The 51,597-nt window shown below is 57.9% G+C and carries 46 protein-coding genes (1 of these 46 only partly in view); 28 read left to right on the top strand and 18 right to left on the bottom strand.

The genetic code is table 11. The features are described 5' to 3' along the window. Positions 1 to 401: 401 nt before the first annotated feature. Entirely contained in the window at positions 402 to 2,339 is a 1,938-nt protein-coding gene (locus tag RQI55_RS18230; RefSeq protein ID WP_042616746.1) for a M23 family metallopeptidase, read from the top strand. A gap of 64 nt (positions 2,340 to 2,403) precedes the next feature. Here RQI55_RS18230 and clpB read toward each other — a convergent pair whose 3' ends face one another. The 7 genes from clpB to RQI55_RS18195 all read right to left on the bottom strand — a co-directional run bounded on the left by clpB (position 2,404) and on the right by RQI55_RS18195 (position 13,248). Next, positions 2,404 to 5,022, bottom strand: a complete 2,619-nt coding sequence (gene clpB / locus RQI55_RS18225) for an ATP-dependent chaperone ClpB (protein WP_042616747.1) — start codon at positions 5,020 to 5,022, stop codon at positions 2,404 to 2,406. Between the two features lie 457 nt (positions 5,023 to 5,479). Then, a complete protein-coding gene (locus RQI55_RS18220) occupies positions 5,480 to 5,914 on the bottom strand; it encodes a hypothetical protein (protein ID WP_311273097.1) in 435 nt (144 codons plus the stop codon). Positions 5,915 to 6,294: 380 nt separating this feature from the next. Next, positions 6,295 to 7,182, bottom strand: coding sequence for a DUF4167 domain-containing protein (locus tag RQI55_RS18215; RefSeq protein ID WP_042616749.1), 888 nt, complete (start codon positions 7,180 to 7,182; stop codon positions 6,295 to 6,297). 383 nt (positions 7,183 to 7,565) lie between these two features. Continuing rightward, a complete protein-coding gene (gene prmC / locus RQI55_RS18210) occupies positions 7,566 to 8,429 on the bottom strand; it encodes a peptide chain release factor N(5)-glutamine methyltransferase (RefSeq protein ID WP_042616750.1) in 864 nt (287 codons plus the stop codon). Further along, positions 8,426 to 9,505, bottom strand: coding sequence for a peptide chain release factor 1 (prfA, locus tag RQI55_RS18205; RefSeq protein ID WP_042616751.1), 1,080 nt, complete (start codon positions 9,503 to 9,505; stop codon positions 8,426 to 8,428). Before prfA ends, prmC begins: the two co-directional genes overlap by 4 nt. 29 nt (positions 9,506 to 9,534) lie before the next feature. Beyond that, positions 9,535 to 11,802 (bottom strand): phosphoenolpyruvate--protein phosphotransferase, encoded by a 2,268-nt coding sequence (gene ptsP / locus RQI55_RS18200; protein ID WP_042616752.1) that lies wholly within the window; start codon positions 11,800 to 11,802, stop codon positions 9,535 to 9,537. Between the two features lie 168 nt (positions 11,803 to 11,970). After that, positions 11,971 to 13,248, bottom strand: coding sequence for an aspartate kinase (locus tag RQI55_RS18195; RefSeq protein WP_042616753.1), 1,278 nt, complete (start codon positions 13,246 to 13,248; stop codon positions 11,971 to 11,973). 355 nt (positions 13,249 to 13,603) lie between these two features. Here RQI55_RS18195 and RQI55_RS18190 point away from each other — a divergent pair, with 355 nt between their 5' ends. After that, on the top strand, positions 13,604 to 15,439 hold the full coding sequence (locus RQI55_RS18190; RefSeq protein ID WP_042616754.1) for a DEAD/DEAH box helicase: 1,836 nt from the start codon (positions 13,604 to 13,606) through the stop codon (positions 15,437 to 15,439). A 64-nt stretch (positions 15,440 to 15,503) separates the two neighbouring features. Here RQI55_RS18190 and RQI55_RS18185 read toward each other — a convergent pair whose 3' ends face one another. After that, a complete protein-coding gene (locus RQI55_RS18185; RefSeq protein ID WP_082249837.1) occupies positions 15,504 to 16,367 on the bottom strand; it encodes an SH3 domain-containing protein in 864 nt (287 codons plus the stop codon). Between the two features lie 209 nt (positions 16,368 to 16,576). Between RQI55_RS18185 and ubiG the strand changes: the two genes are divergently transcribed. Next, entirely contained in the window at positions 16,577 to 17,323 is a 747-nt protein-coding gene (gene ubiG / locus RQI55_RS18180) for a bifunctional 2-polyprenyl-6-hydroxyphenol methylase/3-demethylubiquinol 3-O-methyltransferase UbiG (protein WP_311273096.1), read from the top strand. Positions 17,324 to 17,330: 7 nt separating this feature from the next. On the opposite strand, the gene RQI55_RS18175 is transcribed toward ubiG, so the two are convergent. From RQI55_RS18175 to RQI55_RS18160, 4 genes are read right to left on the bottom strand one after another with little or no spacing between them, the layout of a single operon-like run. Next, a complete protein-coding gene (locus tag RQI55_RS18175; protein ID WP_042616756.1) occupies positions 17,331 to 17,759 on the bottom strand; it encodes a DUF1178 family protein in 429 nt (142 codons plus the stop codon). Continuing rightward, positions 17,756 to 18,616 (bottom strand): carbon-nitrogen hydrolase family protein, encoded by an 861-nt coding sequence (locus RQI55_RS18170; RefSeq protein WP_192065962.1) that lies wholly within the window; start codon positions 18,614 to 18,616, stop codon positions 17,756 to 17,758. Before RQI55_RS18170 ends, RQI55_RS18175 begins: the two co-directional genes overlap by 4 nt. 48 nt (positions 18,617 to 18,664) lie before the next feature. Next, positions 18,665 to 18,919 carry a glutaredoxin 3 gene (gene grxC / locus RQI55_RS18165; RefSeq protein WP_042616758.1) on the bottom strand — a complete coding sequence of 85 codons (255 nt, stop codon included), beginning with the start codon at positions 18,917 to 18,919 and terminating at the stop codon, positions 18,665 to 18,667. Positions 18,920 to 18,965: 46 nt separating this feature from the next. After that, positions 18,966 to 19,742 carry a ComF family protein gene (locus RQI55_RS18160; RefSeq protein WP_042616996.1) on the bottom strand — a complete coding sequence of 259 codons (777 nt, stop codon included), beginning with the start codon at positions 19,740 to 19,742 and terminating at the stop codon, positions 18,966 to 18,968. A 61-nt stretch (positions 19,743 to 19,803) separates the two neighbouring features. On the opposite strand from RQI55_RS18160, the gene RQI55_RS18155 reads away from it, so the two are divergent. Beyond that, positions 19,804 to 20,700: a methyltransferase domain-containing protein gene (locus tag RQI55_RS18155; protein ID WP_042616997.1), complete on the top strand. Its 897-nt coding sequence runs from the start codon at positions 19,804 to 19,806 to the stop codon at positions 20,698 to 20,700. Between the two features lie 4 nt (positions 20,701 to 20,704). Here RQI55_RS18155 and RQI55_RS18150 read toward each other — a convergent pair whose 3' ends face one another. Both RQI55_RS18150 and RQI55_RS18145 read right to left on the bottom strand, forming a co-directional pair. Next, positions 20,705 to 20,902: a Flp family type IVb pilin gene (locus tag RQI55_RS18150; protein WP_042616759.1), complete on the bottom strand. Its 198-nt coding sequence runs from the start codon at positions 20,900 to 20,902 to the stop codon at positions 20,705 to 20,707. Between the two features lie 223 nt (positions 20,903 to 21,125). Next, positions 21,126 to 21,347, bottom strand: a complete 222-nt coding sequence (locus RQI55_RS18145; RefSeq protein ID WP_311273105.1) for a hypothetical protein — start codon at positions 21,345 to 21,347, stop codon at positions 21,126 to 21,128. Between RQI55_RS18145 and RQI55_RS18140 the strand changes: the two genes are divergently transcribed. The 5 genes from RQI55_RS18140 (at position 21,240) to RQI55_RS18120 (ending at position 28,219) form a co-directional block, all read left to right on the top strand. Further along, entirely contained in the window at positions 21,240 to 21,692 is a 453-nt protein-coding gene (locus RQI55_RS18140; RefSeq protein WP_311273104.1) for a PAS domain-containing protein, read from the top strand. The two genes, RQI55_RS18145 and RQI55_RS18140, sit on opposite strands and share 108 nt — an antisense overlap. Before the next feature lie 50 nt (positions 21,693 to 21,742). Continuing rightward, complete coding sequence (locus tag RQI55_RS18135) at positions 21,743 to 25,150, top strand: CheR family methyltransferase (protein ID WP_236727906.1); 3,408 nt, start codon at positions 21,743 to 21,745, stop codon at positions 25,148 to 25,150. Next, entirely contained in the window at positions 25,140 to 25,520 is a 381-nt protein-coding gene (locus RQI55_RS18130; RefSeq protein ID WP_042616761.1) for a response regulator, read from the top strand. The genes RQI55_RS18135 and RQI55_RS18130 overlap by 11 nt, the downstream gene beginning before the upstream one ends. Positions 25,521 to 25,616: 96 nt before the next feature. Further along, a complete protein-coding gene (locus RQI55_RS18125; protein WP_042616762.1) occupies positions 25,617 to 27,272 on the top strand; it encodes a DapH/DapD/GlmU-related protein in 1,656 nt (551 codons plus the stop codon). Positions 27,273 to 27,337: 65 nt separating this feature from the next. Next, complete coding sequence (locus RQI55_RS18120) at positions 27,338 to 28,219, top strand: SMP-30/gluconolactonase/LRE family protein (protein ID WP_042616763.1); 882 nt, start codon at positions 27,338 to 27,340, stop codon at positions 28,217 to 28,219. Positions 28,220 to 28,222: 3 nt separating this feature from the next. Here RQI55_RS18120 and RQI55_RS18115 read toward each other — a convergent pair whose 3' ends face one another. The 3 genes from RQI55_RS18115 to RQI55_RS18105 all read right to left on the bottom strand — a co-directional run bounded on the left by RQI55_RS18115 (position 28,223) and on the right by RQI55_RS18105 (position 29,886). After that, positions 28,223 to 28,381, bottom strand: coding sequence for a hypothetical protein (locus RQI55_RS18115; RefSeq protein ID WP_042616764.1), 159 nt, complete (start codon positions 28,379 to 28,381; stop codon positions 28,223 to 28,225). 162 nt (positions 28,382 to 28,543) lie between these two features. Beyond that, positions 28,544 to 28,738 carry a hypothetical protein gene (locus RQI55_RS18110; protein ID WP_042616765.1) on the bottom strand — a complete coding sequence of 65 codons (195 nt, stop codon included), beginning with the start codon at positions 28,736 to 28,738 and terminating at the stop codon, positions 28,544 to 28,546. A 110-nt stretch (positions 28,739 to 28,848) separates the two neighbouring features. After that, positions 28,849 to 29,886: a substrate-binding domain-containing protein gene (locus RQI55_RS18105; protein WP_311273103.1), complete on the bottom strand. Its 1,038-nt coding sequence runs from the start codon at positions 29,884 to 29,886 to the stop codon at positions 28,849 to 28,851. Positions 29,887 to 30,159: 273 nt separating this feature from the next. On the opposite strand from RQI55_RS18105, the gene RQI55_RS18100 reads away from it, so the two are divergent. The 19 genes from RQI55_RS18100 (at position 30,160) to RQI55_RS18010 (ending at position 51,461) form a co-directional block, all read left to right on the top strand. Further along, positions 30,160 to 31,413 carry an ABC transporter substrate-binding protein gene (locus RQI55_RS18100; RefSeq protein WP_409233750.1) on the top strand — a complete coding sequence of 418 codons (1,254 nt, stop codon included), beginning with the start codon at positions 30,160 to 30,162 and terminating at the stop codon, positions 31,411 to 31,413. A gap of 68 nt (positions 31,414 to 31,481) precedes the next feature. Next, positions 31,482 to 32,450, top strand: coding sequence for a sugar ABC transporter permease (locus RQI55_RS18095; RefSeq protein WP_311273094.1), 969 nt, complete (start codon positions 31,482 to 31,484; stop codon positions 32,448 to 32,450). Then, entirely contained in the window at positions 32,447 to 33,280 is an 834-nt protein-coding gene (locus RQI55_RS18090) for a carbohydrate ABC transporter permease (protein ID WP_311273093.1), read from the top strand. Before RQI55_RS18095 ends, RQI55_RS18090 begins: the two co-directional genes overlap by 4 nt. 11 nt (positions 33,281 to 33,291) lie before the next feature. Next, the gene (locus tag RQI55_RS18085) at positions 33,292 to 34,317 is read left to right on the top strand and encodes a sn-glycerol-3-phosphate ABC transporter ATP-binding protein UgpC (protein WP_311273092.1); all 1,026 of its coding nucleotides are present in this window, start codon (positions 33,292 to 33,294) and stop codon (positions 34,315 to 34,317) included. A gap of 61 nt (positions 34,318 to 34,378) precedes the next feature. Then, positions 34,379 to 35,164 (top strand): ThuA domain-containing protein, encoded by a 786-nt coding sequence (locus tag RQI55_RS18080; protein ID WP_311273091.1) that lies wholly within the window; start codon positions 34,379 to 34,381, stop codon positions 35,162 to 35,164. Positions 35,165 to 35,170: 6 nt separating this feature from the next. Beyond that, a complete protein-coding gene (locus RQI55_RS18075) occupies positions 35,171 to 36,220 on the top strand; it encodes a Gfo/Idh/MocA family oxidoreductase (RefSeq protein WP_311273090.1) in 1,050 nt (349 codons plus the stop codon). Between the two features lie 73 nt (positions 36,221 to 36,293). Then, complete coding sequence (locus tag RQI55_RS18070) at positions 36,294 to 38,225, top strand: IucA/IucC family protein (RefSeq protein ID WP_311273089.1); 1,932 nt, start codon at positions 36,294 to 36,296, stop codon at positions 38,223 to 38,225. After that, positions 38,209 to 39,936, top strand: coding sequence for an IucA/IucC family protein (locus RQI55_RS18065; protein WP_311273088.1), 1,728 nt, complete (start codon positions 38,209 to 38,211; stop codon positions 39,934 to 39,936). Before RQI55_RS18070 ends, RQI55_RS18065 begins: the two co-directional genes overlap by 17 nt. After that, positions 39,933 to 41,207, top strand: a complete 1,275-nt coding sequence (locus RQI55_RS18060; RefSeq protein WP_311273087.1) for an AMP-binding protein — start codon at positions 39,933 to 39,935, stop codon at positions 41,205 to 41,207. Before RQI55_RS18065 ends, RQI55_RS18060 begins: the two co-directional genes overlap by 4 nt. Next, entirely contained in the window at positions 41,204 to 42,514 is a 1,311-nt protein-coding gene (locus RQI55_RS18055) for a DUF6005 family protein (protein ID WP_192065988.1), read from the top strand. The genes RQI55_RS18060 and RQI55_RS18055 overlap by 4 nt, the downstream gene beginning before the upstream one ends. Then, entirely contained in the window at positions 42,511 to 43,377 is an 867-nt protein-coding gene (locus RQI55_RS18050) for a sugar phosphate isomerase/epimerase family protein (protein ID WP_311273086.1), read from the top strand. The genes RQI55_RS18055 and RQI55_RS18050 overlap by 4 nt, the downstream gene beginning before the upstream one ends. A 113-nt stretch (positions 43,378 to 43,490) precedes the next feature. After that, positions 43,491 to 44,030, top strand: a complete 540-nt coding sequence (locus tag RQI55_RS18045) for an RNA polymerase sigma factor (protein ID WP_236727908.1) — start codon at positions 43,491 to 43,493, stop codon at positions 44,028 to 44,030. Between the two features lie 98 nt (positions 44,031 to 44,128). Continuing rightward, positions 44,129 to 45,109: a FecR family protein gene (locus RQI55_RS18040; RefSeq protein ID WP_192065992.1), complete on the top strand. Its 981-nt coding sequence runs from the start codon at positions 44,129 to 44,131 to the stop codon at positions 45,107 to 45,109. A 117-nt stretch (positions 45,110 to 45,226) separates the two neighbouring features. Then, a complete protein-coding gene (locus tag RQI55_RS18035) occupies positions 45,227 to 47,506 on the top strand; it encodes a TonB-dependent receptor domain-containing protein (RefSeq protein WP_311273085.1) in 2,280 nt (759 codons plus the stop codon). A gap of 60 nt (positions 47,507 to 47,566) precedes the next feature. Beyond that, a complete protein-coding gene (locus RQI55_RS18030; protein ID WP_052496764.1) occupies positions 47,567 to 47,878 on the top strand; it encodes a DUF2218 domain-containing protein in 312 nt (103 codons plus the stop codon). Then, positions 47,875 to 48,777, top strand: a complete 903-nt coding sequence (locus RQI55_RS18025; RefSeq protein WP_042616777.1) for a siderophore ABC transporter substrate-binding protein — start codon at positions 47,875 to 47,877, stop codon at positions 48,775 to 48,777. Before RQI55_RS18030 ends, RQI55_RS18025 begins: the two co-directional genes overlap by 4 nt. Further along, positions 48,774 to 49,751, top strand: a complete 978-nt coding sequence (locus RQI55_RS18020; RefSeq protein WP_052496765.1) for an ABC transporter permease — start codon at positions 48,774 to 48,776, stop codon at positions 49,749 to 49,751. The genes RQI55_RS18025 and RQI55_RS18020 overlap by 4 nt, the downstream gene beginning before the upstream one ends. Then, a complete protein-coding gene (locus RQI55_RS18015) occupies positions 49,744 to 50,685 on the top strand; it encodes an iron chelate uptake ABC transporter family permease subunit (protein WP_311273084.1) in 942 nt (313 codons plus the stop codon). The genes RQI55_RS18020 and RQI55_RS18015 overlap by 8 nt, the downstream gene beginning before the upstream one ends. Then, entirely contained in the window at positions 50,682 to 51,461 is a 780-nt protein-coding gene (locus RQI55_RS18010; RefSeq protein ID WP_311273083.1) for an ATP-binding cassette domain-containing protein, read from the top strand. The genes RQI55_RS18015 and RQI55_RS18010 overlap by 4 nt, the downstream gene beginning before the upstream one ends. On the opposite strand, the gene RQI55_RS18005 is transcribed toward RQI55_RS18010, so the two are convergent. After that, positions 51,458 to 51,597 carry the 3' portion of a hypothetical protein gene (locus RQI55_RS18005; RefSeq protein ID WP_192066005.1) on the bottom strand. The gene runs 121 nt beyond the window's last position, so only the last 140 of its 261 coding nucleotides appear in the window; its start codon lies off the right edge, out of view; its stop codon occupies positions 51,458 to 51,460. The two genes, RQI55_RS18010 and RQI55_RS18005, sit on opposite strands and share 4 nt — an antisense overlap.

The following is a 51,597-nucleotide window of genomic DNA, read 5'->3' as shown; positions in this document are numbered from 1 at the left end:
GTCGCTAGCAGCGCCGCCGCCCTCGTCAGTGAGCGGACTTATAGAGGACACACCCCAAACAAGTCAACAGCAGGCTTGAGAGAAAATACAGAAAATCAGTAAGTGTCTGGTTCTGCTGGGGTATTTTCGGTTTTTGTATATGTGGACAGTTTGGACACCCAAATTCCCTGCGTTTTGCATCATAAAGATCGTCATAAGGTCCGGCCGACAATCATTCCAATGATGGCCGCCACGTTTTGGACATTAGCGCGGCCTATCCCGAGACAAATCGAAGCTGTCACTATAAAGGCGGGGAACACGGTTCGGGCTACGTCGCTCCCGTTTGACTCCAGTCTTTGAAAGTTGCACATCTTCGACTTGAGCGTTTCTGGAGATCGAATGAACGACTGGTCGCGACAGGCATGATGACGGATCGAGACATGATCCGCTCGCTTGGAACCGAACCGCCTATTCTGGCGGAGGGTCGGCGTGCTCCTGATCGTCGTGAAATCTCCCTGCGCTGGTTGAGCGGCACCTTTCTCACTGGCATCACTTCTTCCATCCTTATGGGCGTTGCCCTGTTTGCAGCGCTCGACGGGCGGCAGCAGCTTGCCATTCCAGCCGAAGCTTTTGCGCGGGCGGATATGGAACAGGATGCATCCGAGACCGTGCGCCGCGGTACGCGTCTTATTGGGCAGAATATAGCGGCGCGCCCTTCGGACCGTTCGGTGATGGAAGTTTCGACCGTCATTCATGATGGAGACAAGGAAGTGGTGCGCAAAGTACCGTTTTCCCATGTGAAGATCGCACTTGCTGCCAATTACAACAATCAGGAGGATTATCCTCCGTTTGATCCGCTGAATATATTCGCGACGAATGAGGATGCGTCTCCTGCCGCAAGCCGGACCGGGACGATCTACGGGTCTGAAGTAGAGTCCGAGGTCAGCCTGAAGACTGTGGCGTTTCCAACCAAGGACAGTCCATTTGCCTTTGCGGGTTCGATGAGCTTCGATGAGGTCGAAGAGGCAGTTCGGTCCAACGGTTCGATGTTGACCGACGGTAATGAGCAGCTTTCCGCACTTTATTACATCGACCCGCGCCGCTTTGAGGCGACAGAGGATGTGGATGTGACTGCCGGGCTTGCCGCACGTGTGGTCGAGCAGAACATGTCTGTCTCCACGCCGCAGGCGGCAACTGTCAAATTTCAGGAATATGCTGATGACGTCATCCCGGTCCGGCAGGCCGAGACGATGGAGGAAGCGCTTTTCGGCGCTGGTTACTCGAAGGAGCAGGCCAAGCAGACAGCTGCGGTGCTGGGTGCTGAGAATGGCGCCTCGAATGTGGAGCCCGGCGACGTGCTTCGGATCGGTATTCTGCAGAGCGAAGAGAAAAGCGACATTGTGAGGGCCACCCTCTATCGCAAGGGTCGGCATATGATGACGGTCGCGACAAATGATAGCCATAAGTTCGTAAGGGCCAGCGAGCCACCGCATCTGGATGCCGTTGCCACCGCATTTGACAGCAGCAATGCACCTTTGACCGCCAACCGCGATTTGCCGAGGGTTTACGACGGTGTTTACCGGGCGGCTCTCACCTATGGCATGAACCAGACGATGGTTGCGCAACTGGTAAAGCTTCTGGCAAGCAGCGTCGATTTCCAGGCGCAGTTGAAGCCAACCGATTCCCTTGAGGCGTTCTTCTCAGTCCAAGGGCCGGATGGAAAAGCGACCGATCAGTCCGAGTTGCTCTACGTCAATGCCAAATTTGGCGACAATGAAACGCGGTTTTACCGCTTCCAGAACTCCGATGATGGCAGCGTCGATTATTTCGACGGGCAAGGCAAAAGCATTCGCCAGTTCCTCATCCGCAATCCGGTTCCGAACGGTCGCATGACATCAGGTTTCGGCATGCGCCGTCACCCTGTCCTACGATTCAGCCGTATGCATACCGGCACAGATTGGGCCGCACCGCGCGGGACACCGATTATTGCGACCGGCAATGGTGTGGTCGAAAAAGCAGGCTGGGCTTCCGGCTATGGAAACCAGACGCTGATCCGCCATGCGAATGGATATGTGTCCTCATATAATCACCAGAATGCCATCGCCAAGGGCGTAACTGAAGGGGCCCGCGTCACGCAGGGCCAGGTGATCGGCTATGTCGGATCGACTGGTCTTTCGACCGGTGCGCATCTGCATTACGAGTTGATCGTCAATGGTACGAAGGTCGATGCGATGAAGGTGCGCCTGCCGGGTGGAAAATCGCTCTCCGGCGAAGCACTAGCTCGTTTTTCTGATGAGCGCCGCCGTATCGATACGCTGCTGAATATCGAGACCAAGCCTGATCAGGTTGCGAGCCGCTAGCACCATTTCCATCTAGATCAGCACACATAAAAAGGGCTCCCTTGCAGGAGCCCTTTTTCTTTCGTCATGCCGCGTCTGCGGTTTCGACATTTGGCAGCAGGGGCTTGATGTTGAACAGCAGCCTGTCTGGGCCGGATGTTACCTTGACGCGGGAGCCATCCGGGATCTCGCCGTTGAGGATGAGCTCGGCCAGGCGATCCTGCACGTTTTTCTGGATGACGCGCTTCAGCGGCCGGGCACCGTAGGCGGGGTCGTAACCCTTGTCGGCCAGCCAGTTGCGGGCGTCTTCATCCAGTTCCAGCACAATCTTGCGGTCGCTGAGCAGCGCCACCAGACGGTGCAGCTGGATTTCGACGATCGCGCCCATTTCATTGCGGTGCAGGCGATGGAACAGGATGATGTCATCGATGCGGTTGAGGAATTCCGGCCGGAAATGCCCGCGGACACGCTCCATGACCAGTTCGCGGACCGAATCCACATCGTCATTATCGCCCATCTGCGTCAGGAACTCCGAACCGAGGTTCGAGGTCATGATGATGATGGTGTTCTTGAAATCGACGGTGCGGCCCTGACCATCGGTCAGACGGCCATCATCCAGCACCTGCAACAGAACGTTGAAGACATCAGGATGCGCCTTTTCAATCTCGTCGAACAGAACGACCTGATAGGGACGCCGACGAATGGCTTCCGTCAACGCGCCGCCTTCCTCATAGCCGACATAGCCGGGAGGTGCGCCGATGAGTCGGGCGACCGAGTGTTTCTCCATATATTCCGACATGTCGAGGCGCACCATGGCCGTCTCGTCATCAAAGAGGAACCGCGCCAAAGCCTTCGTCAGCTCGGTCTTGCCCACACCGGTTGGTCCGAGGAAGATGAACGAGCCGATTGGACGGTTGGGATCCTGCAGACCGGCACGCGAACGGCGCACAGCTCTGGAAACAGCCTGAACCGCCTCACCCTGACCGACCACGGATTTTGCCAGATCATCTTCCATGCGAAGAAGCTTTTCGCGCTGACCTTCCAGCATTCTGTCGACAGGGATGCCGGTCCAGCGTGAGATGACATGGGCGATATTATCAGCCGTCACCACTTCCTGAACCATGGATGCAGCACCGCTGCTATCATGCTGTTCTGCCGTTGCCAGTTGCTTTTCCAGACCCGGAATGATGCCATAGGTCAACTCACCGGCGCGCTGGAACTGTCCATTGCGCTGGGCGGTTGCTAACTCATTGCGTGCTTCATCCAGCTGCTTCTTGAGGTCGGCAGCATGGCCAAGCTTCTGCTTTTCGGCCTGCCAACGGGCCGTCAGCGCATCGGCCTTTTCTTCCGTGTCGGCCAGCTCGTCTTCCAGCCTTTTCAGGCGATCCGCAGATGAGGCATCCGTTTCCTGCTTCAAGGCCTCACGTTCGATCTTCAGCTGAATGATCCGGCGATCCAGTTCGTCCAGCTCCTCGGGCTTTGAATCCACCTGCATGCGAAGACGCGATGCGGCTTCGTCCATGAGATCGATGGCCTTATCTGGCAAGAAGCGGTCGGTGATGTAGCGGTTGGAGAGGGTTGCAGCGGCCACCAGAGCCGAATCGGAGATGCGGACCTTGTGATGTTGCTCGTATTTTTCCTTCAAACCGCGCAGGATCGAAATCGTGTCCTCGACCGTCGGTTCGCTGACGATGACAGGCTGGAAGCGACGGGCCAGAGCCGGGTCTTTTTCAACGTGCTTGCGATACTCATCCAGCGTGGTGGCGCCGACGCAATGAAGCTCGCCGCGCGCAAGTGCCGGCTTGAGCAGGTTGGACGCATCCATGGCGCCATCGGCCTTACCCGCGCCAACCAGCGTGTGCATTTCATCGATGAAGAGAATGATGCCGCCAGCTTCCGCCTGAACTTCGTTCAGAACAGCCTTCAACCGCTCCTCAAACTCACCGCGATATTTCGCACCGGCAATCAAAGCGCCCATATCCAGCGCCATCAACTTCTTGTCTTTCAGGCTTTCAGGAACATCGCCATTGATAATGCGAATGGCCAGACCTTCGGCAATCGCCGTTTTGCCGACGCCGGGCTCACCGATCAGGACCGGGTTGTTCTTGGTGCGGCGCGACAGAACCTGCATGGTGCGACGAATTTCATCATCGCGACCGATTACGGGATCGAGCCGACCGTCCCGCGCTTCGGCGGTCAGATCGCGGGCATATTTCTTCAGCGCATCAAAGCCCTGTTCGGCATTGGCACCATCCGCGGTGCGGCCCTTGCGGATATCATTGATGACCTGGTTAAGCGCCTGCGCTGTCACGCCAGCCTTTTTCAAGGAGGCGGAGGTCGATGCGGAGGTTTCAACGGAAAGAGCCTGCAAAAGACGCTCAACCGTGACGAAACTGTCACCGGCCTTCTTGGCGATGTCTTCTGCAGTGGAAAAGACTTTGGCGAGGGGGCCGGTCAGTGAAAGACCGCCATTGCCGCCGGAAACCTTCGGCAATTTGGCAAGAGCCGCGTCATTGGCGAGACGCGCTTCCTTGGCGTTGCCACCGGCGCGCTCAATCAAGGCTGCTGCCATGCCCTGATCATCATCGAGCAGGACCTTCAGGACGTGCTCGGCTGCAAATTGCTGGTGGTTTTCGTTCAGCGCGTAGGTCTGTGCAGATTGCAGAAAACCGCGAACGCGTTCGGAATATTTTTCGATATTCATCTCATAACTCCTTTTACCGCCCTGCCCGATCTCGGCGCAGTTTGGAATGTTAGGGTTGAGGCTCCCTGAAGCGGCAAGCCCCGCTGCGAAAAAGGCCTTTATATATAGAGGCTTCTATCGCCTTGAACGACATGCCGCCCGATGGTTTGGCACGCTGTTCTGGTAGGCTTGATATGGTACGCGAATTTGCAGGTTTAAAGAGGCTGGATGAAGCCTTGCGTTGATTTTTTAGACGAGAGGGAGTGGCATTTCACGCGATAGCACCAAGTCGATCGAACGCTCTTATAAAGTCCCCGAAATCCCTTTGGCCAAGCTTCGCCGTTCACGCGGCATGTTTTGCCCGTGGCTTGATCTTCTCAATTGTGACCATCGCCATTTGAGGCCATGGGTATGTCGGACGGGGCGCTGGAAGTTGCCTCGTAGGGTAGTTTAGTATTGGCACCTTTCAGCGCCCCGTTCAGCGGTTTGTGTCCGCCCACGATCTCTTGCCATGGCTGGCTGTTCCCGGATGGCGAGGGCGAACCTTGCCCGAAAACCGGTCGGACATGACCAAGGTCCAACCCTTCCCATACCGGGCGGCGGCATCCCTGAAGATACCGCCTGCCAGTTCGGCCACACCTTCCCTCGCCTGAAATCCGCGCCGATTGATCAAGGCGCGGACCCAAGGCGATCCGTTTTCCGCAAGGTGAAACACAGGCTGTTGGCCGATGCTGTCCCTCACGATCCGTCCGCACCATCTCTGGCACAGGGCAGATGCAGCGTGTTCCTGTGTACCGCCTAACTTTCGCCGTTCCGCCATCCGGTCGCGTTCGACCATAGGCGGAGGGCTGTCGGTACGCCCGGTGGCGCACAAACCGGACTGACGCAGACGCTTTACGAACCCGTCAGGCATTCGCAACGCGCAAGCGTCAGGCCGGATCGAACATGGAGTAAATTGCGCCAGCCGGTCCGAAACCGGCGCTATCCCCTCACCCGTTACCACCGGGGAGATCGCTGCCAGACCCCGGCGATGAAAGGTTGCGTAGCCTCAACATCACCAGCGCCGGTTCCGCCTCGCCGCAACGCCTTGCGGTGTATCCGAGGGCGGAACGGGGGCATTGTGCTGCCGATTCGCCCGTCATTGAGAAAGTGCAGATCGATTTTTCGGTGTTTTTGAATAAGTCATTGTTTTGCAACGGGTTTATTTTCAGATGCGCAATCTCACCGCCGAAAACGAAAAAACCCCGGCGAACCGGGGTTTTTCAAACTTATGACTTAGAAGGGTCAGTTGGCTTATTCGCCAGCATTTTCCAGCGTTGGGGCGTCGCCGCCTTCGCCACCTTCAGGCGCCGCTTCACCGTCTTCACCAGCCGTGCGGCGTGGGCGACGGGGGCGAGGCGTGGCGCTGCGAGCACGACGCGGTGCGCGTTCCGTCGCAGTTGCGTTAACCTGCGCTTCCTCTTCGACCGCTACTTCCTTGGGCGTACCCTCGATGACCGGCTGAGGTGCAGAGCTTGCGTCGTAAACGGGTGCGGCAACTGGCGCTGCAGCCACCTCCTCCTGCTCCTCGCGGGGCTGGCGTTCCGGCCGGGCGGGGCGCTCGCGACGATCACGGCGTTCACCGCGGTCCTGACGCTCGGCGCGCTCAGGGCGCTCCTGCCTTTCAGGGCGATCCTGACGCTCTTGCTGGTCGTTACGCTGGGCCTGATCATTGCGCTGTGGCTGATCGTTGCGCTGGGCGCGCTGCTGGTCCTGCTGATCATGCTGGCCGGGCATGGAAACAATGACGTCATCATTGTCATCGCCATCCATATCGTCGCCGTCGCGTTCCTGCTGGAACTCGCCGCGCTCATCGCGCTGGAAGCGTTCCTGCATCTGGGCCTGCGCCGAAGCAATGATACGGTTATAGTGTTCGGCGTGCTGCAAATAGTTTTCAGCCATAACGCGGTCGCCAGAGCTTTGGGCATCACGTGCGAGCGTGGAATATTTCTCGGCTATGTGCTGGGCGGTGCCACGAATCTTAACATCAGGGCCAGAACTGTCATAGCTTCTCGTGAGCGGATTGCCGCCCTTGCGATTGAAGTTATTATTGTTGTTGCTACCGCTGCTGCCACCGCCGCCGCCGCCATTGTTATTGCTACCACGCCCCCGGCCGCGCTTGTTTTGCTGTCCTGGCCTCATCAATTGCTCACCTGAATTCTGTTTTCTGATAATTTCGTTGTTACGATACAATGACGGATGGACGCATATCAAAGTACGGTTTTCCGAAATTGCTCCCATTACGCGACGTGCACCAAAAGGCCAAGACTTCGCGTTTAATGCCCGGATGCGCAAATGCTGCATCGAGCTGCCTGCGAACAAAGTTTCCTGAATCACATGCCGGGAATGCCCAGCCTTCAGGGTTTCCACAAAAACCCGCTTCGGGACTGATCAAAACCCAGCGAATCTAAATTCGCCCTCAGCCACCCAACATGTTGCGGGCAAACTAGCCCGCTTCCTTTCGAAATCCAAGCCTTTTCTTTCGCTGTGCAAAATATCCATGCACATAACCATCATCGTGACAGTCAATCGTGCCTGGAAAAGAGCAAAACGCGGTCGTTGCTGCCGTAATCCTTCACTGCCTCCACACAGGAATATCCGTAGCCTGCAAAAATGGCGATCACATCCACCTTCTGATCATAGCCGATTTCCAGCCCGATCAAACCGCCAACATCAAGATAATCCACCGCTTTTTCAGCGATAACACGGTATGGGAAAAGACCATCCGCCCCACCGTCAAGCGCTGCCATGGGATCGAAATTGCGCACATCGCGATCAAGCGTTTCGATGTCTGCGCTTTTAATATAGGGCGGATTCGACACGATGATGTCAAAGCGCCCGGAAATATTCGCGAACCAATCGCTTTCCACGGTCTTGAAACGCGTGCTCAGGCCATGCCGCACCGCATTCTTTTCTGCCGTTTCAATCGCATCGCGGGAAATATCGCTGCCGACACCCGATGCCTCCGGGCATTCGTGCAGAAGCGCCAGGCAAATGGCACCGGTACCGATTCCCATATCCAGAACCCGCGCCTGCCCTTTTTGCACGGCGATGCGGCGAAGGTGCGGAAGAAGCGCATCGACCAGCACTTCCGTATCCGGCCTTGGCTCCAGCGTGCCAGATGACAGGATGAGGTCCAGACCGTAAAATTCCCGGTGGCCGAGAATGCGGTGGACGGGCTCACCCGTCTCGCGGCGCACAACCATGGTTTCGATCTTTGCTGCCTCGCCATCACTTACGATGCGGGCGCCATTCAGCACGAAATCCGTCAACGAAAAGCCGATGACGCTACCGATCAGCAGCCTCGTATCCGTCACGGGATCGGCAACACCTGCTGTTTCCAGGCGTTTGCGCACCTCTGCAACGAGCGTGCTGACGGGCTTCGTCACTGCTGTTCGCCAAGCTGGGCGAGCTGACCGGCCTGATAATCGGCAATCAGCGCATCGACCATCTCATCGATATCGCCTTCGATCATGCGGTCCAGCTTATAGAGCGTGAGGTTGATGCGGTGATCAGTCACGCGCCCCTGCGGGAAGTTATAGGTGCGAATGCGCTCGGAGCGATCGCCCGAACCCACCTGGCTCTTTCGGTCTGCAGACCGTTCGCTATCGACCTTCTGACGCTCGATATCGTAAAGGCGCGAGCGCAGAACCTGCATGGCCTTGGCGCGGTTCTGGTGCTGCGACTTTTCCGAACTGGTGACGATCAACCCCGTTGGCAGGTGGGTGATGCGAACAGCGGAGTCCGTGGTGTTGACGTGCTGGCCACCGGCGCCGGATGCGCGCATCGTATCGATGCGGATATCGTCGGGGCGGATTTCGATGTCGATCTCTTCGGCTTCCGGCAGAACGGCGACGGTTGCCGCAGAGGTGTGAATGCGCCCGCTGGCCTCGGTATCCGGCACGCGTTGGACGCGGTGAACGCCGGATTCGAATTTCAGCTTGGAAAACACACCGCGCCCGGTAATCGTCGCGATGATTTCCTTGTAGCCGCCTGCTTCGCCTTCGCTGGCAGAGAGAATTTCCACCTTCCAGCCCTTGGTGCTTGAGAAGCGTTCATACATGCGAAACAGATCGCCCGCGAAAAGCGCCGCTTCCGAACCGCCGGTGCCAGCGCGAATTTCAACGATGGCGCTTTTCTCGTCGGCAGCATCCTTGGGCAGAAGAAGGATTTGCATGTCCTTCTCAAGCTGCTCGATCTGGGCTTGCAGCTCGGGAAGCTCGGCTTCGGCGAGATCGCGCATGTCCTTGTCGCTGGATCTATCGGCGGCAATCGCTTCCAGATCAGCTGTTTCGGCAAGCGCCTTTTCGTATTCGCGGATGGTTTTGACGACCGGCTGCAATTCCGAGTATTCCGACGCTAGCTTCACATAGACATCTGCCGCAGGGCCGGATGCCATGCGCGCTTCGATTTCACCGAAACGACGCTCAAGCTCACGCATTTTTTCGACGGGGAGCTTAGCCACCTGTCACGCACTCCAATTTCTGTTGGTTCTCAGATAGGGATAGAATGGGTCGCGGCAAAGCGCAAAAGCAGCTGGCGCGGACTTTCCACTGACTTTTGATCGTCCAGCGCCGCTTCCAGCTCCTCAGACAACAGTCCGACATCCAGCCCCAGCAACATGGCCTTCACCGGGCCGATGGATGTGGGAGACATGGAGATGGAGCGGAAGCCAAGGCCGATCAGTGCCATGGCGGAAAGCGGCTTGCTCGCCATCTCTCCGCACAGCGTGACCTTGGTGTTGTTGCGGTCTCCGGCGCGCACGATATCGCGCAGAATACGCAGGAAGGGTTTGCCGAGATTATCGAAGCGATCCGACACGCGGGCATTGCCGCGATCCACCGCCATGGTGAACTGGAAAAGGTCGTTGGAGCCGACCGAGACGAAATCGACCTCCGACATCAGCTCATCCAGCTGCCACATCAATGAGGGCACTTCGAGCATGGCGCCGAATTGCAGCTTGCGCGGCAGAGAATGGCCGAATTTCGACAGGTGCTGCACTTCCTTCTGGAACAGCTCACGGGCGGCGCGAATTTCGGCCACTTCCGTGATCATGGGCAGCATGATGCGCAATTCAGCACCAGACGCCGCACGCAAAAGAGCGCGCATCTGCGTGCGCATCAGGCCGGGGCGATCCAGCGAAAGACGGATGGCGCGCCAGCCGAGAGCCGGGTTTTCCTCTTCCTGGCCGCGCATATAGGAGACGACCTTATCGCCGCCAATATCCAGCGTGCGGAAGGTGACCGGCTTGCCCTTGGCGTTGCGCAAAACGCTACGATAGAAGGCTTCCTGCTCCTCGCCCTTCGGCATGTTCGATGCGATCATGAACTGCAGCTCGGTGCGGAACAGGCCGATACCGTCAGCACCGGATTCTTCCAGCTGCGGCAGATCGACCAGCAGTCCGGCATTCATCTTCAGATCGACCCGGACACCGTCCTTGGTCACAGGTTCGACATCGCGCAGCGCCCGGAATTGCTCCTGACGCTTGGCTCGCAGACGAACCTTTTCCTCATAGGCACGCTGCAAATCGGCGACGGGGCGAAGATGCACCTGTCCGTCATCACCATCGATGATGATGGGGTCGTTGTTTTCCGCGAGCGCGACGATGCCCGCTGCCTGCCCGATGATGGGGATGCCCATGGCACGCGCCACGATGACGACGTGGCTGGTGACCGCGCCGTCTTCCAGAACGAGACCGCGAAGTTTTTCACGCGGGTAATCCAAAAGTTCCGCCGCACCCATGGCGCGGGCGAGAACGATAGCATCCGCCGGGAAATCCTGTTCCGGACCACGAATGCCAAAGCCCATCAACTGACGCAACAGACGGTTGGCAAGATCGTCGAAATCATGCATCCGCTCGCGCAGATAGGGATCGGTCAGGCGCATCATGCGCGCCTTGGTATCGCTCTGGACCTTCTCCACAGCGGCTTCCGCCGTCAGACCGTTGCGGATGGCCTCTTCCATGCGCCGCACCCAGCCCTGATCATGGGCAAACATGCGGTATGTTTCCAAAACCTCGCGGTGCTCGCCTTCGGTGGCGACATCGCGGCGCTGGAGCATGTCATCAATGGACAGGCGAAGAGAGCCGATGGCTTCCGCTAGGCGGCGGGTTTCCATTTCGGCATCTTCATTGAGAAGATTGGTAACGACGATGCGGGGATCATGCAGAACAACGTGACCAAGGCCAATGCCTTCGCCATAGGCATCGCCTTTGATGGAGACGGCCCGTGTCAGGTCCAGTTCCACGCCGGGGCGGGTGATTTTTTTCAATTCACCGCTCGCCACAATCTCCGCAATGAGCATTGCGGTTGTTTCAAGCGCTTCAACTTCGTCCTCCCGGTATGTTCGGCTGGTCTTGTTCTGAACGACAAGAACGCCAAGAGTGCGACCGGATCTCAAAATCGGCACGCCCAGGAAGGAATGATAAATTTCTTCACCCGTTTCAGGGAGATAGCGGAATGCAGGATGCGCCTGCGCATCGGAAAGATTGAGCGGCTGGGCCGATGCGGCGATGGTGCCGACAAGACCTTGCCCCATTTTCAGCTGGGCAAGATGCACGGCATCCTTGTTCAGACCTTCGGTGGCGTAAAGCTCGAGCACGCTGTCGGAGCGCAGAACATAGACGGAGCACACCTCCGCCACCATGTTGCTGGCGATTTGCCGAACGATCTGGTCGAGGCGTTCCTGTGGCTCAAGGTGCTCCGCCATCATCTCGCGAAGCCGCTTGAGAAGAACGCGTGGACCTGCAGAAAGGTCTCTCATTGCGGTGCTCCCTGACACCTTCGCATGCGCGCCAAGACGACCCGCATGAAAGGATCCACCAAAACAAAGCCTGCACAGCAAGCCGGACGGCAGGGATGCGCAGTCGATGCAACGTCAACACGTCATCATCAACAAAAGAATCGGATGACGTGTATCGACGTTACAGAATCAACTCTTATCCAGACCGTAAGCAGAATGCAAAGTACGAACTGCAAGTTCCGCGTAGGCACCGTCAATAAGAATGGAAATCTTGATTTCCGATGTTGTGATGGCCTTGATGTTGATGTTTTTTTCAGCAAGTGCCTTGAAAGCGCTTGCAGCAACACCCGCATGGCTGCGCATGCCGATGCCGATGACCGACACCTTGGCCAGACCCGTCTCGCTCTGAACGACGTCAAAACCGATCTGCGTCTTGTTGTCTTCCAGAACCTTGATGGCCTTGGGCATATCGCCCGATGGCACGGTAAAGGTCATGTCGGTGCGCGAGCCATCTTCAGAGATGTTCTGCACGATCATGTCGACATTGATATGGGCTTCAGCCAAAGGTCCGAAAATGGCAGCAGAAACACCCGGCCGATCTGACAAGCGGCGCAGCGAGATTTGTGCTTCATCCTTGGCATAGGCGATGCCGGTTACGACTTCCTGTTCCACGATTTCTTCCTCGTCACAAATCAAAGTACCGGGCGGATTGATAAGGTCACCCATGCCCGGAGCATCAGGATCCTCGAAACTGGAGCGCACGAAGGTGCGAACCTTGTGCACCATGGCAAGCTCGACCGAGCGAACCTGCAGAACCTTCGCGCCAAGTGACGCCATTTCCAGCATTTCTTCAAATGCCACCTTCTTCAGGCGGCGCGCCTTCGGCACGATGCGTGGATCGGTGGTGTAGACGCCATCGACATCGGTATAGATATCGCAACGGTCTGCCTTGACGGCAGCGGCGATGGCAACAGCCGACGTATCGGAGCCGCCACGACCAAGCGTCGCAATGCGGTTATCCGGGCCGAGGCCCTGGAAACCGGCAACAACGGCCACCTGACCTTCGCCCATGCGGCGAACGATATCAGAGCCATCAATATCGAGAATGCGGGCGGCGCCATGGGCGTTGTCGGTGCGGATCGGGATCTGCCAGCCCTGCCATGAGCGGGCATTGATGCCCATGGACTGCAAGGCGATGGCCAGAAGACCGGATGTGACCTGCTCACCCGAGGCCACGATCGCATCATATTCCCGCGCATCGTAAAAGGACGTTTCCTTGGAACCGGCGACCTTCGGCGTGTTCTGAACCCAGTCCACCAACTCGTTGGTTTTGCCGGACATGGCGGACACGACAACGGCCACTTCATGGCCAGCATCCACCTCACGTTTCACATGCCGCGCGACATTATGAATGCGTTCGAGATTTGCGACGGACGTGCCGCCGAATTTCATGACAATGCGAGCCATAGTTGACCAGTACCATCCCAATTTGCCGCCAGATGCAGCGGACAAGAGCACAACCCAGCCGGCTTTTCGTTTAAAAAAGCCTCAAGTTGCCGGTCTCATATCGAAAAGGCATGGCCCACGCAATGCCGTTTATGGACTGTGCGGTACGCCTTTGAAGAGGCGCTGCGACCCGACAGGCGTGTTTCAATGCGTCAACCGTACCGCTGTGGCCTGTACAAACGTCAACATTTCCAGTATGAGCGCGTCAATTACAACTGGCTGAATGGCCGAAATGGCCCGTATCGGCTGCTTTATAACCCTTATCATCTAATGGTTTCAAGCGGATGCAGGCAGCCCAATATCCGAAAGACGGTATATGACAGAAACCCAGGGTATCGCCCCGGCGATTGCACAGGCGTTGGAAAAACGCGGCTATAAAGATTTGACACCTGTTCAGAAGGCGATGCTTGCGCCTGAACTGGAAGGACAGGACGCGCTTGTTTCCGCCCAGACGGGCTCTGGCAAGACCGTTGCCTTCGGCATGGCCATTGCATCGACATTGCTGCAGAAGAACGGCCGCTTCGGCCCCGCCGGTGCGCCACTCGGCATCGCCATTGCCCCAACCCGCGAACTTGCGATGCAGGTGAAGCGCGAGCTGGAATGGCTTTACGAGTTCACTGGCGTTTCCATTGCGTCTTGCGTTGGCGGAATGGATATCCGCGCCGAGCGCCGCACGCTGGAACGCGGTGCCCACATCATCGTTGGCACACCCGGTCGTCTTTGCGACCACATCAAGCGCAAGGCGCTGGACCTTTCGTCCATTCGCGCCGTGGTGCTGGATGAGGCCGACGAAATGCTCGACCTTGGTTTCCGCGAAGATCTGGAATTCATTCTGGAAGAATCGCCAGCGGAGCGCCGCACGCTGATGTTCTCGGCCACGGTTTCGCGCTCGATTGCGAAGCTTGCCGAAAGCTACCAGAAGAATGCCGTGCGCGTTGCAACGACATCCGAGCAGAAGCAGCACGTCGATATCGAATACCGCGCCATGGTGGTTTCACCATCCGACCGCGAGAACGCCATCATCAATGCGCTGCGCTTTTATGAAGCCCGCAATGCCATCGTGTTCTGCTCCACCCGCGCCGCCGTCAACCATCTGACTGCCCGCCTGAACAATCGCGGCTTCTCCGTCGTGGCACTGTCTGGCGAATTGAGCCAGAACGAGCGCACACATGCGCTGCAGGCCATGCGCGATGGCCGTGCCCGCGTTTGCGTGGCGACAGACGTTGCTGCTCGCGGTATCGATCTGCCCGGCCTCGAATTGGTTATCCATGCCGATCTACCGACCAATTCCGATACGCTTCTGCACCGCTCAGGCCGTACTGGCCGTGCCGGACAGAAGGGTATCAGCGCCATCGTGGTGCCGATGAGCCAGCGCCGCAAGGCCGAGCGCCTTCTCGAAGGTGCCAAGGTCAGCCCGGCCTGGGTTCGCCCACCATCTGCCGAAGAGATTACCGAACGCGATGGCGAACGCCTTCTGGCCGACGCTTCGCTGATGGAAAATGTTGGTGATGACGAGCGCGATTTCGTCAACAAGCTGCTGGAACAGCACGGCGCCGAAAAGGTCGCCGCCGCTTTCGTGCGTCTTTACCATGCGGGTCGTTCCGCACCTGAGGACATTGCCGAAGTTTCGCTGGATGGTAGCCGCAAGCCACGCCGCGACGGTTTCGAAACCGTTGAAAATAACGAGCCACGCCGGGATCGTTCCGACTTTTCCGACAGCGGCTGGTTTACGCTGTCTGTTGGCCGCAAGCAGAATGCCGAGCCACGCTGGCTCATTCCAATGCTGTGCCGCTTTGGCAAGCTGACACGTCAGGATATTGGCGCGATCCGCATGCAGCAGACCGAGACCTATGTGGAGTTGGCCGCCGACGCGGTTGAGCGCTTCACATCTGCGCTTGGCAAGGACATGATGCTGGAAAAAGGCATTCGCGTGAAGGCCATGGACGGCAAGCCCGATATGACGGGTGCCAACCGTGAAGACACGCGCCCGCCAAGAGCGCAGAAGAAATTCGACGCCAAGCCAGCACCGAGCGGTGAACGCCGCACGGAAGACAAGCCTTGGAAGAAGAAGGCGCCCGCTGGTGACAGACCAGCGAAGTTCGAAGGCAAGAAAGACAAGCCTTTTGAAAAGCGCGCTCCAAAGAAAAAATGATCGCACCTAAACAAAAACCCGGCGGATATGATCCGCCGGGTTTTTTCGTTTTCAACTATCGATCTTATCGAGGGGCTTCGCAGCCCGGAGAGCCGATGATGCAGCCAAACTGCTGACCACCCTCGGGTGGCCGTGGCGGCTGATTGACACCAGGACGACGGCTGCCTTCGTCATTTTGACGGCGCTGGTCGATCGCGTCGCGGTTCTGATCCCGGTTCATATCCCGGTCTCTGTTCATGTCGCGGTCTCTGTTGCGGTCGCGGTCACGATTGTCATTGTCCCACCGTGGGCGGTCACGATCGCGGTCGCGATTGTCGTTATCCCAGCGCGGGCGATCATTATCGCGTGGCGGGCGTGGGCGGTCGTTCTGGTTCCAGTCGCCGTAGCGCTCTTCCCAGCGGCCATCATTTGGACCACGACCGCGTGGGTCACGGTCTCGCTGATCACGCCATTCGTCGCGTGGTGGACGCGGACGATCATAGCCACCGCGTGGTGGCGGCGGTGCAGTCCAGTATCCGCCACCGGCGGGGCGACGCCAACGGTCACGTTCACGATAGAAATCGCGGTCGCGGTAATATCTGTCCCAGTAGCGTCCGGCTTCAAAGGTGATGACGGGCACGCCGAGGTCACGGTAATAACGTGGCTCGACGTAGACGCGGTTCTGGCGATAGATGGCCTGAACATAACGTCCGGCAACCCAGCCACGGCCATAGCTGAACGATACGTCACACCATGGTGTATCAGACAGGCAGCCGTGGATTGTCAGCGGTGCGCCATTGGGAATGACGACAACAGCTGGATAGGCGGTGCTGGGACCAGAACGCATATTGACGTTAGCGGTGGAAAAGCCTTGTGTCGCCGCTTGCGCGAGTGCCGGGGCGGCGACAAGCGCGAGCAGCGCAAAAGCCCCAAACAGTTTCTTCTTCACGTTCATTCTCCCTCAAGCAAAAGGCTTGGTCGCCGTTACAGGCATTCAACCGTGTGAAAATACGCGCCCGATGATGAACGCAGCATGAAACGGAAATCCCGTGAAATCGGTTCCTTTGGCCCGCGACAACAGGGCGCAGCAGCCCCCACCCCCTTGACTTCGAGGGTCAGGCATCCGACTTCAGGAGGCAGGACAAGAAGGAGCACACCATGAGCGAAGCCGCAAAGACCACCGTCGACCAGAGTGAAGTGGACCGGTTTTCAGCCATGGCTGCGGAGTGGTGGAGCCCGACGGGAAAATTCCGTCCGCTGCACAAGTTCAACCCCGTGCGACTCGACTATATTCGCAACCGCGCCTGCGAGAATTTTGGGCGTGACCCCAAAGCGCATCGCCCGCTCGAAGGTTTGCGCGTGCTCGATATTGGCTGCGGTGGCGGCCTTCTATCTGAGCCCTTGGCACGCATGGGCGCCAATGTGGTGGGAGCCGACCCATCGGAAAAGAACATCGGTATCGCTTCCACCCACGCACGCGAAAACAATGTTGAGGTTGATTACCGCGCCGTGACAGCCGAACAGCTGTTTGAGGCTGGCGAGACCTTCGACATTATTCTCAACATGGAGGTGGTTGAGCATGTGGCCGATGTCGACCTGTTCATCTCGACCTGCACGAAGATGGTGCGGCCCGGTGGGCTGATGTTTGCAGCCACCATCAACAGAACGCTGAAAGCGCGGGCGCTGGCGATTTTTGCAGCTGAAAACGTGCTTCGCTGGCTGCCGCGCGGAACCCACCAATATGAAAAGCTGGTGCGCCCGGACGAACTGGAAAAGCCTGTCGTCGCCAACGGTATGCATATCATTCACCGCACGGGCGTGTTCTACAATCTGTTGCAGGATCGCTGGAACCTGTCACCCGACATGGACGTGAACTACATGGTTCTGGCCAAGCGCCCGGCGTGACGACGCCTCAGTTCACATCATCCGGCAGGACGGGCAGCGGCGCAACGGCGATGCCTTCCTCTATCAGCGCCTTGGCTTCCTGCGGCGAGGCCTGCCCGATGATGCCACGCTCTTCCTTTTCGCCGTAATGGATCTTGCGGGCTTCCTCGGGAAATTTATCGCCCACATCTTCCGCATTGGCGCGGATGCTGGCGAGCGTTTCCTTGATCTTGGCGAAAGCCTGTTTCTGCGCCGTATCCATGGCCAAAGTGCGCGTTTGCTCCCGTTCTCGGGCCGTGGAAACAGAGGGTGCCATCAGCATCTTGCCGACTTTCGGTGAGCCGCACACAGGGCAGGTGACCAGCCCGCGTTGAAGCTGGCCGTCAAAATCCGCGCTACCGGAAAACCAGCCCTCAAACTCATGGGCCTGTTCGCAATTGAGCGCGTAGCGGATCACTGCGCGCCCGCCCCTGCAATGACGGTGTTGATGACCGTATCGAGGTTGAAATCCCGGGCGTTTTTCAGATTGGGGATCTTGGCGCGTGCACCCGCCACAGCGGATGGATCGATGTCGGCATAGACGATCTCTTCCCCCTCGCCACCGGCTGACGCCAGCACATTGCCCCAGGGATCGATGACCATCGAGTGGCCGAAGGTTTCGCGGCCATCCTCATGCGTGCCGGCTTGCGCCGCCGCGATGACGAAGGCACCGTTTTCGATAGCGCGGGCGCGCAGCAGGACTTCCCAATGGGCTTGTCCCGTCTGCTTTGTGAAGGCGGCAGGCACCGTCAGAATTTCGGCTCCCGCTAGTGCTTCGGCCCGAAACAGTGCCGGGAAGCGCACGTCGTAGCAGATGGCAAAGCCGAATTTGGCAAGCGGAAGGTCTGCGACGCGCGCTTCCGTGCCCGGTTCATAGGCCGAGCTTTCGCGCCAGCTCTCGCCATTGTCCAGATCCACATCGAACATATGGATCTTGTCATAGGTGCAGATGCGCTCGCCATCGGGCGCAAACAGGAAGCCGCGATTGGCGATCTTACCATCGGTGCGGGCGATGGCGGTCGAGCCGACATGGACGTAAATGCCGAGTTCACGCGCAAGCTTTGCCGCCGTGAGCACAATGATATCGCCCTTCTCGTCTTTCAGGCATGCGCGCAGAGCATCGCGGTCCTTCTGGATCGCACCGGTCATCTCAGGTGTCTGAACATAGACAGCGCCCTGCTCCGCCGCTTCACGAATGAGGCGTTCCATTGCCGCGGCGTTGGTCTTGGGGTCTGTGCCTGAGCACATCTGGATTGCTGCGGCCCTGAAGCTCATCTGTTCGGTCCCTTTTTCACGTCTTTTTATTGGAATATCGCGCTTGTCTTAGGCGGCCAGAAGCGGATCGAGCTTGCCATCGCGGTCCAGCGCGTGAAGATCGTCACAGCCGCCGACATGGTTTTCACCGATGAAGATTTGCGGGAAAGTGTTGCGACCGGATTTATCCATCATTTCCTGTCGATAATCAGGGTTTTCGGTGGCATTGTACTCGGTGAAGGCAACGCCCTTGCTCTGCAGAAGAGACTTGGCGCGGGCGCAAAAGCCGCAGAGATCGCGTGTGTAAATCGTGACGGATGCCATTGTTATCGGTCCTTGCACTCTTGATAAAACCACATGTTCTGACGTTTCATATAGGACCGGAAATCGCCATTGCAAAGGTCAAAACGGTGACGTCGCGGGCACCTGCCTTCTTCAGGCGGCGTGCAGCGGCTGCAACCGTGGCTCCTGTGGTGTAGACATCATCCACCAGAACAACGCGCTTGCCCACGAAGTCGGACTCGCGGCCCGGCGCAATGGCAAAGGCACCGCGCACATTTTTCTTGCGCGCCCGCGCCGAAAGGCCGACCTGCCGGCTGGTCGGTTTGATGCGGACAAGGGCAGATGCGACAAGAGGCTTGTTGGCGAGAACAGACACATGCCGGGCAAGCTCGGCAGACTGATTGAAGCGGCGCGCGAGGAAGCGTCGCCTGTGCAGTGGCACCGGTACGATGCAGTCACAGCCTGCAACCGCGCCGTCGCTGGCGCGCAGCATCCAGCGCGCCATGAGTTGCGCAAGGTCGGTGCGATCCATATATTTGAGCTGATGGACGAGCTTTCGGGCGGGGCCATCATGCACCGTGGCTGCACGCAGGCGCTCAAAGGGCGGCGGTTCAGCAACCGCCTGGGCGCACAGGATTCCGGGGCCGTGGTCACGCGCAAAGGGAATGCCGAGCACCTCGCAATAGGGCCGCTCGATGAACTGAACGTCCACCCAGCAGATCGGGCACAGGGCACCGCCCTGTCTGGTCTTGCAGCCACACCCCACGCAGGATGGAGGATAGACGAGATCGGCCACCGCACGCCAGACGGCGCGCAGCACACCCACCCCGGCATCGCTTGCAACAGGCTTTTCCCACTGGACCATGAGGTTGACAATAGGCCCGAACGGGTGCCTTTGCGATAGCAAAATTTGGATGGATGACGGCATGGATATCGTTTTTGACACAGGCTTGATCGAAAAGAACCGCATGCGCGCCTGGCGCTCCCGCGATGACAAAGCTGCGTTTCTGCTGGATATAACAGCGGATGAACTCGCCGACCGCATCGCCATTATCGAACGGCATTTCGACAATGCCGTGGAGCTGCATGGCGCGACAGGCATAACGGCCAAACGCCTACTGGAAACCGGCAAGGTCGGGAGCGTCAGCCGCGTTGAGATCGATGCGGCTTTCGCAGACGGCGATGAGCAGATGCTGGTGGCACCCATCGAGCATCTGCCGCTTGAGCCGCAATCGCAAAATCTGGTGGTTTCGCCGCTCAGCCTGCATCTCACCAACGACACGCCGGGCACCCTGATCCAGATCCGCCGCGCCCTGAAGCCCGACGGGCTTTTCATGGCCGCCATTCCCGGTGCTGGCACTTTGCAGGAATTGCGTGATGTTCTGCTATCGACCGAGGCGGAGATGAGCGGCGGCGCAAGCCCCCGTGTCATACCCTTTGCCGATGTGCGCGATGTTGGCGCCCTGTTGCAGCGGGCGGGCTTTGCGCTGCCGGTGACGGATACGGAAACCTATACGGTGCGCTACGATTCCATCCTGCCGCTGATGCGTGACCTGCGCGCCATGGGCATGGCCAATCCGATGATGGGACGCAGCAAAAGACCGCTGAACCGCAGTTTTTTGATGCGCGCAGCGGAATTATATGCGGAAAGATACAGTGATCCCGATGGCCGCATCCGCGCGACATTCTCGATCATCTTCGTATCGGGATGGGCCCCGCATGAGAGCCAGCAGAAGCCACTGAGACCCGGCTCTGCCAAGACACGGCTGGCCGATGCGTTGAAAACAACCGAAATCAAGCTGCCGAAGCGCGGTGACGAATAGGAAATCAGGCGAGTGAGTTGGCGAGCGTATCGCTAATAAGCTTGAAGATCGCCAGCAGATTATCTCGAATGCTTTCCATGCCCAAAATCAGGGAAGCAGCGATGATACCGATGATAAGGCCGTATTCGATGGCCGTCGCGCCTCGGCTGTCCGCAGCCAGAGCCATCAATTTGCGTGCCACGAAATCCGTTCTGCATGTCATGCCCAACACCCTTTACCCCCGCGCGTTCGAGACGCGCAGATGAAACCCAAGGGCAACTTAGCGCAATAAGATGTGCAAACTGTTACGCCCTGACCGACCATACCGCCGCCCGGAATGCGTCGGCAGCACAGCCGTCTTAATTTCACCGCTGAAACCTTTCATGAAGAAGAATATTATAATAAAAACGAATACCCAGATATGAACGAAGAGCGATAGGCCACTGCTAGAGATTGATCCTCCCCTTCAGGATTTCTTCCAAAAATCGACTATCGCCCTTGCTCTGTCCCACGCTGGCGGTGACCAGCACCTTGCCTTGGTGAACCAGAAATTCTGCACCTTGACGGGCTATGGCAGCGACGACGTGGTTGGTAAAAACTGCCGAATGCTGCAGACCAGCCAGAACGGAACGAATGCGCCCAACACCGAGGCTCGTGGCAAGATCCACGCATTTCTCAAAGCCGACGGTCCAGCGACAATGCGCACGACCATCGTCAATTTTCGCAAGGACAGCAGTCCTTTTGTGAATTTGCTCTTCATGTCGAAGTTGAAGGCAAACTCGGGACAGGTCCGCTACATCCTTGCCTCACAGTTCGATGTCAGCCGTGCTCACAAGCACCTGCTCCAGGCCTATGACCTGGAACTAGACGACACGCTGAAGACGCTCAAGCCGCTGCTTGATGACCACAACATCATGATCGAGGGAACCCTTGCGATGATTGCAAACTCCACCAACACGATTGCTCAGGCAAAACTCACTTTGGCGGAACTGGAACAAAACACCCCGTATTGATCGTTCCCGTTTTTTGATCGTTCCAGCTTAGGACATTTCAAGGACCCATTTTGTCTCAGGAAAATATCGCTCATTCCGTGCCCGTTGTCGGCGTAGGCTCTTCTGCTGGTGGCCTGGAAGCTCTGCGTGAAATGCTGACCGCAGCCGATTTTCCGACCGGGCTTGCCCTTGTGGTCGTGCAACATCTTGATCCGCACCATGAAAGCATGCTGGCAGAGCTTCTGGACCGGCACACGAAGCTGGATGTGCTGCAATGCGAGGGTGGCGAAGCCATCACGGCTGATACGGTTTTCATCATCCCTCCGGGCAAGGGCCTGAGCATCGAACAGGGGCGCCTTGTTCTCAATGATTTCGCGCAGCCACGCGGCTTGCGCCGTCCCATCGACGATTTCTTCATATCGCTGGCAAACGACCAGCAATCAAATGCGGCCTGTGTCATTCTGTCCGGCACCGGTGCAGATGGCTCGACTGGGCTGCGCGCCATCAAGGAAAATGGTGGCCTCTGCGTCGTTCAAGAGCCTTCGACTGCCAAATACGATGGCATGCCGGTTTCTGCCACCGGCACCGGGCTTGTGGATTTCGTGAAGCCACCGCAGCAGATCCTGTCCTGCATTGGCGGCTTTTTCTTCCGCAAGAACCAGAGTGCGGAAGAGCGGGAACGCAATGACGTTGCCGACATTGTCGATGACCTGTGCTCGGCACTGCGCCGCACCATCGGTCATGATTTCGCCGGTTACAAGCAGACCACCTTCGTACGGCGGGTCGAGCGGCGCATGCATGTGCTGGGCATCAGCCGAGGCTATGAATATCTGCAGCGGGTACAGCGCGACCACGACGAATGCGAGGCGCTGTTTCGTGATCTTCTGATCAATGTGACCCGGTTTTTCCGGGATCGCTCGTCCTTCGATGTGCTGAACGAACATGCCATTACGAGGCTGATGCAGGATTCTGCCGGCAGCCAGGAGGGTGTGCGGGTCTGGATACCCGGCTGCTCCAGCGGCGAGGAAGCCTATACGATTGCCATTCTGTTTGCGCAGGCCGCCAAAACCCTCAACCTACCGTGCAATGTCCAGATTTTTGCGACCGATATTGACGAAAGCATGCTGAGGATTGCGCGAGAAGGCTCCTATCCGATCGCGCAGCTGGCCGACATACCGCATGAATTGCAGGAGCAATATGTCATTCCGCACAAGGAGCGGTTCAATTTCGTTGGCCAGATCCGCGATATGATCCGGTTTTCCGGCCATAGCCTGATCAAGGATCCTCCTTTTTCCAAGGTCGATCTGGTGTCCTGCCGCAACCTGCTAATCTATTTTGACGACAAGTTGCAGAAAACGGTCATGCCGCTTCTGCATTATGCGATCCGCCCGGGCGGCTTTCTGTTTCTCGGCTCGTCTGAAACCGTTGGTCGGTTCGACACTGTGTTTTCCGTCATCGACCAGAAAGCCAGACTGTTCGAACGCCTTCCCGGCTCTCCGACATACCCTATTCCGCTGCCCGGCGAGCAGAATGCCAGACGCTCCGCTCAATCGCGTGGGCAAGTGCCCCGCACGCCCGAACCGATCGAGCAACTTGCCGCATCCAAGCTGCTTGAGCGCTATGTTCCGGCAAGCGTGGTGCTGGACAATGACGGGCAGATCGTTGCCGCCTACGGGCGCCTGAGCCGCTTCTTCGAATTTCCGACCGGCGCCAGCGAAACCAGCGCGGCTGCGCTTGCGCGTCCCGGCGTTAGGGAAAATCTGGGTGCTCTGGTGCGGCAGGCGCGTGCCAGTGGCAAGCGGATCATTGCCCGCAATGTGGATGTGTTGACGGATTTCGGGTCTCTGAAGACGGAGATCATCTGCGATCCTCTCGACGGCGACACCTGTCTGCTCGTTTTTCAGGAAACATCGGTGTTTACGCCGCTGGAAGCCAGCGAGCTGGTGGAACTGGAACCGGGCGACGACCATGTCGAGGCGCTGGAACGGGAACTGCGTCTGGCAAAGCACAGGCTGCGCTCCGCCACCGAAGAGCTGGAAACGGCCAATGAGGAGCTGAAGAGCTCCAACGAAGAAATGATGTCGATGAACGAGGAGCTTCAATCGACCAATGAGGAACTATCGACCGTCAATGACGAGCTGAAGACCAAGGTCGATGAGGTGACGGTTGCCAATACGGACCTGCGGAATTTCTTCGATTCCACCAGCCTTGCCGTCATCGTGCTGGATAGCGCCATGCGGCTGCGCTCCTACACACGTGCGGCCACAGCCATATTCCCGTTGCAGCCGACCGACCGTGGACGCCCGCTGTTTGAGGTGGCGAGCCGGTTCCCGTCTCTCGACTTTTCCACCCGCGTCCATGCCGTGATGGAAGACGGCGTGGAATATAACCAAACCGTCAATGACAGCGAGCAGGAGCGGACATTTTCGCTGCGCATTCTTCCCTATCGCACCGCCGATGGCACGATAGACGGCGCGACCATCATCATGACCGACATTTCGCACGCGCTGCGGGTTGAAAGCCAGCTGAACGCCGAACGGGAGCGGTATCAGCTTGCAATCGAGGCAGCAGGCATTGGCGTGTGGGAATTCCTGCCTGACCGGGGTGAGTTCGTGCTGGGCGGAACGGCGATGGAGCTGCTTCAGACCCGCGATGGAACACCGGCACTTCAGGCGGTGCTGGAAAGCTTCAGCGACACAGACCGCCAGCAACTGCGCAAGGCGCTGGAAACGGCAATCGATGACCATACGGGATTCGAGCTGACATCCCGCATCACCAGCCATGACGGCCAGCCACGCTGGCTGAAAACCTTTGCGCGCCATGTGAACGAAAGCAACCCCGGGCGGGTGATTGGCGTGAGTGTGGATGTGACCGCCGAATACGAGCTTTCAGAAGCTCGCGAATTGATGCTGAACGAGATGAACCACCGCGTCAAAAACCTTTTCGCGATGATTGGCGGCATTCTGCGCATGGCGGCGCGCAAGCACGAGTCAGTGGGTGGGTTGGTGCAGGATGTCGAGGGGCGGATTCTGGCGCTGGGAAGCGCGCATTCGCTTGCATCCAACCAGAAACGCACATCTGCCGTTCGCATCCATGATCTCATCGAAACAATTCTGACGCCCTATAACCAACACGCGACGATGGACATCAAGGGCGGTGAGTTGCTGATCTCCGTCAACTTCATCACGCCGCTGACACTCATTCTGCACGAATGGTCTACGAATGCCCTCAAGCACGGCATTTTGAGCAAGCCGGATGGCAAGCTGCACATTCATTGGGAAGAAGCTAATGAAGAGATTCGTTTGATATGGAACGAAATCGGCACTGAGGCCGTTGAGGCCCCAGGAGAAGCTGGATTTGGAACAGTTCTTCTGGCTGGCGCTGCGAGGCAACTCGGGGGCACGGTCTCAACTGATATCGTTGGAGACGGGCTGACCCACACTCTGACGATGCCGATCAAGGTTCGACATGTCGCATAAAACTGTACTGCTTGTTGAAGACGAAACATTCGTGGCAATGGATATCCAGATGACTCTCGAAGACGAGGGTTGGACCGTTGCAGGACCTTTTCCCAGCACGGCTGAAGCGCTTTCCTACCTTGAAGAGAACAAGCCAACCTGCGCCATTCTGGATGTACGACTTGTCGATGGCGACGTATTTCCGGTTGCCGACAAGCTCAGAGACACCAACATTCCTTTCGTGTTTCACTCCGGCCATGCGGATGGCCGCACGCTGGAGCAGGTCTATCCACAATCTGCCTTCTGTCCTAAGCCATGTCTGCCGACCAGCCTCGTGAAAGAGGTGAACCAGCTTGTGACACAGATCGAGCCTCTCAGACGGGCTTGCTGACCTTTTCTCGCTTTAAAAATTAGCGTTTTGGAATTCTTCCTTGTCTCGCCTGTCATGTCGGGCGACAAAAGCGCCTCGATGTGAGGAGTGCGGACGATGGACGATATGAAACCCGGGCAGAGCCACATTCTGGAACGGGAAGACAGGCTTCAGATCCTGACATGGGAACGCCTGCCCGAAGAAATCGACACGCCAGCCCAACGCGCCGTCAAACACCACCTTTCAACAGTTGCCGGAGCCGATATAGCGCAATCCGCCTATGTGGCGCGGGACGCCCAGATCTTCACGTCCCGGCTGACACTGGGCGAACGGTCATGGATTGCAGGACACGCCATCGTGCGTGGTGACGTCGAGTTTGGTGCCAATTGCAGCGTAAACCCCTATGCCTGCATTTCCGGCAAGGTGCGCTGCGGCGATGGTGTTCGCATTGCATCTCTCGTTTCCATTGTCGGTTTCAACCACGGCTTCGATGATCCCGACGTGCCGATCTATCAGCAAAAACATGAGATGCTGGGCATCACCATTGGCGACGATGTGTGGATTGGCGCGAATGCCGTTATTCTCGATGGCGTGACCATCGGAAACGGTGCCGTCATCGCTGCCGGTTCCGTTGTAGTAAAAGACATTCCCGACATGGCGATTGCTGGCGGTGTGCCAGCCAAGGTCATTCGCAGGCGGGGCGAGACAGCCGTTTCTACCAAATCGCGTCGGAGCGAGGTTTCTGACGCCTTGCAGCGGGTTGGCAAGGCCGGGGCTGCGCAGTGGCGGGGTATTGTTGAGCGGACGAAAACCGATGGCCGCTATATGTCGCGGGGCGCAGACGGCGTGCTCCATCAAAGCCTCAGACATGAATGTGACGCCATTGAAATCGCAGCCGGCTTTGGCAGCGTGCCCATCGGAGATGAGGCGCAGGAACTGCTGACGCGGCTGCGGGGATTTCAGGATCCCGCCACCGGGTTTTTCCCCGATCCATTTTTGCCGCCAAAGCCCGACAGCGATATTTTTGAGGATTCGGCAGCGCTCTACAATGTGCTGTCCATCGGCTATGCGCTGGAGGTTCTGGGGTCTCACCCACAGCATGCCTTGACCTCAGCGCAGATGGATGCAGCATCCCTTTGCGCCTGGCTCGATAGCTTGCCCTGGAAGAACCGAGCCTGGCGGTGCGGGGACCGGATTGATGCCATCGGCACAGCGCTCTATTTCAATGCGCGGTATTTCGGGGTGACATCAGGCAGAGAAGCCCTGTTCGGATGGTTGACCATGAATGCCGACCGGACAACGGGACTGTGGGGCAAGCCAACGGCGGCGGAAGGCCTGCTGCAACCGGTCAACGGCTTTTACCGCCTGACGCGCGGCACCTACGCCCAGTTTGGTCTGCCGGTGCCCTACCCGGAAGCGACCATCAATTCCGTGATCACAAACTATCGAAACTATGCTGGCTTTTCGGGCGAGACCTTTACGGCGTGCAATCTGCTCGACACGGTCCATCCGCTCTCTCTGTGCCTCAAGCAGACGGATGCGCGAAGGCTAGAGGTGGAGGCAATAGCCGAGAGCGTCATTCTGCGAGGCGCCGAGAGGTGGCAGGACAATCAAGGTTTTGCCTTTGCCAGCGGCCAGCAACCGGGCCTGCAAGGCACGGAGATGTGGCTTTCGACACTGCACATCGCCGCTGACATTCTGGGGATGGCCGATGAGTTTGCTTTCGTGCCAAAAGGTATCCATCGCACACAGGCTGTGGGTCTGGGATTATAAAGATACCTTCGCATCAAAGCCCTTGAGCACCGGGCATTGCGCCGGTGACCGACGAGGAGAGAACCATGAAACTGCCCCGCACGATTGAACCAACGTTCAGACAACTCATCGATGTCCCACTGAAAGTCGGTGAATCACCCGTTTGGGATGAGCGGACAGGGGACTTATGGTTTGTCGATATTCCGGCGCCTGCCGTCTTTTGCCTTCGCCATGGCGGCAAGCTGGAGCGTTTCGAGATGCCGGCTCCGGTGGGCTGTCTTGGTCTGTGTGAAAGCGAAATGATTGTTGTCGGTCTTCAGACCGGCGTGCACCTTCTCGATCCGGCCAATGGTCGGCTGGAACTGTTGTGCGACCCCGATGAGGGGCGGCCTGACAGCCGTCTGAACGATGGCAAGATCGGGCCGGATGGGCATTTCTGGGTGGGGACACGCGATGAGGCGGTGCCGCCGACTGCCAATGCGCGGCTTTACCGTGTCGCGCCAAACGGTGATGTGCAACGTAAGATCGATCAGAACATGTTCACGTCAAACGGCTTGGCCTGGAGCCCGGACGGGCAGAGAATGTACCACTCCGATAGCAGTGGTCTGCTGCTCCAGGTTTTTGATTTCGAGCCACAGACCGGGGAAATTCGCCCTGCAAGGCGCCTGCACGATTTCAAAGATGGCGAAGGTAGACCCGATGGAGGGGCGACCGATAGCGAGGGTTTCTATTGGAGTGCGGGCGTTCAGGCTGGAAGGCTGAACCGCTTTTCGCCGGATGGTGAGATCGTTGAAATCTACACCTTTCCGTTCAAGGGGCCGACAATGCCCTGCTTTGGTGGACCGGATTTGAAGACGCTCTTTGTCACCAGTCTTACAACGGAAAATGACGGCACCAGCGTGGCTGGAACCGTCATTGCGTTTGAAGCACCTGCGCCCGGTGTTCCCGTCCACCGGTTTGCGCGGTAATCGTCACAAAACCCTTGGAATGTCGTCATTCTCATCCGGATTGGGATTGGGGAAGGTGTCCGGCAAAGTATCTGGTTCCGGCTCTTTTACGGGCGGAACATCCGGCTGGGGGGTAAGCGGCGGAACATCGCCCGGAATGGGCTCGACGGGTAGAACTGTCATCGGTTTTCACCTCACAAATTGCGACGGGCAGTCAGTGTCTCACATCGCCCCATGGTCCACTTTCGTTCGCCACTTCAGGTCCAGTTGAACTCTGTCCTGCCCGTCTTGCAGTCTCATGAAGTAAACGTCGGCAACCCTTCGGGGTTCCAAACAGATTGAGGATCAGGCGAAGCCAAGGGATCCACGGGCCACTTTCCGGCTGTTGCCGTAATCGCGAATATGCGCTTCGTGACCCGGCTCAGGCGTTGTCGTGCGGGCTGCCTGAAGCTCTGCCATTTGCAGGAAAGCGTCGGCATAGGTGCCTGTCTCATCGTCCGAGACGGTGGAGACGCGAGGTGTTTTCAAGAAATCGAACATGGCTCCCTCCCATTTGACATCTCAACGCTTCGATTGGTGCCCGCGTTCCCTCCAGACCGGCACCAAATCATCCGCGAGACCACAATATAGCATGTCCGCTTGATAATCCGTTACGCTGCTCCGCTCAAATTTTCGCTAAGTGGACCAGATGATTGCCGCAAAACGAGATCGACAGGCCAAAGCTCCTGACATTCGCTCACCGGGCGCCCCGCAATGATCTGCAGCAGCAGGTCCGTGACGCGCTCCCCCGCCTTGCGCTGGGACGAACGGGTGGTTGAAAGCGAAGGCAGCATGCTTTCAGGCGTGAGGTAGGGAAACACGTCGTCATGCGCAATCACCGACACATCCCGGCCAATAACGAGGCCGAGCTGGCTTGCCGCCCTGTAGACACCCTGCGCCGTCATCATGGCACCTGCCACAAATGCGGTCGGGCGGGAGGCCTGTTCCAGAAGGGAGCGGGCGAACTGGAAAGCCGTTTCCTCGCTAAACGGCCCAGACATCATCAACCGTGGATCCGGCGCGATATCCATCAATGCCAGAGCATCGCGGTAACCCTTCTCACGATCAATGACGAAGGTTCTGCCCTGCGGGCCGTTGATGAACGCTATTTTCCGGTGTCCGCGCTCCAGAAGATGAACCGTGGACAGGTGGGCAACCGCGTGGTTGTCTATATCCAGCCAGGCATGTTCATACGGCGTTTTTGAGCGCCCATGGACGATGAAGGGAAGGCCAAGCTTGTGAAGCAGTTCAATGCGTTCGTCATCGGGGCGGGGCGAATGAATGATGATGCCATCCACCCGCCCGCTTTCGGCCAGACGGCTGAAGATTTTAAGCTCCTGCGCCATGTCATTGTCCGTCGTGACACTGACGAGCATATCCGTGTCTTCCGTCTCCAGACGCGTGGCCATGCCGCCCATGAATTCGGAAAAGAAATGCCCGCCGCCACTGCGGCCCATCACAACGCCAATGGCCCCTGCCCGGCCTGTCGCCAGGCGAACAGCATTCGCATTTGGCCTGTAGCCATACTTGCGGGCAGCCTCGGCCACGCGGTCGCGGGTTTCCTGGCGCACTTCCGGGTAGCCGCCAAGCGCCCGGCTGACAGTGGTAGGCGACAACCCTACTTTTTCGGCAAATTCCTTGAGCTTCATCATCCCCCCGTCTTCTACTGAATGCGATCATCAGAAAAAAGATTCAAGCGCAATAATTGAAATCGCTTTCAATTTTTATTCGACTGATCATGAGGTTACGCCCATCAATCGCCTAAGCCTGACCATAAGGCGCCAGAAATGAAGGATATTCAACTCTTTGAGCGCCTATTGACAGACAAATGAGAATTTGTCAGCTTCCGAAAGTCGAAAGCGTTTTCAATTTTGGGAAAAGATTGGGCGCGTCATGGAGGAGGTTTGACAATGGGTGATTCAATGAGAGTGATTGCGCTGTGCAGTGCTGTGCTCGCGGCAAGTGTTTCCGCGCAAGCTGCAGAGATATCGATGGCGGCGAATTCGACCGGCAAGAATCTGAATTTTATCCGCGAGCGGCTGGTGGAGTTTGAAAAACAGAGCGGCCACACGGTCAAGCTTGTGACCATGCCACCATCGTCAAGCGAACAATTCAGCCAGTATCGCCTGTGGCTTGCCGCTGGAAACACCGATGTTGACGTGTACCAGACAGATATTGTTTGGGCCCCACAGCTGGCTGAGCAATTCGTAGATCTGACCGACGCCGCCAAAGACGTCGTCGCCAAGCATTTCCCTTCCGTCGTCGCGTCCCAGACAGTCGATGGCAAGCTGGTTGCTATGCCGATGTACACGGATGCACCTGCACTCTTCTACCGCAAGGACCTGCTGGAGAAATACGGAAAGCAGCCACCCAAGACCTGGGCAGAGATGTCGCAGACCGCCAAGGACATTCAGGACAAGGAGCGCGAGGGCGGCCAGAAGGACATGTGGGGCTTCGTGTTTCAGGGCAGCGCCTATGAGGGCCTGACCTGCAACGCGCTGGAGTGGATCGCATCGGCAGGCGGCGGGCGCATCGTTGAAACCAATGGCGATATCAGCATCAACAATGAGAAGGCGGCAGCGGCTCTGGAGATGGCCAAAAGCTGGATCGGCACCATCTCTCCGCAGGGCGCGCTTGCTTACAAGGAAGAGGAATCACGCGGCATCTGGCAGACGGGCAATTCCGTGTTCATGCGCAACTGGCCCTATGTCTATGCGCTGGGCAATGGCGATGACAGCTCCATCAAGGGCAAGTTCGGCGTCGTGCCGCTGCCAGCTGGAACCGAGGGCCAAGAAGGTGCTTCCACTCTGGGCGGCTGGAACGCTGCGGTTTCGAAATATTCGAAGAACCAGGAAGCTGCGATTGCTCTGGTGAAATTCCTTGGTTCCGAGGAAACACAGAAGAAGCGGGCGATCGAGCTTTCCAACATGCCGACCATCGCGTCGCTCTATGACGACAAGGATGTGGCCGCCGCGCAGCCTTTCATGCCACTGTGGAAGCCGATCTTCGAGACCGCCGTGCCGCGCCCATCAGCGGCAACCAAGGTGAAGTACAACGAGGTTTCCGCGAAATTCTGGGGCGCCGTTCACAACACGCTGTCTGGCACCGGCACCGCTGCCGAGAACCTCGAACTTCTCGAAGTCGAGCTGACCGATCTCAAGGGAAACAGCTGGTAATCTGGCGCATCGAGGTCGAGCGCCTTTCACCGGCCGCTTGACCTCTTCAGCAATGGTGGAAATCCCTGATGAAAACGACACCCCCTGACAGGCCTGCGGCCTCGGCAGGCTCCGACCTGCATTCGCAGCGTCTGCGCTCTGCCTGGCTGTTTCTCGCCCCGACATTTCTGACGCTGGCGCTTGTGGCTGGCTGGCCGCTGGTTCGCACCGTGTGGTTCAGCCTGACGGATGCGTCGCTGACCAATCTTTCCGACGCGCAATTCGTCGGCCTGAAGAACTACCTCTCCTGGATTACGCTGAGCAGCGGTCGCACCATCTATCGCGGCCTTCTGGCAGACGCAGCCTGGTGGGCAGCCGTCTGGAACACGCTGAAATTCACTATGCTTTCGGTTTCGATAGAAACCGTGCTGGGCCTGATCGTCGCGCTGGTCCTGAATGCGGAGTTCAAGGGTCGCGGACTGGTGCGTGCCGCCATTCTCATTCCATGGGCCATTCCCACCATCGTTTCCGCCCGCATGTGGGCGTGGATGCTGAATGACCAGTTTGGCATCCTGAACGACATGATGCTGAACCTCGGCCTCATATCGCAAAGGATCGCCTGGACCGCCAACCCTGAAACGGCGATGACGGCTGTGCTGATCGTGGACGTCTGGAAGACCACACCCTTCATGGCGCTGCTCATTCTGGCCGGTTTGCAGATGGTGCCGAAGGATATGTATGAGGCCGCAAAGGTAGACGGTATCCATCCCATAAAGGTTTTCTTACGCGTGACATTGCCGATGATCCGCCCTGCCTTGATGGTGGCGGTTATCTTCCGCATGCTGGATGCCATGCGGGTCTTCGACCTCATCTATATTCTGACGCCGAACAATTCGCAGACCAGAACCATGTCTGTGCTTGCCCGCGAGAACCTGTTCGATTTCGACAAGTTCGCCTATGGCGCGGCGGCATCCACCATGCTGTTTCTCATCATCGCGTCCATCACCATCATCTATATGTGGCTTGGCCGGGTTAACACGGATGGAGGAGCACGATGACCGTTTCCGGCTTTATCAAGACGACGGCGTTTTATGCGCTTGTCGCCATTATCGTGATCGTTGCGATCTTTCCGTTTTACTATGCGATCCTGACGAGCTTCAAGACAGGCACTGCGCTGTTTGAGATCAACTATCTGCCGAAGAACATATCCTTCAGCAATTACAGTGACGTGCTGGGCAATGACAGCTTTCTGCGCAATCTGGGCAATTCGCTGCTGGTTGCCACATGCGTCGTGGTTCTGTCGCTGTTTCTGGCCGTGACGGCAGCATACGCACTGGCGCGCGTGCGCTTCAAAGGCCGCTCGCTTCTGCTACTGACGATCCTGTCCGTCTCGATGTTTCCGCAGATCGCGGTTCTGGCCGGATTGTTCGAGCTGATCCGCTGGGCGGGTGTGTTCAACACGCCGCTTGCGCTGATCTTCTCCTACATGATTTTCACGCTGCCATTCACCGTGTGGGTGCTGACCACCTTCATGCGGGATCTGCCCATGGAAATCGAAGAAGCGGCGATTGTCGATGGGGCAACGCCCTGGGTCATCATCACGCAGGTGTTTATGCCGTTGATGTGGCCAGCGCTGGTCACGACAGGCCTTCTGGCCTTCATTGCCGCGTGGAACGAGTTCCTGTTTGCGCTGACCTTTACGTCATCAAACGACCAGCGGACGGTGCCGGTGGCCATCGCGCTTCTGTCCGGCAGCTCGCAATTTGAAATTCCATGGGGAACGATCATGGCGGCGTCTGTCATCGTCACCGTGCCCCTCGTCATTCTCGTTCTGATCTTCCAGCGGCGCATCATTTCCGGCCTCACGGCTGGTGGCGTCAAGGGTTAGGAGACTTTTTCATGACCAGCATAAAACTGCGCAATATCAAAAAATCCTTCGGCGCTTTCGATGTCATCAAAGGCATCGACATGGATATTCACTCAGGCGAGTTCATGGTCTTCGTCGGCCCTTCCGGCTGCGGCAAGTCCACGCTTCTGCGGCTGATCTGCGGGCTGGAGGAAATCACCGGCGGCGAGCTTTCCTTTGAAGACGAGGTCGTCAACCGCCTTGCACCCGCACAGCGGGGTGTGGCCATGGTGTTCCAGTCCTATGCGCTCTACCCGCATATGACCGTGTTCGAGAATATGGCCTTCGGCCTGAAGCTTGCCGGTTCCAGCAAGGACGACAGGCGCAAAAGGGTGGAGGCGGCAGCGGACATGCTGCAATTGACACCTTACCTTCAACGCCTGCCTAAACAGCTTTCCGGTGGCCAACGCCAGCGCGTGGCCATTGGTCGCGCCATCGTGCGCGATCCGAAGGTCTTCCTGTTCGATGAGCCGCTTTCCAACCTCGATGCGGCGCTGCGCGTGGCGACGCGTCTCGAAATCGCCAAATTGAACCGCACTATGCCTGACACGACAATGATCTACGTGACCCATGATCAGGTGGAAGCCATGACGCTGGCCGACAGGATTTGCGTGTTGCAGGATGGCCGTGTGGAACAGGTGGGAACGCCGCTGGAGCTTTATGAAGCACCCGTCAACACATTCGTCGCAGGCTTCATCGGATCTCCGAAAATGAATTTTCTGACCGGCAAGCTTGCGGAAGCCTATGGTGCACATACCGTTGGCATCCGGCCCGAACATATCACGGCAACAGACGGAATCGGCGGCTGGACAGGCGATATTGTGCATGCCGAAATGCTGGGATCTGACACCTATATCTACGTCGATATGGGCACGGAAGAGCCTGTCGTCGTGCGCGAGGAAGGCGTGTCCGCCCGGCAGGCCGGGCACAAGCTGACTCTGGCACCATTGGCAGAGCATATTCACCGCTTCGACGCGCAGGGCAACGCGCTGCCCGGAACCCGTTCGCGTGCCGCATAGTTGAACAACCATCTTCACCGGGCGGCTGTCCAGCCGCGCCGGTTCACCAGGGAGCATAGACATGACCATTAATACCGTCGTCTGGGGCGAGAATATTCACGAGCATATCAATGAGACAGTTGGTGCTCTCTACCCCACCGGCATGCACACGGCGATTGCGGACGCGCTTAACAAGGAACCCGAGATCAACGCAACGACAGCCACACTTCAGGAGCCGGAACACGGGCTTTCGCAGGAGCGGCTCGACAAGACCGACGTGCTGATCTGGTGGGGCCACAAGGACCATGGGGCCGTGGACGACGAGATCGTCGAGCGCGTGGCAAAACGCGTCTGGGAAGGCATGGGCCTCATCGTGCTGCATTCCGGCCACTTCTCCAAGCCGTTCAAACGCCTGATGGGCACGCCCTGCGCGCTGAAATGGCGCGAGGCGGGCGAGCGCGAGCGCATCTGGACCATCAATCCCCGCCACCCGATTGCGGCAGGATTGCCAGAGCATTTCGAGCTTGAGAACGAAGAGATGTACGGCGAGCAGTTTTCCGTTCCCGAGCCGCTTGAAACCGTTTTCATTTCTTGGTTCCAAGGTGGTGAGGTCTTCCGCTCCGGCCTCACATGGCGTCGCGGTGCGGGCAACATCTTCTATTTCCGCCCCGGCCACGAAACCTACCCCACCTATCACGACGCCAATGTGCAGAAGGTCATCAGCAATTCGGTAAAGTGGGCCTATAATCCCGCCGGTGCGCTGAAAACCATTCACGATGCGCCCAACGTGCCGGTGGAAAACGCACCGGAAAAAATCGAGGAGCGCGGTCCCAAGCTGCACTCCGCTGGCGAAGCAGGGTACAGGTAATCCATCATGAGACTTGTCATTTTAGGAACAGGCGGCATGGCCAATACCCATGCCATGCACTTCTCGCTGATTTCAGGCGTTGAGCTGGTTGCGGCTGTGGATGTGGACGATGTGGTCGTGCGTGCCTTCGCCGCCCGCCACAACATTCCGTCCACCTTCACCTCGCTCGATGATGCGATTGAATGGGGCGAATTCGATGCCGTTGCCAATGTCACGCCGGATGCCATCCACCATCCGACCAGCCTGAAGCTTCTGGCCGCAGGCAAGCATGTGTTCTGCGAAAAGCCATTGGCGGAAACCTATGCCAAGGCCGCTGAGATGGCCGATGCTGCGGAAAAAGCCGGCCTCGTCGCCATGGTCAACCTGACCTACCGCAATGTGGCCCCGCTTCAGGTCGCGCGGCAGATGGTGCTGGAGGGCAAGATCGGCAAGCTACGGCATATGGAAGCCTCCTATCTTCAGAGCTGGCTAGTGTCCAAGGCCTGGGGCGACTGGATGACCGAGAGCAAATGGCTCTGGCGTCTGTCCACCAAGCATGGGTCGAACGGCGTGCTGGGCGATGTGGGCATCCACATTCTCGACTTCGCCTCCTATGGCGCAGGCAGCGATGTGGAGCGCATTTTCACGCGCCTGAAAACCTTCGACAAATATGAAGGCAACAAGATCGACGTCTATGATCTCGACGCCAATGACAGTTTCACCATGACGGCGGAACTGGAAAACGGAGCCATGGGCGTCATTCACGCCAGTCGCTGGGCAACAGGGCATCTCAACGAACTGCGGCTTCGCCTGCATGGCGACAAGGGAGCGGTTGAAGTAATCCACACACCGGAATACTCCACCTTGCGTGGCTGCCTGGGCGATGATGTCGAAAAGGCCGTATGGCGCGACATCGAGGTGGATCCTGTCGAGACGAATTACGAGAAATTCGCGCGCGCCGTAATGCAAGGCGGACCAGCGGACCCCGATTTCCGCCATGCCGCCAATCTTCAGAAAGTTCTCGACCTTTCCATCGTCACCGACCGCGAAAGACGCGAAATCGCCGTCTCCGCCTGATATATGGAAACTTGAAATCAAAGGGGCCGTTCACAAGCGGCCCCTTTTTCGTTGCGAGAAAAATTTCCCTTCCGTGAAAAAACCACGCGGTTCGGTCGTCTCTCCATCATGGCACATCCAGCAGTTGGACGAGGAACCGCATGATGCAAGATCGACATTTTTCCGCACCATTCCGACCTCGCTTTCCGATCAATCGTTGGCGCGGGCGGAACGCATAATGCCTGCCACCTGGAAAGCTGCGGAGGCAGCGACATTTCAAAGCTTCGCCAATTGCTATATGCGCGAAATCGACGCCGGTGCCTCCGTCCATCATGACGTGTTCCCGCGCAAGATCGACAGCGTCGAATGGGTTCTGAGCGGCGAGCGCATGGTGATCAGGGCCGAGGTGACATCCGCCTCGCTGTGCGGCCCCCACCATTTTGGCCGCATATGGCAGCGCTCTCTATCAGAAACCGCCTGGCACGACTGGTCACCCATATCCGCCGTGCAGGCGCTGATGCGGGAGGCCTATCGCAAACCGGCGGTCGCGGGACGCGGCAATCTCAACCGCTGCGAAACCGAGCTTCTGCTGCGCGTGATGGACAGCCACCAGCAGATCAGCACCAATATAGAGCATGCGCTGGAAAATGCGGATGAGCGCGATGATTTCATCGCCGCAGAGCAATCTCTTGTCTATGGCCACTGGCTGCATCCCACGCCCAAAAGCCGGCAGGGCATGACATTCTGGCAGCAGAAGACCTATGCGCCGGAATTCAACGGTCATTTTCAGCTGCATTATTTCGCAGCCAAGCGCCACCTGATCGCCCAAGCCTCCGCAACCAGCCAGCCCGCCGACGCGATCATTGCAGAACTTGCGGGGCCAGGCGCACGGGATTTGACCATCGGCGATGATGAGATGCTTCTGCCGATGCATCCTTTGCAGGCGCAGGCATTGATGCTTGATCCTGATATTGAAACCCTGATGCGCGATGGCAGTCTGCGGGCGCTGGGGCCTGCCGGTGCAAGTTTCACCGCCACATCATCCGTGCGCACCGTCTGGAGCGATGAAGCCGAGTGGATGCTGAAATTCTCGCTGCCCGTTCGCATCACCAATTCGGTGCGGATCAACGGGCGCGATGAGCTGGATGCAGGCGTTGCCATGGCACGGCTGATCGATGGTCTCGACCTTTCAGCAAACATGCCCTCATTCCGCATCATCCGGGACCCTGCCTTCATCACGCTCGATATTCCCGGCCGCAGAGAAAGCGGTTTCGAGACCATTTTCCGGGAAAACCCGTTCTGTGGAGAGGGCGCCGCTGGCATTGTCACGCTCGCCGCCTTGACGGCTGAGGCGCTTCCCGGTCGCCTGTCGCGCATGGAGCGGCTGATCCGTCGCGTTCACGCAACCGAGGCAGGCAGCATCGCATCCACCGCTCTCAACTGGTTCAGGACCTATGTTGACCGCGCCGTCCTGCCGGTCATCGATATCTACGAGAGATACGGCATCGCGCTGGAGGCCCACCAACAAAACAGCCTTCTGGACATCGGCAGCGGCTATCCGCGTATGGGATATTACCGGGACAATCAGGGTTTCTACCTTTCCGAAAAGCACCGGGCAGCGATTGCCGACATCGTGCCGGAAACGGAAACCATCAACTCCCTCTATTTCCCGGAAACGGATATTCGTGATCGCTTTGCCTATTACCTGATCGTCAATCAGGTGTTTTCCGTCATCAGCCGCTTGGCGCATGATGGGCTGGCTGAGGAAACGGCACTGCTGCGCACGCTGCGCCAGCGGCTGGAGAGCCATGCTCTTTCCATGGGTGGCCTTGGTCGCGATTTCATCCGCCACATCATCGATAATGGTGATATCGGCACCAAGGCCAATCTGGCGACCCGACTGGCGGACATGGACGAGCTGAGTTCGACTGTGGATCACGGGCTTTATCGGAAAATGCCGAACCCGCTGTTTGCAAGCGCAAGCATCATCACCGACACTGTGAGGCCCCATGCCCTTGCCTCTTGAAATCACCGCCACGCCGCAGGACAGAGTGCTGCGGCAATTGGTGGCCGCAGCGCTGTTTGAAGGTCTGGTGCCGTTCCGTTCCGAGCCGAACGACATTCTGGTCTTTACCGTTGCGGGCCGAGAATATCGCTGCAAGGCATCGCTTGGCACCTTTGGCCGCCCGCGTATTCTTTCCCACTCGGTCAAAATGAAGATCGGTGACAATGACTGGGCACCACCCTCCCTAGACGTCATCGTCGCTGGTCTGCCCGGCAATGATGTGACGCGCAGCAAACTGCTGGGTGAACTCAACCACACGGCAACGCTCTGCCAATGGAATGAAGACAACATACCCTCGCGCAACCGTCGCGACATGGGCTTTGCGCAACTGGACGGGGCGATGCATGAGGGGCACCCTTACCATCCCTGTTTCAAGGCACGCTTTGGTTTCACCACCGCAGACAATGAGCGTTTCGGTCCTGAGACGGCAGAGCCGTTCCAGCTTTTCTGGGTATTGCATGAGCGTAGCGATCTTCGCCAGCAACTTGACCTTGATGAGGCGGATTTTTGGCAGCGCGAATTGGGCGCGGACACATGGGGGCAGATCAATGCCGCCCGCCAGGCCAAAGATCTCAGCTGGCAAGACTTTGCGCTTGTGCCAATGCATCCATGGCAGTGGCAACGCTTGAAGGATGGAGCAGGTGCAGGTCTGATCGCTTCGGGCACAATCCATGGCCTCGGACATTTCGGCGACCGTTACATCGCCAGCCAATCCTTGCGAAGCCTGCACAATCTCGACCGACCGCTGGCGGCGAGCATCAAGCTGCCGCTTGAAGTCGTCAACACATCGTCCCTGCGCGTTCTCGATCCGCATTCCGTCTGCACCGCGCCTGTTTTGTCACGCTGGATCGGCGGGATGGTGGATGAGGACACCGCGTTTCGTGACGCATATCCTCTTGATATTCTGAGCGAATATGCAGGCATTCTGGCAGAGCATGAGGGCAATCTTTCAGGCCGCATCGGCGCCATCTGGCGCGAGAGTGCGCAGGCCAAGCTGCAACCCGGCGAAGAAGCTATTCCCTTCAACGCCCTGATGATGCTGGAAGCGGACCAGAAACCCTTCGTGGCACCGTGGATCGAGCAATTCGGCCTCATGCCGTGGCTGAACCGTCTTCTGGAGATTTCCGTTCTGCCGGTCTGGCACCTGCTCGTCCACCATGGTCTGGCGGTGGAAGCGCATGGCCAGAACATGCTGTTGGTGCACAAAAACGGCTGGCCGGTGCGGCTGATGCTGCGGGATTTCCACGAAAGCGTCGAGTTCTGCCCCTCCTTCCTGCGCGAGCTGGCAAAGGCTCCGGATTTCATGGCGCTGGATGCGCGTTATCGAAACGCCGAGCCGGATCAGTATTACTGGACGGATAATATGGATTCTTTGCGCGAACTGGTGGTCGATACGCTGTTTGTCTATAATCTGGCAGAAATCGCCCATCTTTTCGAGCATGCCTACCAGCTTCCCGAGGCAAGCTTCTGGCAGCGGGTGCAGAGCCTGCTTGCAACCTATGCCGCGCAACATGGCGCGAGTGAACGGATGGCAGCGCTTGCTTACGACGATCCGACCATCCGCACCGAATCTCTTCTCACCCGAAAATTGCTCGCTCGCGAGCCGGAATATCATCACACCGTGCCGAACTTCCTCGTGAGAGCTTCAGCCGAACGGAGGACGATGCCATGATGACCATTGGCGACCAGTTTTATGACAAGGCGCATTTCGACAGGCGATCCGCAGAGCTTGCCGCCTTGGCGGGCCTCTCAGGCTCCGTGCGTTACGCCGTGTGCTTTGCCGATACGGCTGAATGGCTCTCCCTGTTTTTTGCCATCCGGGATGCCGGTGCCAGCGTCCTGCCAATTCACCCCGGCACGCCCCTTGAGGCGGCAAAGAGACTCGCCTTGCAGGCGGGTTGCGAAAAGCTGTTTTACAACAGCTTTGCCGGTGAAATCCTTCCAGATAGCATTCCAGCCAGCGAAGGCGGCGAGTTGCTGCAAATGAGTTCTGGCACGACTGGCGCACCGAAACTGATTGCGCGGACCTGGAAGAGTATCGACGCCGAAATTGCCAGCTATGTGGAGACCTTCACCGCCTCCGCCACCATGACGCCCATCGTCGCCTGCCCGACAACCCATTCCTACGGGCTGATCTGCGGCATTCTGGTTGCCCTGCATCGCGGCATCGCCCCCATTGTGGTCGAAACCTCAAATCCGAAATATATCCTCAAAGTCATGCGCGAAACGGAGCGGCCCCTGCTCTATTCATCGCCCGCAGTCCTCCACATGCTGGCGCAGCTTCTTCCGGTGGGAGAAAAAATGCATGCAGCCATGACCTCAGGCACGCTTTTGCCAGAGCCCTGGTTCGTTCGCATTCGCGAAAAATGCGATAATCTGTTCCAGCAATATGGCTGCTCGGAAGCAGGCTGCGTTGCCATTAACCCGGATCTGACCGCAGCCCAGGACATGGGCTATGTTCTGCCGCATGTGACGGCCAAAGCAGGCGCAGAGCTCGACGCCGCATCGGAGATCGTCATCGACAAGGCCGATGGGCAGCCGATCCACACCCGCGACCTTGGCTATATCAGAGCCGATGGCATGCTGGTGTTCGTGTCGCGCATGGACGACATGATCAATGTCGCTGGCCTCAACGTCTATCCCAAAGACGTTGAAGATGCGGCAACCGCCATGCCCGGAATATCGGACGCCGTCGCCTTCCGCAAAAGCGATCGGTTTGCCGGAGAGCGCGTGGCCCTTCTCTACAGCGCCGAAACCGCGGTTTCGACCGCCACGTTGCGGGAATGGCTGAGCCAACAGCTGGCCAGCCATCAGTTGCCATCGGAAATGATCCAGGTGGCGGATATTCCCCGTCAGGCCAATGGCAAGATCAGCCGCCGTGATGTTGCCGCGCGCCATGCCGCCGGTGCATTTCTTCCCGCCCAGCCCGGAGTGGAATCATGACCCGTGACGATATCTATTCCGCCGTAAAAACCGTTCTTACCGACCATATGTCGCATCCGCACATGGATGGGTTCGGGCCAGATGCCCGCCTGAATGAAGATCTTTACCTGGATTCGGTTCTGGTGCTTCAGGTCTTCCTCAACCTTGAACTGGAATTTGGCCTTGCCATGCCGGAAAAGGCGATCTCGGGTGAGGACATCCAGACTGTCGATGATCTAGTGCGACTCTATCTGCCGGAGACCTCGTCTCTGCCTGTGCCGAGCTTTCCGCTGACCGGCGGCGACACCGATGAGGGCGTTCACGGCGAAGCCTATTACGACATCAAAGTGCACTGCTTCGTCAGCTGCGTCTGCGACGGGCTGAAGAAGCGCGGTCTCGATCACCGTGCCTTCTATTGCGGCATCTGGGACACAAAATTCGCCGTGAGTGACCGTTACCAGCTGCGCTATCACGCCAGCGACATAAGCCAGGAGTTCTTCCGCTCATGGTTTGAACGGCTCTACGGCGTCAAGATGCGCGAATGGTACGATCCTGCCTTGAGCAAGGCAGACAATCTGGCTGTGATGACTGAGTTGGTTCGCACACGCAAGGACACCGATTGCGTCATGGTGATGCTGGACATGTTCCACATGCCGGAGCGCGAAAACAAGTTCAACCAGAACCCGTTTCCGCATTATCTGATGCTGCAGGAAACCGGGGATGACGCAACATGGTTCGTCCATGATCCCGATTATCGCTGGGAAGGGGTGATGGAACGCGACAAGGTGATCCACGCCATTATGCAGCCCACGGTCGCCGGCGGTTATGTGTTTGATATTGCGCAGGCGCGGGCGCCTGACGCTGATGATCTCAGGGCCTATTTTGAAAGCTGCCTGATTGTTGAGCGAAACCCCATTGTGGACACTGTCCGGACCATCATTGCCGCCCATCTCAATGGTGAAAGTGGGCTAACCCTGTCTGATCTTGAGCTTGCTGTTCGTGAACTGCCCGTCCTCACCATTCGGAAATACGCCTATGAGCACGGCTTTGCCTTCTTCTGGCGCGCTTTGAAGCTGCCTTCTGCAGAATTCGAGACGTGGTGCGAAGAGATCGAAGCGCTCGTTCAGGCGCTCAAGACCCTTCACTATGCCTGCATGAAGCTTTCCCAGACACAAGACCCGGCGCAGGCGGCAGCCGTCCATGCGCAACTGGATGAGGCTGACCGCCTTGAGACAAAGCTGAAGACCAGACTTGGCGAGGTCTCCTCGCAATGGCGCGCGGAAAATTGTGTGCCGTCTGCGAGTGCTCAGCGGAGGCTGGCCGGTTGAACATTTCCCTATGCACGATCACCTTCCGCCACCAGCTGATCTCGCTTGGGGAAATTGCACGGTTTGCCCAACAAAGCGGGTTCGATGGCATCGAACTATGGGGCGCCCATGCCCGCAATCTCAAAGCCCAGACCGATAAGAATGCCGACTGGCTTCACAATTATGGACTCGTTGTTCCGATGATCAGCGATTACCTGCCGCTTGAGGGCGATATCGAGGTGCTGCGTGAGAGGACAGTCGAGCTTTGCCAACTCGCACGTCGCTGGAGAGCGGGCAAGATCCGGACATTTGCCGGGGGAAAGGCGAGCGCGAGCACATCACTCGAGGAACGCCGCCATCTCGTCGCGCGCCTGCGTGACGTTGCAGCCGTCGTTCAGCAGCATGGCGTGACCCTGTTGATCGAAACCCATCCCGATACGCTGGCCGACAGTGCGGTATCGACCATTCGGCTGCTGGAGGAGATCAACCACCCGGCAGTAGCAATCAATTTCGATGTTCTGCATGTTTGGGAGGCGGGGGATGATCCCGTGGCGCTTCACCGAGAGATCGGTGAATTCGTGCAGCATTATCATTTCAAGAACATCACCGAGCGCCGCCACCTGGCAGTTTTCAAACCCGGTAATGTCTATTCGGCGGCGGGTGATCGCACCGGCATGACACCCTTGTTCGAGGGCGCAATAGACTATGCAGCGCTGATCCCTGCCCTGGGGGATGTAGGGCATGCCGACGTTTCGCTTGAATGGTTCGGCGATGATGCCTCAAGCGTTCTCCGCGACGACTGCAAGGCCCTTCGCCGCGAAATCGGCTTCGAAAACCCCCATGACATGAGAGCTTCGCAGCCCATTCGACGCGCAAGGCCGTAAAGTTTCCAAATATGACTTTCTAGATCATGTTTTTGCTGTTAGAGAGTTGCTCCGCAGCGTCTTCACGACGCGTGAGCAACTTTTGGTCGATCTATCACCTATCGGAAGACAGCGTGCAAGAAGGACAGGCGAAGCAGAAACTGGATGTCAGCATTGATGCCGATACCCTTTTCATGGGGCATCGCGGGGCATTGATCAGCTATTCCGCACGCATTCTGGGCTCTCGGGATGCGGCTGAGGACATCGTCCAGGAAGCCTATCTGCGCTTCGGCAGCGCCCATTCTCCAACGCAGACTGCGCGTGAAGGGCTTGCCTATCTTTACCGCATAGTGCGCAATCTCTCTCTCGATATCGTCAAGCGCCGCAAGATTGAGCAGCGGGCGCAAAATGTTGACCCACCCTTCTGGATCGTTCCGCGCGCCACTGAAACGCCGGAGCAGACAACGATGTTCTGTGATGAAGTGCGCGTTGCCCAGCACGTTCTGGCCTCATTGCCGAGGGATATCCAGATCGCGGTGGAAATGCACCGGCATGGCGGCTGCACGCTGGAGGCCGTGGCCGAGCATCTGGGCATATCGGTTGCCACAGCCCACCGGCATGTCAAAACCGCCATGATGAAGATCGCCATCGCGCTTGACAGAAAAAATTCCTGAACTTCGCTATTCTTGCGAAAAATTCGCCCGTCTCAATCGTACTACACTCGATCAGCAAAGTCGGATAAGAGCTTTACAGGATCCGAAGCGGGTATGACGTGACGCGGCACAACCAAACAGATGAAGAACTGCTGGAAGAAGCGATGGACTGGTTTCTGCGCCTGCGCGAACCATCGCGCTCCAACAGTGATGACCTGGCTTTCGCAGCCTGGATGGGGCGATCTCCCACCCACCAGCGGGCATGGGCGAAAGCCTGTCGCACCTGGGAAATCATGGGGGAGACCACCCCGGTCAACCTTCCTGCCTGGCAGGCTCCGACACACAAACGCAACGCAAAAACGCGCCGCTTTGGCAAACGGCCAGCGCTCGGCATTGGCATTGCGGCCCTTGCGGCCTGTCTGCTCGCAATCGTGGTTGGCCCAACTGCCTTGACGCACTACGAGGCCGATTACACCACGACGACGGCACAAACACGCCGCATCGTTCTGGACGACGGCACAACGGTGGACATGAGCGCCGAAAGCGCAATCGCAGTCGATTTCTCAGGCCCTAAGCGGCGGGTTCGCCTGCTGGCCGGTGAAGCTTTCTTCGATGTTGAGCCTGATGCAAACAGGCCTTTCACCGTGGATGCGGGCGGCGAGCTTGATATCACCGTTGTCGGAACGGCCTTCGACGTCAACGTCACGCCACATCTTGCCAGCATTCAGCTCGCCCATGGGATTGTGGATCTTTCTGCGCGACAGACAGGCAGTTCGATGAGATTGCAACCGGGCGATTCCGTGTCGCTGGATCGCGTCAGCGGCGCGCTTTCCCGCACCAGCACAGATGTGGATGCCATTGCAGCCTGGCGGGACGGCAAGCTGTTCGTGCAGGATGTTTCCATTGCGACAGTGGTTGCAGAACTGCAGCGCTATCACCCCTCATGGATCACCGTTGCAAGCGGTGAACTGGGCGAACGCCGCGTGACCGGTCTCTACGATCTCTCCAATCCGGATCACGCGCTGGAAGCGCTGGTCAGCCCCTATGGTGCCAGGGTGCATCACATTTCACCGTATCTGCGCGTGCTGTCCTTCTTCTAATATTAAAATTCTCATAAGTTTTTTCGCAAGCCTGTGAAAAATCCTCTCCCGACGATCGTCTCTACCTCATGTGCAAGCAGGGGGCTTGCTGAGTAAGCGTATAGGAGACGGGGCGGCATGGCGCTTCAGGTAAACGGGGAACGTTCGGGTCAATCGAGCCGGGGTAAGGTTCTGGCACTGCGGCTGATGGCATCGGTGGCCATCGCCACGGTCACATTGGCGCACATGCCAGCAGCACATGCGCAGAGCGCACAGCAGAACTACAATATTCCAGCCCAGCCACTGGCTTCGGCGCTGAATGCTTTCGGCAGGCAGTCCGGTTTGCAGGTGTCCTTGGCCGCCGCCACATCGCAGGGCCTGACATCCCGCGCCGTTTCTGGCAATTTGTCGCAGCAGGCCGCGCTGGCACAGCTTCTGGCCGGCACCGGCATTTCCTACAGCATTGCCAATGGAACAGCCGTCATTGGACGCGCAGCCAGCGCACCGGTTGCCGCCTCCGATGGTAGCACCGTTCTTGCGCCAATCGTCGTGCAGGGTCAGTCCACTGGCCAGGGTGGTGTGAGCGAGACGGTGATTGGACAGCAGCAGCTGGAGCGGATCAACCCGACCAGCGTGGCAGACGTGTTCCGCGAGGAAGCCGGTATTCAGGTCGGCAGCTCGCTGCCCATGTCGCAAAAAGTCTATGTCCACGGCGTCGAAGAAACCAACCTCGCCGTCAGCATCGATGGCGCCCGCCAGAACAACAAGGTCTTCCACCACAACGCGACAAACATCATTGATCCGGCGATCCTCAAGGCTGTGGATGTGGATGCAGGCATCGCGCCCGCCGATGCTGGCCCCGGCGCACTCGCAGGCGCGATCAACTACGAAACGCGCGATGCGAAAGACCTTCTGCCAGACGGCAAGACATTTGGCGGCTTCGTCACCTCGACCTACAATTTCAACAGCGAAACTGTTGTAACCGGCCTTTCGGCCTACGGCATGAAGGACGGCTTCGATTATCTCGGCTACGTCACTTACGGCAATGGAAACAACTTCGAAGGCGGCAATGGCGATATCGTTGATGGTACAAGGACCAACCTCATCAGCGGGCTGGGCAAGGTTGGATACGAGTTCGAAAGTGGTGATCGCTTCGAGATCAGCCATGATCGCGTTGTCGATGACGCACCGCGCCCTTACCGCGCCAATGCGGGCATTGTTACGGGAGGACGCCCTGGCGAGCCGTTGATTCGTGACTACCGCCTCGACCGGCAAAACACTGTATTCACATACACGGATGAAACGCCCGAAGGCTGGTGGGACCCGAAAGTCATGTTGGCCTATGGCTCGACCAAAGTCACTGTACCGATCTACAGAGGCCCGACCTATCTTCAACACGATAGTGGCAAGACCTCGACGTTCAACGGAAAGTTCGAAAACAAGTTCTCCTTCGATATCGGCAATGTCGTCGCTGGTTTCGACTTCTACAATGACCGGGCATCGCTGAAAGATCCAGCCGATGCTGGTCGAGAAAGAGCCAGCAATATTGGCATCTATGCCCAGGCGAGACTTGAGCCTTGGGACAATACGCGGATTTCCTTCGGCGGCCGTGCCGACCAGCAATGGTTCACTGGCGTCAACGATAGCGATTTCAACAATAATGGACTGAGCTTCAACATCTCAGGTGAATATGATCTGACGGAGATCTTCACCGCGAAAGCAGGCTTCTCCCATGTCTGGGCTGGCATCCCGCTGGCAGAGAACTTCATCATCAATCCTAGCTGGAACTATGGCGCAGATGGTCCCGAGCCCGTCACGGCCAACAATTACCTGGTCGGGCTGGAAGCAGAACATAATGGCTTCACGGCAGAAGCAAACCTGTTCCGCACCGACATAGACGACGCGCGCGTACCCCTTTATAACTACAACTTCAGCAATCCAGCGCCCTTCCCTGGAGCATTGCCAACGTTGCGCAGTCGCAATCTGACCTCCACCGGCTTTGAAATCGGTGCCGGTTATGAATGGACCAGTTCTTACGTGAAGGTGAAATATGCTCATATCGATGTCGAGGTGAACGGTTCGCCAGCCGATTCCGATAGCGGCAATTATCTGGCCACACCCGGTGGCGATATCATCACCCTCACCGCCGCTCACACATTCGACCAGTGGAACCTGACGGTTGGCGGCGATATCGAAATCGCACCGCAATACGAGGTCTATAAGTCCTATGAGGTCGTTAATCTCTTCACGGAATGGAAGCCGGAGCAGTTGCAGAACTTCACCTTCCGTGCGGAAGTGAAGAACGTTCTGGATGAGAGCTATTCTGATCGTGCAACCTATGGGCAGGAATTTGGCAATGTTACGCCTCTTTATGAACCGGGCCGCAGCTTCCTGATCACAGCCAAGGCAACGTTCTGACCCCATGGAGACTCAAGTGCCACCGGTGGGTTATCCGGTGGCACACAGAAGGAGAATGCGATGATGGAAACCCTGGCGAAACTGCAAACCGAGCATGCGGGCAAATACATCGCACAATTGTGCAAGCATTTTGCCCATAAGGTCGATATCTCCCACGCGGATAACCACGGCGAGTGCCGCTTCACCTGTGGCACCGCGACCATGAATGCTGATGGCGATATGCTGACGATCCGCGTCACGGCTGCGGATGAAGAGCAGGTCAAGGAAACGCAACACGTCATCGAAAGTCATCTGTTGCGGTTTGCCTTTCGCGAGGAACTCCAGCCTCTGCAATGGTCGCCGTCCGCGCAAGAAGGCGCAGCCGAGGCATGAGAGCGATGCGGTTCTGGCAGCTTTTCCTCGTCGTCGGCCTGTTCGCAGGCGCTGCGGTAGCAGCCGAGATCAACACTGCGCGTGGACCGGTCGACATTCCTGATCAGCCGCAACGCGTGGCAGTCTTCGATCTCGCCGCACTCGACACGCTCGACCGTCTCGGCATCAAACCCGCAGGCGTGCCGAAGAACCTCTATCTTCCGCAACTAGAACACCTCAAGGCAAATGCTGAACCCGTTGGGGATATTTTCGAGCCTGATCTGGAAGCATTGAGTTCGCTCGCGCCCGATCTGATCGTGCTGGGTGGCCGTTCCTCACCCAAACTGGCCTCCACCTCCCGCGTTGCCACAAGCATCGACATGACGATGGAAGGTGATGATCTGGTGGACCAGGCAAAGCTTCGCCTTGCCGATTACGGCAAAATATTCGGCAAGGAGGCTGAAGCAAAGGCCATAGCGACGGAGCTGGATGGCGAGATCCAGGTCACGCGGGCAGCCGTTGCCGGTAAAGGCAACGCCCTGATCATCATGACCAACGGCCCGAAAGTGACCGCTTATGGTGCCGGTTCGCGCTTTGGCTGGGTTCATGCCACGCTGTCCCTTCCCCCTGCCGTCAATGCCATGGAAGCAGCCACCCATGGTGAGGCGGTTTCCTTCGAATTTATTCACAAGGCAAACCCTGACTGGCTTTTCGTGGTGGATCGGGCAGCGGCAATCGGATCGGGCGAACAGGGTGCGCGTGCCACGCTGGATAATGGACTGGTTGCCGCAACGACGGCGTGGCGCAAAGGTCAGGTCGTTTACCTTCCATCAGCCGATTTCTACATCGCCGCCGGTGGCATTCAGGCCACGCAGCGGGTGCTTGCCACCATCAGAGAGGCCTTTTCCGCCGCACAATGATGGCATTTGACAACCCAAACCGGAAATGGCTGCTTGGACTGGCGGGCTTCGTGCTCGCCTTTCTGTGTTTCGTCAGCCTTCTGATTGGCGCGGGCGATGTCTCACTATCGACCCTATGGACCGCGTCCGGGCAGGGAGAATTGCTCGCGATCAGCCGCCTGCCGCGCACGCTGGCAGCAGTTCTGGCCGGTGCCGCTCTGGCAATTGCGGGCCTCATCATGCAGGCCATTGCCCGCAACCGCTTTGTCGAACCGGCAACGGCCGGCACCGCCCAATCTGCCGAACTTGGCATTCTCCTCGTCACATTTCTTTGGCCAGCAGCGACATTGGGTTTCAAGACGCTGGTCGCAAGCGCTGCCGCCCTTGCCGGGACGGGCCTGTTTCTCATGACCGCGCACCGTCTGCCGCCGACCCAACCATACCTCGTGCCGCTGTTCGGGCTTGTCTATGGCGGCGTGATCGGCGCTGCTGCAACTTTCATCGCCTGGCAGGCCGACCTCCTTCAATATCTATCGGTCTGGAGCAATGGCGATTTTTCCGGAGTGCTCCGTGGTCGCTATGAAATGCTGTGGCTGGGTGCGCTTCTGGTGGCTGCCGCCTGGGCCTTTGCTGACCGGCTGACCATCATGGCGCTTGGCCGGGAAACCAGCATCGGTCTTGGCATAGATTACCCGCGCATGCTGCAAATCGGCCTTGTGATCATCTCCATTATTTCAGCGGTGACCGTTGTCGTCATCGGCATTATCCCATTCGTCGGCCTTGTCGTTCCCAACCTTGTTTCCCGGCTGATGGGCGACAATATGCGCGCAACACTGCCAGTCACGGCACTATTAGGGGCCATTCTGACCCTCAGCTGCGATATTTTGGGCCGGGTCATTCGGTTCCCCTATGAAATCCCTGTGGGCACCGTCATGGGCGTTGTCGGCGCGCTTCTGTTGCTGCTCCTGCTTTTTCGGCGGCCCAGCGATGCGTAAAGGTCCGATGATCCTTTTATGCCTCGCGGCGCTTGTCAGCATCGTCTGTTTCATGACGATCGGCCTGCGTGGAAACCTCGGTTTCGTTCTCGGCCTGCGCGCCGTCAAGCTTGCGGCGCTGATCGAGGTAGGCGTCGCCATTGCCATTTCCACTGTCGTTTTCCAGACGGTGACCGCCAACCGCATTCTCACACCCTCCATCATGGGCATCGATGCGCTTTACGTGTTCGGGCAGATCCTGCTCGTCTTCCTGTTCGGGGGGCTTGCCTATACGGCGATGGATGCGCGGCTGAAATTCGTCGGTGAAATCATTCTGCTGATGGGCCTGACCTGCGGTCTTGTGCTGCCGGTGTTGCGGGCGCGGTTCGATATGGGGCTAATGCTGCTTTCCGGTATCGTCGTCGGTGTGCTGTTTCGCAGCCTGCATTCGCTGCTGTCGCGCCTGATAGACCCCAATGATTTCGCCGTCGTGCAGGGCGGAAGCTTTGCCAACTTCAACGATGTGAACACCGAGCTTCTGGCCGTCGCATCGCTGATCACCGCAGGCGCGCTGATTTGGACCTGGCGGGCACGGCATAGTCTCGACATCGTCGCACTTGGCCGAGATGCCGCGATCGGTCTTGGTATCGAGTGGCAAAAGACCCAGATTCTCTGCCTTATGATGGTTTCACTGCTGGTTGCCGTTTCCACCGCGCTGGTTGGGCCCGTTGCCTTTCTCGGTCTCCTTTTCGTCGCACTTGCGGAACGGATCGTCCAGTCCCGCCGGCATGCGGTGCTGATCCCGGCTGCTGCCCTCGTTTCCATTATCGTGCTGACCGGCGGCCAGACGCTGTTTCAGCATGGTCTGGGCAACAGTTCGACCCTTGGCGTTGTCATCGAATTTACCGGTGGCATCGTCTTTCTCATCCTCCTCTGGCGCGGGAGCCGCAGATGATCCGCATCGACCATGTCTCGCTGCAATACGGCGCAGCCCGGATTTTGAAGGATGTTTCCCTGACCATTCCCAAGGGCGGCATTACCGCGCTGATTGGGCCGAATGGCGCGGGAAAATCGTCGCTGCTCGGGCTGATTGCCCGTCTCCAGCCCTTGCAGGAGGGGTCGATCAGCATTGATGACCTGCCGATCGCTTCCACACCATCTAGGGAGCTTGCGAAAAAACTTGCCATTCTGCGGCAGGACAACCAGGTCGCAAGCCGGTTGACGGTGAAAGAACTGGTTGGTTTCGGACGGTTTCCGCACAATCGCGGTCATCAGACGCGAGAAGACCGTGAGATGATCGAAGAAGCGCTTCAGGTTTTTGACCTGTCTGATCTATCCGGCCGGTTTCTGGAAACGCTCTCCGGCGGGCAACGCCAGCGGGCACTTGTGGCGATGGCCTTCTGTCAGGACACGGATTATCTGCTGCTGGACGAACCCCTGAACAATCTCGACATGTATTTTGCCCGTGAACTGATGCAATCCCTGCGCAAAATTGCCGATCAGGACCGCAAGACCATCATCATCGTTCTGCATGACATCAACTATGCCAGCGGATTTGCCGACCGAATGATCGCGATGCGCGCCGGTGAGATCGTTGCCGATGGCGCGCCACAGGCGCTGATGACATCGGAAACGTTGGAAACGATCTACGGCTTCGCCATTCCCGTTGCGCAGGTTGGCCAGCAGCGTATCGCCATGCCGTTCATGGCGAAGTCTTACAACGTTAGTTAGTGGACGACGACATCGTCATCCGTAAGGAAGCTGCGAATGCCGTCCTTTTCGCAGGTTGCCAGAAATTCTTCCCAGGCATCCTTGTCGGTGGCGAAGGGTTCTTCCCATGTTGTCACGTCATCTTCTTCACTGACGA

The sequence above is a fragment of the Rhizobium sp. WCS2018Hpa-16 genome (assembly GCF_031843705.1).
Lineage (GTDB): Bacteria > Pseudomonadota > Alphaproteobacteria > Rhizobiales > Rhizobiaceae > Agrobacterium > Agrobacterium tumefaciens_C.
Note: the sequence above shows the minus strand (reverse complement) of the source record. Positions and strands in the feature narration are given on the sequence as shown.

Excerpts from the sequence above, each read along its gene's own strand:
- RQI55_RS18065 (WP_311273088.1), top strand. The coding sequence starts at position 38,209 with ATGCCCTTGCCTCTTGAAATCACCGCCACGCCGCAGGACAGAGTGCTG.
- ubiG (WP_311273096.1), top strand. The coding sequence starts at position 16,577 with ATGAGCGAAGCCGCAAAGACCACCGTCGACCAGAGTGAAGTGGACCGG.
- ptsP (WP_042616752.1), bottom strand. The coding sequence starts at position 11,802 with ATGAGAGACCTTTCTGCAGGTCCACGCGTTCTTCTCAAGCGGCTTCGC.
- RQI55_RS18195 (WP_042616753.1), bottom strand. The coding sequence starts at position 13,248 with ATGGCTCGCATTGTCATGAAATTCGGCGGCACGTCCGTCGCAAATCTC.
- RQI55_RS18025 (WP_042616777.1), top strand. The coding sequence starts at position 47,875 with ATGAGAGCGATGCGGTTCTGGCAGCTTTTCCTCGTCGTCGGCCTGTTC.
- RQI55_RS18160 (WP_042616996.1), bottom strand. The coding sequence starts at position 19,742 with ATGGTCCAGTGGGAAAAGCCTGTTGCAAGCGATGCCGGGGTGGGTGTG.
- RQI55_RS18230 (WP_042616746.1), top strand. The coding sequence starts at position 402 with ATGATGACGGATCGAGACATGATCCGCTCGCTTGGAACCGAACCGCCT.
- RQI55_RS18095 (WP_311273094.1), top strand. The coding sequence starts at position 31,482 with ATGAAAACGACACCCCCTGACAGGCCTGCGGCCTCGGCAGGCTCCGAC.
- RQI55_RS18075 (WP_311273090.1), top strand. The coding sequence starts at position 35,171 with ATGAGACTTGTCATTTTAGGAACAGGCGGCATGGCCAATACCCATGCC.
- RQI55_RS18030 (WP_052496764.1), top strand. The coding sequence starts at position 47,567 with ATGATGGAAACCCTGGCGAAACTGCAAACCGAGCATGCGGGCAAATAC.
- RQI55_RS18215 (WP_042616749.1), bottom strand. The coding sequence starts at position 7,182 with ATGAGGCCAGGACAGCAAAACAAGCGCGGCCGGGGGCGTGGTAGCAAT.
- RQI55_RS18015 (WP_311273084.1), top strand. The coding sequence starts at position 49,744 with ATGCGTAAAGGTCCGATGATCCTTTTATGCCTCGCGGCGCTTGTCAGC.
- RQI55_RS18060 (WP_311273087.1), top strand. The coding sequence starts at position 39,933 with ATGATGACCATTGGCGACCAGTTTTATGACAAGGCGCATTTCGACAGG.
- RQI55_RS18085 (WP_311273092.1), top strand. The coding sequence starts at position 33,292 with ATGACCAGCATAAAACTGCGCAATATCAAAAAATCCTTCGGCGCTTTC.
- RQI55_RS18150 (WP_042616759.1), bottom strand. The coding sequence starts at position 20,902 with ATGACATGCAGAACGGATTTCGTGGCACGCAAATTGATGGCTCTGGCT.
- RQI55_RS18155 (WP_042616997.1), top strand. The coding sequence starts at position 19,804 with ATGGATATCGTTTTTGACACAGGCTTGATCGAAAAGAACCGCATGCGC.
- RQI55_RS18220 (WP_311273097.1), bottom strand. The coding sequence starts at position 5,914 with ATGCCTGACGGGTTCGTAAAGCGTCTGCGTCAGTCCGGTTTGTGCGCC.
- RQI55_RS18020 (WP_052496765.1), top strand. The coding sequence starts at position 48,774 with ATGATGGCATTTGACAACCCAAACCGGAAATGGCTGCTTGGACTGGCG.
- RQI55_RS18130 (WP_042616761.1), top strand. The coding sequence starts at position 25,140 with ATGTCGCATAAAACTGTACTGCTTGTTGAAGACGAAACATTCGTGGCA.
- RQI55_RS18100 (WP_409233750.1), top strand. The coding sequence starts at position 30,160 with ATGAGAGTGATTGCGCTGTGCAGTGCTGTGCTCGCGGCAAGTGTTTCC.
- RQI55_RS18125 (WP_042616762.1), top strand. The coding sequence starts at position 25,617 with ATGGACGATATGAAACCCGGGCAGAGCCACATTCTGGAACGGGAAGAC.
- RQI55_RS18105 (WP_311273103.1), bottom strand. The coding sequence starts at position 29,886 with ATGAAGCTCAAGGAATTTGCCGAAAAAGTAGGGTTGTCGCCTACCACT.
- RQI55_RS18080 (WP_311273091.1), top strand. The coding sequence starts at position 34,379 with ATGACCATTAATACCGTCGTCTGGGGCGAGAATATTCACGAGCATATC.
- RQI55_RS18190 (WP_042616754.1), top strand. The coding sequence starts at position 13,604 with ATGACAGAAACCCAGGGTATCGCCCCGGCGATTGCACAGGCGTTGGAA.
- RQI55_RS18120 (WP_042616763.1), top strand. The coding sequence starts at position 27,338 with ATGAAACTGCCCCGCACGATTGAACCAACGTTCAGACAACTCATCGAT.
- RQI55_RS18010 (WP_311273083.1), top strand. The coding sequence starts at position 50,682 with ATGATCCGCATCGACCATGTCTCGCTGCAATACGGCGCAGCCCGGATT.
- RQI55_RS18090 (WP_311273093.1), top strand. The coding sequence starts at position 32,447 with ATGACCGTTTCCGGCTTTATCAAGACGACGGCGTTTTATGCGCTTGTC.
- RQI55_RS18170 (WP_192065962.1), bottom strand. The coding sequence starts at position 18,616 with ATGAGCTTCAGGGCCGCAGCAATCCAGATGTGCTCAGGCACAGACCCC.
- clpB (WP_042616747.1), bottom strand. The coding sequence starts at position 5,022 with ATGAATATCGAAAAATATTCCGAACGCGTTCGCGGTTTTCTGCAATCT.
- grxC (WP_042616758.1), bottom strand. The coding sequence starts at position 18,919 with ATGGCATCCGTCACGATTTACACACGCGATCTCTGCGGCTTTTGCGCC.
- RQI55_RS18110 (WP_042616765.1), bottom strand. The coding sequence starts at position 28,738 with ATGTTCGATTTCTTGAAAACACCTCGCGTCTCCACCGTCTCGGACGAT.
- RQI55_RS18115 (WP_042616764.1), bottom strand. The coding sequence starts at position 28,381 with ATGACAGTTCTACCCGTCGAGCCCATTCCGGGCGATGTTCCGCCGCTT.
- RQI55_RS18055 (WP_192065988.1), top strand. The coding sequence starts at position 41,204 with ATGACCCGTGACGATATCTATTCCGCCGTAAAAACCGTTCTTACCGAC.
- RQI55_RS18035 (WP_311273085.1), top strand. The coding sequence starts at position 45,227 with ATGGCGCTTCAGGTAAACGGGGAACGTTCGGGTCAATCGAGCCGGGGT.